A 57,671-nucleotide genomic window follows, 5' to 3' on the forward strand; every position below is an offset into this window, starting at 1 on the left:
ATTCCACGCAGGGTCTGTTCTTCGATATCATCCTCACGCCGGATTGTGTATGCCCGGCTTGCATCGAGCGCATGCAGTGCGAGGGCCTCGATCCAGAAAATTCGGCGGACCGGCTGAAGAACGACGAGGCCGTCAACGAACAGTTCCGGCGTGAAACGAGCGAGGCGCTGTTCAAGGAGTTCCCTAATCTCCGCGTCTTCTACAATTGCGGACATATCCACAAGCAGGGCCCGAAGCGCTTTTCCACCTATTCTCATCTCGAGCTCGAAAGCCTGCCGACGGGCGGTTGGGGTTACGATCACTTTCCGTCCAGCGCGCGCTACGCGGCAACGCTCGGCATGGATTTCCTGGCTCATACAGGCAAGTTCCACACCTCGTGGGGCGAGTTCGGCGGTTTCAAGCACCCTGATGCGTTGGAATATGAATGTGCGCAAATGATCGCGCTCGGATCGAAGTGCCTGGTCGGCGACCAGTTGCATCCGAACGGCGCCATCAACCCGGATACTTACGCTTCGATCGCGCCGGCTTATCGACGCGTTGAAAAGCTGGAGCCGTTTCTGGATGGCGCCAAGCAGGTCTCCGAGATCGCTATATTGTCCGCCGAGCACATGAACCCCAAGGGCGCGCGCAATCACCCGAGCGACGATGGCGCGGCACAGATGCTGCAGGAGCTGAAGCGGCCCTTCGACGTACTCGACAGTTCCGCTCGTTTCGAGGCGTACCGACTGCTGATCCTGCCGGATGAAATCCCGGTCGATGCTGCCCTTGCGGCGCGGCTGAAAGCCTATCTCGCCGGTGGCGGCAAGATCATCGCCTCCTGGCATTCGGGTATCGGCGAAGATGGTGCATTTGCTGTCGATTTCGGCATTGAGCGGCAGGCAACGCCGGTCGCGTTCAGACCGAGCTATGTGAAGGCGGGCAAGGACCTAGATCCGTCCATGCCGGAAACGGCCTTCGTTTTCTACGATGAAGCCGAAACCGTCCGCGCGGTCGGCGCAACGGTGCTGGCCGGTATCTACCCCTCCTACTTCAACCGGACTTACAAACATTTCTGCTCGCACCAGCATGCTCCGGACGATACAGCCGCTGATATGCTTGGCGCTGCCGTGACCGAGCATGGAGGCACCGCCTATATTGCCTACCCGATCTTTCGGCTTTACCGGGCCATTGGCCAGCCGCTTTATAAATATGTTGTTCGCGGGCTTCTCGATCGTCTCGTTCCCGATCCGGCGATGGTTACCGATCTTCCCTCATCCGGCCGGGCAACGCTGACCCGGCAGATTGGGCACAATCGCCACATCCTGCATCTTCTTTACGGACCGCCGCAGATCCGCGGCAAGGATGTTCGTGGCGATGACGGCTCGACACGGGTGATGGAAATGATCGAGGACATCCCGGCGATCGGCCCGGTAAACGCCAGCGTGCGGTTGCCGGCAAAGCCGAAGCGGGTTTTCGATGCCATGACCGGAGAGGATCTGGCCTGGGAAGCCGGCGCAGACGGCGCCATCAGCATCACAGTGCCGCGCCTGCATATCCACAGCGCCGTGGTGTTCGAAGGCGTCTGATGCAGGTCGAGGTAGGGGAACCGTCGGACATTGCTCTTGCCGCCCGCAACGCTGGTGGGCGGCAGAGCGCTGGGCTATACGACGGAAAAGCGCTTCCCCTGGCGCTATTTCCCCTCAATGAGTGCAGGAGCCCGCTCGACATGCGACAGACGGACCAGACGGCCGGAAAGAGACGCGGAGCCACGATTATCGACGTTGCCAGGGTGGCGGACGTCGCTGTCGGCACCGTGTCCCGTTATCTTAACGGCCAGACGATCCGCCGGTCGAACCGCGAACAGATCGAGCGCGCAATCCAGGATCTGGGCTACCGGCGCAATGCCGCAGCGGCCTCGATCCGTACCGACCTTACCCATATGATCGGCTTCCTGGTGCCGACCTTCGACGAATTCCATGCCCGGATGTTGGAATATCTGGCCATTTCCGTGCGTCAGACCGGACGAGCGCTCTTGACCTACTGTCATGGCGGCGATCCGCGCGTGGTCGCCGAGGCTCTCGATTTCTTTGCCGCGCAACGCGTCGATGCACTGGTCATGGACGGCACGGCTGAGGTCTATGATCGCGTCGACGACCTGATCCATCACGACATTCCGATCATCTTCTACAATAACGACGTGCGTGGGCTCGCGGCGGACCGGGTGATGGTCGAAAATCACCGCGCGAGCTACCGCCTAATCAGCCATTTGATCGATCTCGGCCATACGCGCATCGGCATGCTGACGGGTGACCCGCGCAATTCGTCGGGAATCGAACGCCTGGCCGGATACGAGCAGGCGCTGCGCGACCGGGGCATCGTGGTGGATGCTTCCCTGGCAGTGCGCGGCAACTGGCGCATGGATGGCGGCTACGAGGCGACCAAGCGACTGATGTCGCTGGAAAGCCCACCCACAGCTATTTTCTCCGCCAATTACGGCATGGCGGTCGGGGCGCTCAGCTGGCTGAAGGAGAACGGCCGTCACGTGCCCGACGATATCTCGCTGGCGAGCTTCGACGACGTGGCGATCTTCCGCCTCTATGAGGCCGGCATTACGGCCGTCGCCCAGCCAGTCGCCAGCATTGCCGAGACCATCACCGACATTCTCGTGGAACGCCTGACGGAACCATCAGGAGGGGCGACCCGCAGCGTCGTTCTTGAATGCGACATCATTTTGCGGGGCTCGACGCGACGGATCACCTGACGCGTTCTGCCCGCCAAGCGGTTAAAGGGAGGAAGCTTTGGCCAGCGTAGAATTACACGATATCGACAAGTCCTATGGCAGTTTCGAAGCAATCGAAGGGCTCAATCTAAGCGTTGATGACGGCTCCTTCACTGTCTTTGTCGGCCCTTCCGGCTGCGGGAAATCGACGCTGCTGCGTATGATCGCCGGCCTTGAAAAGATCACCGCTGGCGATCTCAAGATTGATGGGCGGCGCATGAACGAGGCCGATCCGATCGAGCGCGGCGTCGCCATGGTTTTCCAGAACTACGCGCTCTACCCGCATATGACGGTCGAGCAGAATATCGGCTTCTCGCTGCGCATGGCGGGCCTTGGCAAGTCCGAAATCCAGCGCAGCGTTGCTGTTGCAGCGGCAACGCTGCAGATAGAGCCGCTGCTCAAGCGCAAGCCCGCTCAGCTCTCGGGCGGCCAGCGCCAGCGCGTCGCGATCGGCCGGGCGATCGTGCGCAATCCGGCTGTCTTTCTGTTCGACGAACCGCTGTCGAACCTGGATGCCGAGCTCCGCGTCTCCATGCGTGTCGAGATCGCCAAGCTGCATCGGCGCATCGGCGCCACGATGATCTACGTCACCCATGACCAGACCGAGGCGATGACCCTCGCCGACAAGATCGTCGTCATGCGCGCCGGCAGATCGAGCAGACAGGGACGCCAGATACGCTCTATGCCGACCCCGACAACCTCTTCGTCGCCGGTTTCATCGGCTCGCCGCGCATGAATTTCCTGGATGGCACGCTGGACCCCAACGGCGTGGTTAGGCTCGATTGCGGCGCTGTCTTCAAGACCGGTCTTTTGCACGGCGCAGGCGACATTCCGATCAAAGCCGGCATTCGGCCCGAGCACTTCACCGGACGCGACGATGCTGGCGGCGCAATCGACCTCAAGGTCGACGTGGTGGAAAATCTCGGCGGCACCCGTTTCATCTATGGCACGCTGAATTCAGGGCAGGCCGTGATCATTGAGGACCGCTCCGAGACCATCCGCCGCCCCGGAGAGACCGTCACCGCTGGCTTCCCCGCAAGAAGGGCCTTGCTCTTCAGTGCGGACGGTGAGCGCATCCGCGGGACGCGCCCCGCAAACAGCCTTCCGGCGGAGTAGCCATGACCGCTCATCTTCTCTGGTACAATACGCCCGCACAGCTTTGGACGGACGCGCTGCCGCTCGGCAACGGCCGGCTCGGCGCCATGGTCTTCGGCGATCCCCTGCGCGAGCACCTGCAGATCAACGAATCCACCTTCTGGGCCGGCGGTCCCTATCAGCCCGTCAATCCAGATGCTTTTGGTCATCTGGAAACTGTGCGGCAGTTGATTTTCGACGGCCGCTATGCAGACGCCGAGGCGCTGGCCGAGAAACATCTGATGGCACGGCCGATCAAGCAGATGTCCTACCAGTCGATCGGCGATCTCCATCTCGAATTCGATCACCGCGAGGGCGTCTCCGGGTATCGGCGTGCGCTCGATCTCGATACCGCCATCGCTACCTCGTCTTACACTGCCGACGGCATCGCCTGCCTGCGCGAAGCCTTCGTGTCGCCGGTCGATGGTGTGCTCGTCCTACGCCTCTCGGCTGACCGGAAACGCGCGATCAGCTGCCGGATCTCCATCGACAGTCCGCAGCAGGGAGAAATGCGCATCGGCCAGGGATATCAGCTGAGCTTTTCGGGGAAGGGCAAAGCGGAATCCGGCATTGCCGCCGCTCTCCGGTTCGCCTTTGGCGTCCGGCTTATCAACAGCGGTGGAACCGTGAACGCTTCGGGGGGAGCCTTGTCGGTAGAAGGCGCTGACGAGGTTCTGGTTTTTCTCGACGCCGCGACGAGCTTCAGGCGCTACGACGACGTGTTGGGACATCCCGAGCGCGATATCGTCGATAGGCTCGAAAGAGCCGCTTCGCGCGACTTCGCATCGTTGCGCGACGACCATATCGAGGAGCATCGGCGGCTGTTTAGCGCGTTCGCCATTGATCTCGGATCGACGCCTGCAGCGTCGCTTCCAACCGACCAACGTATCGCTGGGTTCGCTGGCGGCGATGATCCGGCGCTGGCGGCGCTTTATGTCCAGTTCGGCCGCTATCTGATGATTGCCTCGTCGCGTCCCGGGACGCAACCGGCCAATCTGCAGGGCATTTGGAATGCGGAAACGGATCCACCCTGGGGCAGCAAATACACAGCCAACATCAATCTCCAGATGAACTACTGGCTGCCGGCACCGGCCAATCTACCCGAATGCCTCGTGCCGCTCGTCGAAATGGCCGAAGAGCTTGCCGAGACCGGCAAGGCGATGGCACACATACATTATCGCGCCCGCGGCTGGGTCATGCACCACAATACCGATCTCTGGCGCGCAACCGGACCGATCGACGGCGCCAAATGGGGCCTCTGGCCAACGGGCGGTATCTGGTTGATGGCGCAGCTGCTGGACGCCTGCGACTACCTTGATGACGCCGAAGCGATGAGACGTCGACTGTTTCCGGTCGCCCGGGAGGCGGCGCACTTCCTCTTCGACGTGCTCGTCCCGTTCCCCGGCACGGATTATCTGGTGACGAACCCGTCGCTATCACCCGAAAACGCACACCCGTACGGAGCTTCGATTTGCGCCGGTCCGGCGATGGATAGTCAACTCATCCGCGATTTTTTGGGTCTCCTGCGCCCTCTCGCAGTCTCAATCGGTGGAGAGAGCGATCTTGTCGCCGACATCGATCGTATTCTGCCGCGCCTTGCGCCCGACAGGATCGGCGCGAATGGCCAGTTGCAGGAATGGCTCGAAGACTGGGACATGCAGGCGCCGGAGATGCATCACCGCCATGTCTCGCATCTCTACGGCCTCTATCCGAGCTGGCAGATCGATTTGGACAGAACGCCCGACCTCGCCGCCGCCGCCCGCCGTTCCCTAGAGATCCGCGGGGACGACGCGACGGGGTGGGGCATCGGCTGGCGCATCAACCTTTGGGCGCGGCTGCGCGATGGCAACCATGCTCACAACGTACTGAAACTGCTTCTCACGCCGGAACGAAGCTATAAAAACCTGTTCGACGCTCATCCGCCCTTTCAGATCGACGGAAATTTCGGCGGTGCGGCAGGCATCGTGGAAATGCTCGTGCAGTCGCGCCCGGGGGAAATCCATTTACTCCCTGCGTTGCCGACGGCATGGCCGGGCGGCAGAATCCGCGGCTTGCGCCTGCGCGGCGGCATACTGCTCGACCTTGACTGGGAGGATGGCAGACCGCTGGCGATTAGGCTCACCGCCTCGCGCAATGTCAGTTCGATCCTTCGCTTCGGCGAAACGCGACGCAAAGTCGATCTCGCCGCTGGCGAAAGTTTTTTCGAAGGCGGACGCGCGTTCCGCTAATCGGCGCGGACGACGTGCTGGGCTGTGCTCGTACTTGAGGGCCGCACACGGGTTGTCCGATCTGTCGGAGACGGGTTTGGCGGCTACACGCCGGACGTCGCCGAGATTGTCGAACTCGAAAATATGGTGCTAGCACTCGAGCGCAAGGACCCGAAGGCTGCAGGCGACGCTATATTCGATCGGGTCACGCAGGCACGCGACAGGCTTTTAAAAAGGACGGCCGAGACCCATCGTTCAGCGTCAGAAACACGCTTGCGTGAAAAGTGCTCAGAGCAAATCAGCGCCGATGATGAGGTCATAGCTTGCGCGGCGCATCGTTCGCGACAGTAGGCAATCGGAGGAGCGGCCCCTCGCCCGGCGAACATGCCGCCAATCAAACATGTTTCCAGAAGTGAAGTCTGCCAGTTCGCAACCTGCATGAGGTTTTACTGAAATGAAAACATACACGCTTCCACAGACCGACCTCAATGTGTCGAGCATCATCCTCGGAATGATGCGGATCGCCAATATGAGCAATGGCGAAATCCAACAACTTGTCGACGGCGCACGCGATGCCGGCGTGACGTTCTACGACCATGCGGACGTTTATGGCGGTGCGCCGCATCGCTGCGAGGCTCGTTTCGGTGAGGCGATCTCCTTCACCGCCGCCGAACGTGAGAAGCTTGTCATCCAGAGCAAGGTCGGAATCCGCGAGGGATTTTTCGATTTCTCCGCCGAGCATATTCTGGCCTCGGTGGATCAGTCGCTCGCAGCGCTGAAGACCGACTATCTGGACGTGCTTCTGCTGCACCGTCCTGATACGCTTGTCGAGCCCGAAGAGGTTGCTGCGGCCTTCGACACGCTCAAATCTGCCGGCAAGGTCCGCCATTTCGGTGTTTCAAATCATACACCTGGCCAGGTCGAGCTGCTGAAAACCGCGGTCAAGCAACCGCTCATCGTCAATCAGGTACAGCTTAGCATCACGCATGCGCCGCTGATCGCATCGGGTGTTGCCGCCAACATGGCCGGGCTCGACCAGTCGATCGACCGCGACAACGGTCTCCTCGATTATTCTCGTATCAACGGGATGATGCTACAGGCCTGGTCGCCTTTCCAGAAGGGCTTCTTCGACGGCGTCTTCCTTGGTGACAACGAGAATTTCGCCGATCTGAACGGCGCAATCGACGAACTCGCCAAGGCCTACGGTGTAACGCCGACGGGTATCGCGGTTGCCTGGATCACCCGTCATCCGGCAAAAATTCAAGTCGTGCTCGGCACCACGAAGCCGGAACGTGTCGTCGAAGCCGCGGCCGGTTCTTCTATCTCGATGACCCGAGAGGAATGGTATCGCCTCTTCCGAGCTGCGGGACATACTCTGCCCTAACCCGCATGCGATGGTGGCGTTCGGGAATGTCGCCATCAAGCCGCGTCTTCCTACGGTTTTACAGGACATAGAACATCGCGAAGATCTCCGCGGATTATCGTTTAGACCGAATCGAGACCTCGGGGCCGGAAAAGACACTCCCACCTGACACTGTTCCCATGCCGCGCCTGTCCATTGGAAATTCGATGGCTCTGCCCATGACTGAGAGTTGAAGCCATAGCAAACATCGCTGGCCAACCGATGGTTTCTTCTCGCAGTCAAGGCAGCCGAAATTTCAGTCAAAGGCCCTGCTTGCCAACAGAAATCGAAGACAGGGCGCAATCACACGCTCGAGATTAGACCCCCGTCCACCCGGATCACCGATCCGGTCAGATAGGAGGCGCGGCTGCTTGCCATGAACGCGACAACGTCGGCATATTCCTGCGGTTCGCCGTAGCGCCCGACGGGGATCGATGCAGTGCTTGCCGCTGAAACCTCTTCGACGGCCTTCCCTTCGCGCTTCGCCTTCTGTTCGTCGAGGAAAGTGATACGCTGTGTGGCGACGCGGCCTGGCAAGACGACATTGACGGTCACGCCATCACGACCGACCTCGCCCGCCAACGTTTTTGACCAGCCGAGAAGCGACATGCGCAGCGAATTCGAAAGTCCGAGGTTGGGGATGGGCGCCACGACCCCCGACGACGTCGAGGTGATGATGCGGCCCCAATTTTTTTCGCGCATCTTGGGAAGAACGGCATCGCTGATGGCGATGACAGACAACACCATGCTGTCGAAATATTTGCGCCAGCTTTCTGCGCTCTGACCGGACACCAGCGTCGGCGGCGGGCCGCCGGTGATATTGACAAGAACGTCTACCGAACCGAGCTGCTTTTCGATGGCAGCGAGATTGGGCTCGATCACGCCGAGCTCGGCGAGGTCCCATTGAAGCGGCATTGCTAAGCCGCCAACCGTGCGGATATCGGTAACCGTTTTTTCCGCTGCTTCCCTGTTGATATCTGCAACCGCGATCCGCGCGCCTTCGACGGCGAGCGTTTTAGCAATTGCCCCGCCAAGCCCGCCGCCGGCGCCCAATACCAGGGCAGTCTTGCCTTTCAATCCGAGATCCATGGTCCGTTTTCCTTTCCGTTATTGGCGATCTTCCTACGCTGTGATCATCAGCCCGCCATCCAGCCGCCATCGACCATCAGGTTAACGCCGGTCATGTAGCTCGCCATGTCGCTGGCGAGGAAAAGCGCGGCACTCGCGACATCGTGTGGCTCGCCGAGCCGCGGCCAAGGGGTGCGACGGCGCGAATAATCGAGAGCGTCGGGATCGTTGGCGACACCCGGTTTGCCGGTGACGATCTTGCCGGGGGCGATCGCATTGCAAACGATACCTGTCGCAGCATGGTCGACGGCAATTTGCCGGGTCATTTGCACGACTGCACCCTTGCTGACGCCGTACGGGAAATCGCCAGGGCAGGCGACCATGCCGTGCTGCGATGAAATGTTGATGATGCGGCCACGCGTTTCACCGGCCGGCTCCTGCGCCAGAAATTGCTGCGCGGCTCGCTTGCAGCAATAAAAGAAGCCAGTGACATTGACTGCCATCACCCTATCCCATTGTTGGGGCGAGGTTTCGAGGAGATTGGTCGAGGTGTAGATCGCGGCATTGTTGACCATGATGTCGAGCCGACCGAACTCTTTCGCCGCTTGTGAGACGAGCGCATCCACGTCAGTCCATTTGGAGATATCGGTCCTGACGAACTTGCCCTTTCCGCCTGCTGCTAAAATGCGGGCAAGCGTGGGATCGCCTCCCTCGATCGGCACCTCCGAGAGATCGGCGATCACGACGGTCGCGCCCTCTTCGGCATAGCGAAGTGCGATCGCGCGGCCGAGGCCGGAGCTCGCGCCGGTGACAATGGCAATTTTCCCATCGAGCAAATGCATCGGCGTTCCTTTATGCAGCCCTGCGGACGACCTGGCCGCGACTGGGAGTAATGAGCGTTCCGTCTTTGACGATATGTTCGCCGCGCAGGAAGACGTCGGTCAACCGGCCGGCCGTGCGCTTGCCATGAAATGGTGAATAGGCGGCACGGGAGGCCTGCTCGGTATTGGTGATGACAGCCGATCGGTCCATATCGACAATTAGAATGTCGGCATCGCTGCCGACAGCAATCGACCCTTTCGAACGTCCAAGTCCGAAGCGATGGGCGGGATTGTAGGCGCAGATCCGCACGAGATCCGGGAGCCCTATTAGCTTTTCCGCCACAAGGTCCAGCATCACCGAAAGCAATGTCTGAAGTCCCGGCATCCCACCGGGAATGTCGGCAAAAGATCCATAGGCTGCCGACTTCTCGGCCGGGCTGTGCGGTGCATGATCCGTCGCCATGATTGTGATCAGGCCCTCCGAGACCGCTCGGCGCAAGGCCCCGACATCGTCGCGGCCACGAAACGGAGGCGATCCCTTCAGCCGGGCACCTTCCGTCTCGTAGTCCTCGGATGTGAAGAACAGGTTCTGCGGTGTCGTTTCGACGGTAACATCAGCCATGCTCTGAAGACGGCGCCATGTCTCGACGCCGAGCCTCGAGTTGATTTGACGCACATGCACCCGGGCGCCGGTCTCAGCCGCCGCCAGTATCGCGCGCGCGATACCGCCGGCTTCGGCGAGCGGTGGTCTGCTTGCCAGAAATACCGGGATGTCGCCACCGTGGTCACGCACCGCGCTTCCCTCGATGATCGATTGCTCGCCGGGGGAAATGCCAATCACCGTGCCTGCCACCGCTAGCCGACGCAGCATCTCTGTGACGGCATCCAGACTGTCGAACCGATAGTCGGCGGGCACATCTGCCGTGAACAGTTCAAGAGAGACCGGCGACAAGGCAAGCAGGTCCTCCAACCTGTCGTAACTCTTCGAAACCACGGCCTGAAATCCGACGTCGACATTGAGCCGTCCCACGGCACTCGCCATCTTCTCCGACAATTGCTGGGCCGTCGCTGTCCAGGGATCGTCCGTCGGCATGTCGAGGATGGTCGTTACGCCGCCGAGCGCTGCGGCATGCGTGCCGCTTTCGAAATCCTCCTTCTGCGTCATTCCCGGTTCGCGCAGGTGAACATGCGCATCGACCAAGCCGGGCAGCACCATTTTGCCGCTCGCATTGATGAAGCCGCGTGCCATGGCGGGCTCGCCAGGCGCCAGGAGGGCCACGACGACGCCGTCGAGAATGCCGATATCCGCAGGAAGATGACCGCTTGCGTTGACGACCATGCCGCCGGTGATCAGCGTGTCGAACATTGTCGCCCTCGCCTCCCCTACCAAAGACCCGCGAGCCGCGGCTCTTCGTGCGTGACGACCTCGATAAGGGCCGCCTGCCCGGCATTGACCTTGTCGAGGGCACGTAGCAACGCGGGGCGCAGCATTTCCGGGTCCACGACGCATTCCGCGTAACCGCCGAGAGCTTCCGCGATCGGCGCGTAACTGCCTGTCACCCGGTTCGCGCCGTATTTCGTGGTGGCAATCGGCATGCTTTTCGCGTAGCCGCCGAGCACGTTGTTGCGCAGCACGATGGTCAAGACAGGCAGATTGCAGCGGACCGCAGTTTCGAAGTCGATGCCGACCATTCCGAATGCGGACTCTCCCATCAGATTGACGACGGTCGCATCGGGGCGGGCAAGCTTGGCGCCGATCGCAAAGCCGAGACCGCTTCCGAGCTGGGTCGTCTTGCCCCAACCGATGTAGCTGCCGGGTGTGCTTGCCACATAAAACGGGCAGAACTGGTCGCGCGGATTGCCGGCATCGTGCGTCACGATCGAGGTCTTCGGATCGATCGCCTGCATGATCTCCCAGACGACACGGTAAGGTGAGATCGGCGTGCTGTCCGATGTCAGAAGCGGCATCCATTTTTCCATGAAAGCGGCCCGGATGGCGGCGATTTCTGCGGCCGGCTGCTGACGTTCGACGAGAGGCAGGTGATCGCGACGGATGAGTGCGATCATCTGTTTCAGGACCGAGGCGGCGTCTGCGACGACACCCTGGGCAATCGCATAGTCCTTGCCGAGATCCGCATCGTCGAGTGTGACATGCAGGATGGTTTTATCTTCGGGGACCGGCAGGATGTAGTAAGAGCGCGTCAGGCTGCTGCCGAGCGCGAACACCACGTCGGCCTTTGCTAGAAAATGGTCGACGGTCGCGGGTCGGGCACGCCCGGCTGTCCCGAGAGCAAGCGGATGGTCTTCCGGAAAAGCGCTCTTGCCGTTCGGCGTCGTCATGACGGGAATGTTCAAGAGTTCGGCAAGCTCGATCAGTTCCGGCGTCGCCGAGGCTGACAGCACTCCCTGCCCCGCGAGAATGACGGGATTTTTGGCGGCCAGCAGGCTTTCGGCCAGATCGACCACCTCACGATCACCGGCCTGCGGTACGCTGCGGCGCGGTCGGCGATGATCCGCCGGCAGAGCGTCAAGCCTTTCGGCCAGCAGATCGACAGGCAACTCGAGCAGGACCGGCGCCGGCGGCCCATTCCTGACCCGCGATATCGCCGCATGCATAAGCTTGGGCAGATCATCGACCTGCGTTGCCGCCTCGCACCATTTGGTAATGTGCCGAAAATTGCGGCGAGATTCGAAATTCGGGGCGACGGCTTCTGATCCGCGCGGGTAGCCTGTCGGCAGGAATAGCATCGGTACGCGGTCGTTGAAAGCCTGGGCAATGCCGGCAAATGCACTTTCGGCTCCCGGGCCATATTGCACAGTGACAACGGCAAGCTCCCTGCCGGCCGTCGCCCGGGCATAGCCCTCTGCGATATTGACGGCGACACGCTGCGTCCGCGCAATCAGCGGCGGAATGTCGAGCGCCGCTGAGGCATCGAAAAGCTCGCTTGCTGGAAAGCCAATGATCTGCTTGACGCCTTCCTCCTTCAGGACCCCTGCAACATATTCGGCGCCGCTCATCGTTTTCGCCTCGGCGGGCAAATGGCCACTCGGCAGTGCATGCGTGCCGTCAGCCATGATGATCGATCCAGTAACGGGCGATATCTTCGCGCCGCATGAAGGCCGCACCTGGCGTTTTCTTGACGTGCTCGATCACGTCACGCAGCCCCGACGCCCGATTAGGTTGGCCCATCCAGCGGGCATGCACGCCGATCGTCAGCATACGCCCGCCTGTCTCGTCGGCTTCGCCGATCATGTAGTCGATCGCCGATCGGCAATCCTCGGCAAAATCGCGCGGATTGCTGTAGCCGGGCGCGATCAGATAGCGGCTGTCGTTCAGCGTCTTCGAATAGGGCACGACGAGAAGCTTGGTACCCTCGTGATCGAGGAAATACGGAAGATCGTCGTTGCAGGGGTCCGAATAATAGAGGAAGCCGCCTTCCCTGACGATCAGGTCACGGGTGTTGACGCTTGGAAAGGATCGGCAATTCCAACCCAGCGGCCTTATGCCGGTCAATTTCTCATAAAGGGCGAGTGCTTCGTGAAGCTGCCGCTCCTCCTCATCGCGCGGCATGCCGGAATATTCGCTCCAGCGCAGCCCGTGGCCGAGCAGATCGTGGCCGCGGGCATTCATCCACTCGACGACAGCCGGGTTCTTTTCCAGCGCAACGGCGCAGGCCGAGATCGTTACCGGAATATCGTAGCGGTCGAACAGGCGCGCCAGGCGCCAGACGCCGGCGCGACTGCCATATTCGAAATGGGTCTCGGTGCCGAGGTCGCGCAGCGGCGGGCTGCTTGGAATGTTGTACTCGCCCCAGTTGTCGTTTCGTCCGTCTTCAAGCCAGGAATATTCGGCCCCCTCCTCGTAGTTCAGCACGAGGTTGATCGCCAGCTTGACGCCACCTGGCCAGGAGATGACCGGTGGGTTCGGGCCATAGCCGACAAAATCGCGCGATTGGTCTTTTGCAGCAGCGCTCATCACTTTCCCTCGCTCTGATTTTCGTTCTCGACGATCCAGTCCATGTAGTCGTGGAACGACTGCCTGGCGCTGCGTGGCTGCCAGCCCGTGTCGCGCGCGATCCGGGCGATGTCGTAGGCTCCCCACATGCCGTCCTTCAGTGAAACGTCCTGGATGACGTTGGCGGTATCCGCGGGGCTCACCTCGACCTGCAGGGAAGGCGCGCGCTCCTTCGCCCAGCCGATGATGTCGCCGATGGTCGAAGTCTCGCCACTGCCGATATTGTAGTGCCGGTAACGGAGGCGCTCTGCGAGAAGCAGCGCGATGATTGCGTCGGCCACATCCGTGGAAGTGACATAGTCGCCGACAGGTTCCAGGCTATTCGGGCGCACGGTCTCCCCTGCAAGCGCCATATGGGCGACGCGGTTTGGAACATGCCGGAAATTGCGGCTGCCGGTGACCCGATCCATCGGCCCATAAACCGATGCAAGCCGGACGGAGGCCGCCGACAGGCCGAAAAGATCAGCGTAGCGGTTGACGACCATCTCCGCTGCAAATTTGGAGATGCCATAGAGTGTCAGCGGTGCAACATAGCCGTCTTCGGGAAGCGGTTCGCCCGTCCAGTCCGGCCCGTGATGACGGTAGACGGAGCCCGAACTGACGAAGACGAGGCGTTGAAAGCCCGGACGCTTTCTCAGCCATTCGAGAATGTGCACGGTGCCCATGAAATTGACATCGACGATCCTGGCGGGATCTTCTGCTTCGGGCTGGCGCTTTGCCTCGGCGGCACTGCCGCGCGAGATGGGGGTGACGGTGGCGCCGTGCACCACGTAGCGGATATCGTGGTCGTCGAGTGTCGCCTCCCATTTGGCGGGCTCGCAAATGTCGGCCGTGATCACGGTCAGTCGATCGCGGACCGGCGCAAAATAGCGCTCCGCCATCGCGTCAAGGCCCGCGCGATCGAGAATGACGACACGCGCCTTGGCATCGCGTTCGAGCCATTCCCGCGCAAGGACGCTCATGACGAAGCCGGTTCCGCCGGTGACAAGAAGGGTCATATCAAATCCATCCAAAAGATCTTCAACGCAGGTATCAGCGGGTAACATAGCCGCCGTCGGCCAGGAGGTCGGTTCCGGTGACGAACGATGCATCCGACGACAGGAGGAAGGCGGCGGCGGCAGCGATTTCATCAGGCTTGGCGATACGGCCGAGCAAATGCGCGGGTCCGAGCCCGGCATTGGCCGCCTCGAGGTCCGGCCACCGCTCCAGCAATCTCGGCGTCGCCACGGCACCAGGCGACAGGCTGTTGACGCGGATACCATCGACGGCGTGATCGACTGCCATGGCCCTGGCGAGATGCACGAGCCCGGCCTTTGCCGCGCAATAGGCGACGGCCTTGCCGGTTGCCACATGCGCGAACTGGGATGCGATGAAGACGACGGATCCGCCGCCGCCTTCGATCATCGCCGGAAGCGCATGCTTGCCGACTAGAAAGGCACCCGTCAGGATGACATCAATTTCCAGTCGCCATTGCTTTTCGGCAAGATCGATGACCGTGCCGTCCATCGAAGGTGCCGCGGCATTGTGCACAAGACCGTCGAGTCGACCGAAATGTCTGGTACCGGCACCTACCGCGCGACCGACCGAAATATTGTCGGTCACATCGCACTGGATGCCGAAAGCACGGGGGCCAAGGGATTGCGCGAGCGCGAAGACGCCCTCCGGCGATTGATCCGCACAGATCACCGAAGCGCTTTCATCGATGCAGCGGCGCGCAATTGCCGCGCCGATACCGCTCGCAGCGCCCGTCAGAAAGACCACCTTGTCGTCAAGACGTGACATCGGTGCGGTCATGATGCGAGGACCTTCGAAAGACCTTGCTGCGGTGGGAATGGTCGCTGTCGGGCGATGAACTGGCCGCGCCCGGGCTCGGCCATGATTCTTCCGTCGTCCCAGACGATATCGCCCCGCGAGATCGTCATGATGGGCCAGCCCTTGACGACCTGTCCTTCATAAGGCGTGTAGTCAGTCGCGTGATGCAGGAGCGAATTGGTGATCGTCACGCTGCGATCCGGATCCCAGATCGCGATATCGGCGTCTGCGCCTACGGCAATCCTGCCCTTGCGCGGATGAAGACCGAACAGCCGCGCCGGGGCGCCGGCGGTCAGGTCAGCGAATTTCTGCAGCGAGATCAGGCCGCCATTCACGCCAGCAGAAAAGAGCAAAGCGAGCCGTGTCTCGATACCGGGAATACCATTGGGAATACGGTGGAACGGTGTCCCCGGCCCGCCCGCTATCTTATCCGCATAGTGCCACGGCGAATGGTCCGAAGAAAAAACCTCCAGCGTGCCGTCCAGGATACCGGCCCAGATTGCCGGCTGGTTCGACTTGTCGCGTGGCGGCGGCGTGCAGACGCATTTGGAGCCTGAGAGATCATGGGTGTCGATATCTTCGGCCGAAAGGAAAAGGTATTGCGGGCACGTCTCGGCGTAGATCGGAAGCCCCCGCGCCTTGGCGCGGCGGATTTCTTCGACGGCGCCGCCCGCAGCGACATGGCTGACGAGAATCGGCGTCTCGATCAGCTCCGAAAGGCTGATCGCCCGGAAGGTCGCTTCACGGTCGCCGATCGCCGAATGCGCCTTTTCGTGATAGCGCAGCTCGGTCTTGCGCGAGGCGATGAACTTTTCGGTCAACCAGCGAATGCAGGCATCGTTTTCCGCGTGAACCATGACCATCGCGCCTTGAGCACGCGCAAGGTCGAGCACATTCAACACCTCATAATCGTCGAGCTTCAGCCCGTCATAGGTGAGGTAGATCTTGATCGAAGTGCAGCCCTCGGCAATCAGCTGAGGGATCTCGTCGCGCAACACTTCGGCTGATGGATCGCCGACGATCAGGTGAAAACCATAGTCGATACGCGCTTTCGAATGGGCGCGCTCGTGATAATCCTCGACGATGTCGCGTAGCGACTGGCCACGCATCTGCATGGCGAAAGGCACCACAGTTGTGGTGCCGCCGCACATCGCCGACAGCGTGCCGGTGTTGAAATCGTCCGCTGTCGCCTTCCCTTCCCAGGGCTGCTGATCCATGTGGCAATGGCTATCGACGCCGCCGGGCAGCACGACACACCCCTCGGCCACGACTTCATGGTTCCCCTCGGGCAGATCCGGCCCGAGCGCCGCAATCGCGCCGTCGCGAACGCCGATATCGATCTGCCTGGTTGAATCCGGCAGTACCACACGGCCACGACGGATCACGAGGTCATAAGGCTTGGCGGGTGTCATTCGCTTCCTCCCGAAACAAGGCAAGGTTTGGTGGCGCCGATCGGACGGCGAAAGAGATTGAAGCAGGCAGCGACAGCAACCAGGAACGTCCCGCTCCCGAGCAGAAGGAAGAGTGCCTGCGGTGCAAACAGCTCCATCAGCTGGGCGGCGAGCCCAGGTGTCATGATGTTGCCGATCGAATAAAGGAGCAGCAGGCTACCCGATGCCGAGACCATATGATGGCTGTCGAGCTGTGAGTTAGCGTAAGCGATACCGACCGGATAAATCGTCAGCGCAATTGCGCCATAGGCGAAAAACAGACCGTAGAGAAGCATCTGCGGATAGCTTCCAGGCCAGGCGATTGCTGCGCACAGTCCTGCTCCCGCCAATCCTTGAACGAGAAGTAGAACGCGCCGGTCCATACGATCCGACAACCATCCGACCGGCGCCTGAGCGAGCATGCCGCCCAGGCTGAAAGCGGTTACCAGTGTCACCGCCACCGCCGCGTCGAGATGCACCCGCTCCGCATAGATCGGCGTCATCGTATAGACATTCATATTCGTCATGCCCGCTTGAAAGACGCAGACGACAGCCACCGGTGCGAGAGCAGCGAGCCGCCAAATGCCATACCGATGCCCGGAGTGGGCGTTACCGGCGTCGACCGTCACCGCCAGCGGCAGCCGCAAGACAGGCCAAGGTCCACCAACAAAGCGGGCGTAGATCAGTCCAAGCAGGATCACGCCGAGCACGATCTGAAAGAGATGGGGAGAGTCCGCTCCGGCCGCTTCGACAAGCAATTGCGCAAACAGCGTCGCCAGCGACGTCATGAGCATATAGAGCGAGAAATAGGCTCCGCGGTTCTTCTGGTCAGCGTAAAGATTGATCCAGCTCTCGGAAACGACGAACAGCGTTGCGATGGAAAAGCCGTTTATCAGACGCAGGCAGAACCAGACCGGAGCGACTTCCGTCAGCATATAACCGCAGGCGCCGAAAGCGGCGAGCAATGCCACGGCCAGGAAAGCCCGCTCATGACCGAAGCGGACGACCATGACACGGGCCGACAGGCAGCCGGCAAGGAAGCCTATGGGAAACGCCGTCAACAACAACTGGACGATATGGGGATCGATTGTGGGATCACTGAGGTGAAGAGAAACCGTCGTCGTCAAAAGAGAATTGCCAGTTGCGACGATGCAGATGCTCGCCATCACATGCAGGATTGCGCGAAGCCCCACGGCCCTCCGCCAGAAGTCACCAATCGTCCTATCGGGATCGCGCATCATTCTGCCTTATCGGCGGAAACAAGAACGGATGGCCGAGCCGCGAGATCTGCTTGATCGATGTGGCAGAGAATCTCATGCGTCTCGGACATCTTGCGCAGCGGCGGTGGAGCGGTGTCGCAGATGCTGCCGAGCTTGCGGTGGCACCGCGTCGAAAAGCGGCAGCCGGCGGGTACGTTGACCGGGCTCGGTGTTTCGCCGGACAGGCGAATACGCTCGCGCGGCGCTTCATCCGGATGCGGGCTGCGGATCGCTGACAGAAGTGCTTCGGTATAGGGATGCGCGCCCTCGCCGAAGACTTCCTCGACGGTTCCCTGCTCCATGATCTTGCCGAGATACATGACCACAACCTTGTCTGCCACGTGGCGAACCAGCGCCAGGTCGTGGCTGATGAACAGCATGGTGGCATGCTTCTCCCGTTGAATGTCGAGAAGAAGCGTCACGACCGCGGCCTGCACCGAAACGTCGAGCGCCGAGACCGGTTCATCGGCGACAATAAGCGAAGGTTCCGCCGCAAAGGCGCGTGCGATGGCGATACGCTGCTTCTGACCGCCGGACAGCTGGTTCGGCTTTCGGTTCGCGACGGCCGGAGACAGACGCACCATTTCCAGGAGCTCGTGGACGCGCTGCTCGATCTCGGCCTTTCCCTTGCGAATGCCGAATTTCTTGATCGAACGACGAATGGAGAAGGCGGCCGAATGCGAAGGGTTGAGTGTGCTATCGGGATTTTGAAAGATCATCTGAATTTGTTGCAGCAGCGCGCGGGGACGTTCGCCGGCCTGCAGTTCGGCGATGTTTTCGCCAGCCATGCGGATTTCGCCCGACGTCGCCTTGTCGAGACCCGTCACAATGCGTGCCAGCGTAGATTTTCCGCAGCCGGACTCGCCGACCAGCGCCACGATCTCGGCTGTTGCCGCTTCAAAACTGACCGCTTCGTTTGCCTTGACGGTCTTCTGGCGGCCGACGGGATAGAGACGGTTCACATCGGACAGCGTTATCGCCGTCGATTTTGCAATCATCTGTGTCTCGACCGGAGCAACGGTCGCTTCTGCAGCCGAAATTTCCTGCCAGCGGACGCAGCGCACCAAATGCTCTTCCGTCGCCGGCTCCAGAGCAAGGTCCGGACGGTCGCAGAGGCCGGAGACAAAACTCGAACAGCGCGGCCCGAAAAGACAGCCCTGCGGCCTTTCCTGCGGCAGCGGGATCGAGCCCGGGATGGCAGCTAGCGTGCGACTGCGCTTGTCACCGGCAATGTCCGGAATGCAATCGATAAGGCCGCGCGTATACGGATGTTTCGGCCGGCGGAATACTTCTGATGTCGTTCCCTCTTCTACCATCTGGCCGGAATACATGATGCCGAGACGATCGCAGCTCTCTGCGATTAGCCCGAGATTGTGCGAGATGAACAGCAGGCTGGTCGAGTAACGTTGGCGCAATTCGGCGATCAGATCGATGACCGCAGCCTCGACGGTCACATCAAGGCCGGTTGTCGGTTCATCGAGCAGCAACAGGGACGGTTTGGCAAGCAATGCCATGGCGATGACCACGCGCTGCTGCTGGCCACCAGACAGCTGATGCGGATACCGCTTCATCATGTCGCCGGGGTCAGGCAGGCGGACGTCGGCTAGCATCGCTTCCGCCATGGCCATGGCGTCTTTCTTGCTGGCGCCCATGTGAAGCAGGGGGACTTCGGCAAGCTGCGCACCAATCGTCTTCACCGGATTGAGCGCACTCATCGGATCCTGGTAGACCATCGCGATCTGCCGCCCGCGGACGGAACGCAACTCCTTGGGGGAGGCATCGACCAGTTGCTTGCCGTTGAAGCGGATGCTGCCGCCGGCAACAATGCCGGTCGCGCCGAGATAGCCCATGATCGCCATGGCCGTGGTGCTCTTGCCGCAGCCCGATTCACCCACGAGACCGTAGCTTTCGCCGGACATGACCTTGAACGAGAGATCGGGGATCGCAACCACCGTTTCGCTCTTGCCGCGAAACTCGATGCGCAGGTTTTCGATGTCGAGAACGGGTTCACGATCGATCGATGGCGTGATGGACATGGCCGCTCCTTGAAGGTTGGACGCGATGATGTTCATGGCTTCCATGCCTCCCGCATACCATCGGCCAGCAGGTTGAAGCCGAGAACCAGACTGACGAGCGCGAATGAGGGGATCAGCGACATGTGCGGCCACACATTCAGAACAGTCACGCTCTCCTTGACCATGCCACCCCAGTCCGGGTTCGGTGGCGGCAGACCGAGGCCGAGGAAACCGAGGATGCCAATGGTGATGATCGTGTAGCCGATCCGCAGACAGGCATCGACGATCAGCAGGCTGCGGCAGTTCGGCAGCAGTTCGACGATCATGATGTAGAGCGTGCTTTCCGCACGCAGCTTTGCCGCCGCGACATATTCCTGCTGCTTCAGACCCAGCACCAGGCCGCGCGTTATGCGGCCGATACCCGGCGCCGAGGCGATCATCGTCGCAATGACAATGTTCAGAACCGACGGTCCGATATTGGCGATCAGGATGACGTAGATAACGAGAACCGGAAACGCCAGTATGATGTCCGAGAAGCGGCTGATCAGCACGTCGACCCAGCCCCCATAATAGCCTGCAATCATCCCCATCGTTATGCCGACGATCATGGCAACCGCCACCGACAGCGGCGCAACGGAGAGCACTGTGCGGGCGCCGAAGATCAACCGTGACAGCATATCACGACCGAGAATATCGGTTCCCAGCCAGTGGGCAGCGGAAGGATACGGGTTGCTCATCGCCATGACATCGGAATCAGTCGGCGATGGAAGCGGGAGGATCGGCGCCAGAAGTGCCGCAAGTACCCAGAAGAGAACCAGGCAAAGCCCGACGACGGCCGTGCGCGAATGAAAGATGCGCATCCAGTTGGGCCTTGCAGCACGCTTTGGCGGTGCGGCGACTGCTCCGATGATGTTCTCTTGAACAGCCATGATTTACCTCACCCGGATGCGTGGATCGAGCAGCATGTAGCCAAGGTCGCCAAGCAGCTGCGTAACAACGGCAATAGCGACGGTGATCAGCGTGGCGGCTTCGAGCGTTGCGATATCGCCGAACAGACTTGCATCGAGGATCAGCCGACCGAAGCCCGGATAAGCAAAGACGAGCTCCGTGACGACGACGCCGCTGATCAGGAAGTTGATTTGCAACAAAAGCACGGTGAAGGGCGCGATCATCGCATTGCGGAGTGCGTGCCCTAGGACCATGCGGCGCGTGCTCATGCCCTTGAGGATTGCGGTGCGGATATAGGGTCGCTCCATCACGCCGATCATCGAGACGCGGATCATGCGGGCAACATAGCCGAAGTCATAGATGACCAGCACGGCAACCGGCAGGACAAACTGGTAGGGCACCGCCCAGCCGCCATCGCTGTTGAGAGGGCTGGTACCTGGCAGGATCGGCCAGAGGATCACGAAAAGCGTCACCAGAAAAACCCCTGACGCGAACTCCGGAATAGACGTGAAGGTGATACAGATGACCGATAGCGTCCGGTCCAGTACCCCACCCTCTTTCAACCCCGACAGGATGCCGAAAATGATCGACAGCGGGACGATCAGCAGGAACGCCAGTCCGGCGAGGATCGAGGTATTGCCGAGACGATCCCATATGACATCGTTGACGGGCAGCTTGTTCAGGGTCGAATAGCCGAAGTTGCCGAAATACTGCGCGCCACGCGGATCCTTGAAGTTCAACCCGGTGGTCGGATCCTGAAGGGGATCGGGGATTGCGCCGACGAGCACACCGAGCCAGCGGCCGTAACGCACCAGCAGCGGATCATTGGCCTTCAGTTTCTGCGACAGCAGGTCCACCTGCTGCTGGGTGGCGAAAGGACCGAGCGACTTGCGCGCCACGCTGCCGGGAGTGAACTCGCAGACTGCGAAGACGAGAAACGAAGCACAGAGCATCGTCACGACCATCATCGCCAAGCGCTTGAGGAGAAAATTCGCCATAGCCGCAGGAATCCGAATGTCCAGGCCCAGCACCCGACCCCGCGAACGCGGCCAGGCGCCAGCCGGGAGGTTACGCCGAGATCGCGTACTGATGCGCGAAGATGTATTGCGAAGGATGGAGCTCAAAGCCCTTGACCTTCTTGTCCATGACGGTCGAGAAAACACGCCAGAAGGGCTGAACGATCGGCCCGTCGTCCTGCATGATCGCCTCGATTTTCGCCATCACCTTGCTGCGTTCCTTTGGATCAAGAATACCCTCGGCCTCGGTCAGCAGCTTGTCGAAATCCGCGTTGGAATAGTTGGACTCGTTCCAGGCGGCATTCGAACGATAGGCAAGCGACAGTGTCATGATTGCCAGCGGCCGGTGGCCCCACGCGGTCAGGCTGAAGGGAGCGGTCGTCCAGACTTCCCAATATTGGGCGCTGGGCAGGGACTTGATGTTGATCTTGACGCCGATGTCCTTGAACTGTTCGGCGAGGACCTGCGCCGTGTTCAGTTCCCAGATCGGATCGGGACGCGTGACCATGTCGAATTCGAAACCATCCGGATAGCCGGCATCGGCCAGAAGCTTCTTCGCTTTCTCGATGTCGCGGGGGTATTTCGGCAACGCCGCATATTCGGGATGCGAGGGCGCGACGTGATGATCTTCGGCAGGAATGCCGGCACCGAGAAGTGCCGTCTGAATGACCTTATCGCGGTCGATCGCATAACGCATCGCCTGGCGCACGCGTTTGTCCTTGAACTGGTCGATATCGGGATGCATGCGGGCGACGACCGTCTGGGTCGTCTCGACCTGATAAACGGCGACATGCGGGAAATTTTTCATCGCATTGATCTGAACGGCATCGGCTTCCGACAGGCCATCGACCTGCTTGGAGGCCATGGCGGCGATACCTGCACCTGGGTTGTCGCCGAGGTCGACATATTCGAACGTGTCGAGATAGGGGCCAGTGCCCCAATAGTCGGTGCGGGCTTTGTACTTGGCACCCTTGCCGACGACATATTCGGTGATAACGAAGGGACCCGTGCCGTTCGCGTCAGCGCCGAAAGCACCGTTTTCTTCCGGATCAAGGATGAACATCGGGTAGTGGTAAAGGTGCTCGGGCACGGCAATCTGCGGCGAGGAGCAGTTGAGACGGACGGTGTGATCATCGACCTTCTCGATGGCATTGTCAGCCCAGAGCTTGCTCGACTTCTTGGGATTGCCTTTCTCGTCCTTTTCGCCGGTTTCGTATTCCTGCACGAGATAACCGGTGAAGAGCCCGAGCATCGACGAACCGATTGCTGGATCGCAGACGCGCTTCAGGTTCCAGATCACGTCGTCTGCGGTCAACGGCCTGCCCTTGCGCCACTTGACGTCCGTGCGGAGATGGAGCGTCCACGTCTTCAGATCGTCGCTGACTTCCCATTTTTCCAGCAGATAAGGATGGGTAATGTTGTTGCGATCGGTGAGGGTCAGATACTCGCAGACTTGGCGGATGACGTTCGACTTCTCGGCGAAATCGGCCAGATGCGGATCCTTGATTTCCATGCAACGCATGCCGATGCGCAGGTTTCCGCCCTTCGGCATATCGTCGGCCCGGGCGCCGTCGCCCGGCATTGGAACGCCGGCCAGAGAATATGCGGCTGCAGCCGAAACACCAAGAAGCGTCGCTTTACGCAGAAATTCTCGGCGGCCGATCGAGCCGCTCGACATCTGTTCGACCAGAGTCGGGATATAGCAATGCTGAGACTTGTCCACGGTAGTCATCTCCTAGTTAGCGCTTTAACTGTTCCGAATTTTTGTTGGTCGGACCGGCCTGCGAGACACTCGCCCCAGGCTCGGTCGCAGCGGACTTTTTGTCCGTCACCCATCCGTCTTGATTTACGTTAAAGCGGGATGGACCTCTGTGACATGCGGTGATCCGACATCTTCTCTGCGCGAATCGACATTGTTCATGACATTGGCTCCTCTCGCCGTTTCTCTGCCTTTCGAGTCGCGGCAGGGCTCTCGCGAAACCGCGTGCGGTATGAGCGGCCGAAATGCGAAGCCGACCGATAACCGCAGATTTCGGCAATCTCACCGATCGCCAATTCCGTGTAGACCAGCAGTTCTTTCGCGCGTGTCATGCGAAGCTCTATGTAGAAATGGGTGGGACTCTTGCCGAGATTGGCGTGAAACAGCCGCTCGAGCTGCCGAAGCGAAAGCGCCACGCTACTGGCGAGATCGGAAATCTCGACCGGATCGCCGAGGCTGGCTTCCATCCGACGCACCACGAAGGCAAGCTTGGCATTCCGGATGCCGAAACGATCTTCGGGCGACATCCTCTGAACGTCGTCCTGGCGCCGTATGCGCGCGTGGTTGAACTGGTCCGAAATGAGTGCTGCCAACTCCCGACCCTCCACGGCCGAGATGAGGTAAAGCATCATGTCCAATGTGACCGTTCCGCCCGACGAGGTCAGAAAACGTCCGTCGATCGCGAAAATGTCGTCGGTGGCGAGACAGTTCGGAAACTCGCTGCGAAAGCTTGCAAGCGACTCCCAATGAACGGCACATCGTCGCCCTTCCAACAATCGCGCCTTTGCCAGGAAGAAGACGGCAGTGCTGACCGCTCCAAGCACGCACCCCTCCGAATGGATACGCCTCAACCATGCAAAGACATTGGCATCATAGGCATCCGCATAATTGATGCCTGCGCAGAGGATGACGATATCGCAGCGTGGCGCCCTGCCGATCGCCGCATCTGCATCGAAGCCCAGTCCGCTGCTGGACTTCACATGGCCGCCATCCGCCGACAGGATGAGCCACTCAAAGGCCTTTCGCTTGGCCAGACGATTGCCCTGCCGCAACGAGTCGAGCGCCGCCGCAAAGGTCATCAGAGGGAAGTCCGGCACCAGGAAAAAGCCGATCCGGATCGGTCGATGCCCCTGTGCTAATTGCTTGAGCGTATAGGTCTGATCCGTCATGGGGCGAACTCCAAACATCCCGTTTGCCCTGCTTTTGCCGGTCCGCAGCAGCGGCGGACTCAGGCAGGCAACGAAACACAAACACCGACGACTAAGCGTCACCGCATGGTCAGCCGGATGTCGCAAAAGCCGCTTTGTTCCTCGCCAGCGATGAAGCAACGCACATACTGGAACCATTATGCTGGTCGATGGGGGGTGGATGGCTGTGTGACACATCCCATCATGATTTGCTACAACGCTATTGAGCCCGACTATAATGCAGGCGCCTGCGTAGATTCAAAGCTCATGGCGAGATGAACCGGCACCACTTCTTTTGATCAGCGGACATTCGAGCGCGAGCGCAGGTTACTGTTTTGGACGCTAATCAGCCCCGAAGCTGCGTTTTAGGCGGCGCCTTAAACAACATGTTCTTCAGGCTGCGCAAACCCGGAATTCGACAATACCAAATGAATAACCATGCAATCAGTTGTTGAGCATAGCCGGTCTTGAAGAGATGCGAACCGCAGACCCGTGATCTCATTGGTGCGGCGTAACGCTTATTTATGGAGCTTACGCCTATTTTGCTCACCACCCGCGGTCCTTCCTGCCGATATCCACCAGCACTTAACCGCCGGAGAGCGCCTCACGATCCAATACCTGCGCAATCCGCCCTGCATCCATGACGACGCCCCCGATCAAGCGAGACGAACCCAAAGATGGACAACTGCGCCAAGGCTGGCAAATGCGGCTTTTTTCAACGCTTCATTGTGGGTTGGATGAGCATGGCAGGTATAGGCAATGTCTTCGGCGGTGGCCCCGAACTCCATTGCTTGAACCGCCTGGGCAATCATCGTTCCGGCTTGGTCTGCGACGATGTGAACGCCTAGGACACGTCCAGTCTTCGCCGACATGGGAAACGTCGCAGCGCGATAGGGAACGCACGAGAGCCTTAATTCCTCCTCGGTTTTGCCGACACCTGCAGCCTCCGGCGATGTGTAAACCACAGCAGGAATTATCGAGCGATTGCGTGCTTCCACCCCTATTCCTGCTATATATTCCGCAACGTGAACACCCTCGTCTTTAGCCTTATGAGCAAGCATTGGGCCATCGGTGACGTCGCCGATCGCATAGATACCCTCGACGCGGGTTGCACCATACGAATCTGTTTCGATGAAGCCCCTCGCATCTGTTTCAAGTCCTGCTGCTTCCAGGCAAAGTACTCGGGTATTCGGTCGCCTTCCAACAGACACAAGCACGACGTCGACCGCAAGTGTGTCCCTCACTTTACGTGTCAGATCGTCCAGTTCGAGAAGTATAGTATCCTCTTGGCGTCCGACAGAGGCAACTGCCGTTGAGGCCCTGATCTCGACCCCCTGCTTCTTGAGCGCCTTCGACATGTGAACGCGAACATCCGGGTCCATGCCCGGCAAGATACTGTCGAGATATTCGACCACCGTCACCTTGGAGCCGAGGCGATTCCATATCGAGCCCAGTTCGAGCCCGATGACACCACCTCCGACGACTGCGAGGCGGGACGGAACCTTCGACAGCGCCAGCGCACCAGTCGAATCGACGATCCGTCCGTTATCATTGTCGACAGGTGCCGAGGCCAGCTCCACCGGTACGGAGCCGGTTGCGATGACGATATGTTTGGCGCGAACGATGCGACCATCAATCGTGACGGCTTTGGCGTCGCGGAATTTTGCCGTCCCGGTCAACCGGGTGACCTTGTTTTTGCGGAACAGAAAGTCGATTCCCGCCGTCAGACCTTTGACGGTTTTATTTTTCTGCTGCATCAGTTTATCGAGCGAGAAACTCGGCCGCTCGAAAGAGATGCCAAGTTCCTGCAACGCCCCGCTGACCAAACGAACGTATTCGTGGCTGGCGTGCAGCAGCGACTTCGAAGGGATGCAGCCTACGTTAAGGCACGTGCCGCCAAGCGTTGCGCGCTTCTCCGCACATGCAGTCTTCAGCCCAAGCTGTGCTGCCCGGATCGCGCAAATGTATCCGCCCGGCCCGCCCCCAATGACCAGAACGTCGAAATCATTGTCATCGGTCATTGCGGCCACATCTCCAAGGTTTCGACAAACCGCGTAAGCCACGCATTGGTCTGGAAGCCATCAAGCGCGCGATGACCGATGGTAAGCGACACATAAGCCATGGGCCGAACCAGCACCGCATCGACACCGTCAACCTGCCGGACGACCGCGCGCTTTTCCAGCTTGCCAACGCCAAGGATCGCCATCTGTGGCTGGTTGATAATGATCGGCGCCGCAAAAGCGAACCGGAAACGCCGTGATTGGAGATCGTGAAACCAGAGTTCGAGCTGGATTGGGTCAATCAGCCGATAGCGCCAGACGAGGCACTATGACCCAACTCATCCGTCTTTCCCAAGGGTTCCAGCTTCCGGCCATAGTGGAAGCTTTGCCGGAATCCAGCCGGCTGACGTTCCTGGAATTCTTCACCGCGCAGATCGGCAATGCGAATACCCGCCGCTCCTATGCCAAGGCGGCGGTAGAGTTTCTAAGCTGGTGCGAGCTGCGCGGCGCCCTTTCGCTCGGGGCCATCCGTCTCCGCGAAGTCGCTAATTAAGCCTCTTCCGGTGGGGACGCTTGCAATGTTTCACGCCGCGCTCGACGCGGCGCAGAGAAAAGACTTGTCTCTTACCGTTTCGCAGTTCTGCCATATATTTCAAAATATGAGAGTCCGGCGGACGATTGTGTGGCGTTTGGAGCTTTGGCGGTGGATGCCGTCAATCCTTGCTTTGCTGCTGACGTTGTTCTCGGCTTTGGGCCTGGCGACGCCCGCATCCGAAGCTGAGCGTGTCGCTATAGTCCTGAAGATGAACGGGGCGATTGGCCCGGCGACGGCCGACTATGTAAGACGCGGCCTTCAACGGGCCAATGAACGTGGCGCCAGCCTGGTTGTCCTGCAGATCGACACGCCGGGCGGTCTCGACACGTCGATGCGCGACATCATTCGTGCGATCCTTGCCTCCTCGATACCGGTCGCGAGTTTCGTTGCACCCAGCGGAGCACGAGCCGCCAGCGCCGGCACCTATATTCTTTACGCAAGCCATATCGCGGCAATGGCACCGGGCACCAATCTGGGTGCGGCGACGCCGATCGCACTTGGCGGCCGACCATCCGATGATGACCGGAACGACAGCCCTGATACGACCGGCAAGCAGCGGCAAGTGCCGCGCGACGCCGGCGAGGCGAAGGCGATCAACGATGCGGTTGCCTATATCCGCGGGCTTGCGGAACTGCGCAATCGGAACGCCGACTGGGCGGAGCGCGCCGTGCGCGAGGCCGCGAGCCTTTCCTCCGCCGCAGCTCTGCGTGAGAAGGTCATAGATTTCGCGGCGGCCGATATAAACGATCTCCTGGCACGGGCGCAGGGCCGGGTTGTGCGGGTCGGTCAAACGGATGTCCGGCTCGAAACATCGGGTCTCATCGTCCAGGAACTTGAACCGGACTGGCGAACCCGCCTGCTTTCGGTGATCACCGATCCGAACATCGCGCTGATCTTGATGATGGTCGGTATCTACGGCCTGATCTTTGAATTTCTGACGCCCGGGACGCTGGTGCCGGGAACGATCGGCGGCATCTGCCTGCTGCTTGGTCTCTATGCTTTGGCCGTGCTGCCGGTGAGTTTTGCGGGCCTCGGGCTGATCATTCTCGGCGTGGGTCTGACGGTGGCCGAGGCGCATTCGCCGTCCTTCGGCGCACTCGGCGTCGGCGGCGGCATCGCACTGGTGCTCGGCGCTACCATCTTGTTCGACACGGACATACCCGGGCTTAAGGTTTCCTGGCCGGTGCTTGGCGCAATCGCCCTCGCCTGCCTCGCTCTTAGCCTTGTCATTGCCCGTCTCGCCTTCATCTCGCGCCGGCACGATGTCGTCACCGGAGGCGAGCAGATGATCGGAATTTCAGGCAAGGTCGACAGCTGGAAGGGCATCTCGGGCTACGTCATCGCCCATGGCGAGCGCTGGAAGGCCATTTCAACTGAGCCGCTTGCCGCCGGCGACCGCGTGAAAGTGACCGGCCGGGATGGGTTGACGCTCGAAGTGGTCCGCAGTTCGCAGGAGGCCTAACGGCCTTCAGAATGCAGGAGGAAAAGACATGGGCATGTTTGCAGATCTCGCCTTCTATCTTGTGATCATCTTTATTCTGCTCGTCGTCGTCGCATCTGCGATCAAGATCCTGCGGGAATACGAACGCGGCGTGGTTTTCACGCTTGGCCGTTTCACCGGTGTCAAGGGGCCTGGCTTGATCCTGCTCATCCCCTATGTCCAGCAGATGATGCGGGTCGACCTGCGCACGCGGGTGCTCGATGTGCCCGGCCAGGATGTCATTTCGCATGACAATGTTTCGGTCCGCGTCAGCGCGGTGATCTATTTCAGGGTCGTCGATCCCGAGAGGTCGACGATCCAGGTCGAGGACTTCATGATGGCGACGAGCCAGCTCGCCCAGACGACACTGCGATCGGTGCTCGGAAAGCATGACCTCGACGAGATGCTGGCGGAACGCGACAAGCTCAATATCGACATTCAGGAAATCCTCGACGCCCAGACCGATGCTTGGGGCATCAAAGTCGCCAATGTGGAAATCAAACATGTCGACATCAACGAATCGATGATCCGCGCAATTGCCCGTCAGGCGGAAGCCGAGCGCGAGCGGCGCGCCAAAATCATCAATGCCGAAGGCGAGCAGCAGGCTGCAGCCAAACTGCTTGAAGCAGCCGAAATCCTCGCCAGGCAACCCGAGGCCATGCAACTTCGTTATTTGAGTACATTGAACGTCATCGCCGGCGAAAAGACCTCGACGATCATATTCCCATTTCCGATGGAGTTCGGCAATTTGATGCCGCCCAAACCGGACCGATGACGACGCCTTGAATGCGTTGTTTTTGCCGATGGAGCAATGCTCCTGCGGTCAAGGTTTCAGCTAAGAAGGGCGTTTGAGATCTTCATCGGCAACGCCATAACCTGCGAAGCGGTGGGCGATCATCGAGCCGTGCAAAATGCCCGCCTTGAACGATGTGAGAGGCCTACACCTGATAACTTCAGCCAAGTAACCAGATCCCGCGCTCCGAGCATCACTTGAACGCAATACCAAGCGCGCTTAAAAACTCGAGCATGATGTCATTGACGGCACGCCGGCGCAAAATCCGGGCTTCTCTGATTTCCGTGTCGTCTGCAGCACCTTTTATCTGGGGCTTTGTCATTCGGGTACCGCAAGTTTTGTCAGCCGAAGATGGTCGGCCAGTTCCTTTGAGCGACCGCTGTCAAGCTGCAGGAGGTCGAGGTAAGTTTGAAGTCGATCTGTGACCCAGACATGACCGACCCGTTGGCGAAACAGAAAGTCGTGGCGTGGGTTAGAGTCTATAACTCCCAGGTTCCAGCCCTCTTTGACAGCCTTTGCTCCCAGCTTTCGAAGAAGGCTTTCGCCGCCATGATCGATGCGGCAATGGATTTGCCGGCTGACGACCATAACCTCACCTCTGCCGCGGGCATGCTTGCGAGCCGGAAGGCCGGGCTCCCGAGCTGGTACTGCGGGGGCCCTCAGCAGAAATCGGCCTGCGGCTCGTTTAGCGTGCTACTCGATGCGTTCGGGAGTATAAACGAACGGTGACACGCCTGGGGGAGCACGTCCAGTCCAAGGGCAGCCGTCACAAGAGTTTCGTTCCAGATCACCGCTTCTAAACAACCCCTGCGCTGTGTGCGACCGCCTTGATGTGCGCAAGGCCACGCCGGTAGCCTGGCACATCGAAATGCTCGAGCATGAGCGGAACTTCGCGCCCGAGTTTGGAAATCTCGGTGACATAGGCCGTGTAGTCGAGATTACCTTCGCCAGGCACGACTTCATCCAAATGGAAAGAGATCGTTCCAGGTCCGCCTTTCATCACCAGATCCTTCGCGTGGCACGAAACGATCCAGGGTCCAAGAAGGGCGAAACAATCTTGGATCATCTTTCCTGTATTGAAATAGAGCCGCGGCGAAATGACCATATTTGCCGCGTCGATATGGGCTCCGAACTGCGGCCGGTCTATCGCCTTTAGCAATTCGAGATAGCTTTCCGGGGTATCGGTGACCAGCCACGGCACCATCTCCAACGAGAACTTGGTGCGCTTGGGCTTCACCATATCGATGACATAGCGAGCCGTATCGACCGCGCGCTGGAATCCAGCCTCGCTTTGATTGTCTGGATGCGGGCCATAGTCGTAATTGTCGCTCAGCTGCCACGGGTCACCTGGATGACCGACGGTTCCGTGGTAGGCGACGATGGCGCCTGCTCCCAGCTCGTCCGCCAGAGCCAGTTGATGCACGGCATATTCGAGATTGGCTTTCCGCGTCACGTCATCATGGGCAATTAGGTTTTTCCAGGCACCTCCCTCGGCAATGACGAGATCGGCCGCTGCGAAACTCTTCACCAGGGCTGCGATTTCTTCACGGTTCTCGAGCTTGATGTTCGGCATGTAGGCCGCGTTGTACCCGAATTCGACATGCGCGCGCGCATAAGCTTCGGGATCTCCGCCGTATTCGATCCCATAGCCACCGAGTCTGAACGTCATGAATAGTCTCCCAATTTGATTCTGTTGGCGGGCGGCGGCCGCCGCTTCCCCGGCCGCATCTTGTCTCTGAGACCTTCAAGCCTGAGCAATTTTGCCCGGATAGAGCAGCACCTTTCCGCAATTGCCGGTTTCCTGAAGAGCAAAGGCAGACGCGACCTCCGACATGGCGAAACGGTGCGTGGTCAATCTGTCGAGAAGCGGCCTGGCGTCGCGCACGCGCTGCAACAACTCTTCGGCAAAGACGTCATGGTTCCAGTGCCAAGCGCCAAAGATGTCGATGCCCTTGCCCGTGATGCGGTTGACCGGTAGCGAACCGCTCCAGGTGACGAAGGCAAGCCTTCCCCGCGCCCGCAGCAACTCCAGGACCACTGCGGGAGCGCCCTCATTGTTACTGGTGTCGAGGGCCGCATCCACGCCATAGCCGCCGCTCGCGGCCCGCACCTGCTCGACAAGGTCCGGCGCGCGGGGGTCGATGACCAGCTCTGCTCCCAACTCCTGCGCCAGTGCAGCGCGATATGGGTTCAATCCGAGCGCGATGACGCGCGCGCCAATTGTTCGCGCATTGATGATCGCCCCAAGGCCGACGGCGCAACATGCAGCAGGCCGCCACGACTGAGTTGAGCAGAAGGGTTTTCATGAGCACGCCCCTTCACCGGACATCCCATTGCGGAAGAGGTGGTTTGTCTGTAGAGCAACTTATACTGATTTATATAACACAGTAAAACAGCATGACAAGAGCACTCACGACCCAATGGCGGAATCTGGCTTTCTCAGGTCTCATCCTGCATGAGATCCTCGATCATCCCCTCGAAGACGAGACGCCTCAGGCAAGGCTGAAGCAGGTCGGCATGATGACGGTCCTGTACAGCATGAACCAGGCGCACCAGAAGCTAACCCTTTCCAGTATTATGGAAATTACGGCTCTGACGCGCAGTGGCGTCAAGGAGACGGTGGATCTTCTGGTGAGGCGAGGAATGTTGGACGAGACAATCGTCAAGAACTCGATGGGGCGCGGAACAGCGCGCCAGTTCGAGATTTCCGAAGCGCTTCTGAAGAAACTGAGTTCGTTAGGAGCCGAACAAAGACCGGGTTTAAGTGGCTACTTTCGGCCAGGAAGGGCGAAGTGAGCGCCCAATCCCAGGCCATGCCGACCCAGATGTCGGAAGGCTGGATCGGCATAGTGGGCGACTTCTTCAACAATCGGAACATGTCCCCGCAGGGCGTTCAAGAACGCCTGCATGACCTCCTGATCCAGCGCTGAATGCGAAATCTTGATAGGCACGGTCATCGCTGGGTTATCCAATTTCCAGCCTGACGGAAATGTCCCACACCAGCCTCCTCGGCCTGAGAAAGAGCAGAACCTGCCGCCAAAGCGCTGATATCCGTGCTTGGATAGCTCAGGCTGTTGAACGAAAACGCTGGAGAGGTCGCGGATGGGCGCCGGGCATATCGCCGCGTCCGGCTTCGCTCACGCATGCGGATCCCCGCAGCGTGAATGAGATAATATGTTCCACGGCTATCCATAATTCGCAGACATATACAATTTGCGCACGAAACATTGCGTCGGCAGTCCGCATTCCATCGGAAAACGCAGGAATTAACAAAGGCTTAAGCACTTCGGATACTTCTTGCACATTAGTATGACTTATTTGACGGTGGTTTTATTGCACTCGGGTCGTTCAACTTCAATTGGCAGGGTCTTCAAAGCCCTTCGCGGTCTCGGAAGGGACAGGGGCGGCAATGTCGCGATCGTCGTTGCCCTCACCCTGGTGCCGATGATCGTCGCAGTCGGCGCGAGCTTTGACTATATCCGGACCTACAATGTCCGCCAGAGGATGCAGAGCGATCTCGACACGGCCCTGATCGCCGCAGTCAAAGAGATCGATACCGACGACGCCGACGCCCTGAAGGAAAAGGTTGCAGACTGGTTCCACGCACAGGTGGAAAACAGCTATACGCTTGGCGACATCGACATCGATACGTCAAACCATAAGATCACCGCGACGGCCAGCGGCACGGTTCCAACGACGCTGATGAAGATCGCCAACATCGACACCGTTGACGTCAGCGTGGCAAGCGCCGTCAAGGGGCCAGCCACCTCCTATCTTAACGTCTATATCGTCATCGACACATCGCCATCGATGCTTCTGGCGGCAACGACGGCCGGCCAGTCGGCCATGTATTCCGGCATCGGTTGCCAGTTCGCCTGCCACACGGGCGATGCACACACTATCGGCAAGACGAAATACGCCAACAATTACGAATACAGCACGGCCAAGAACATAAAGCTGCGCGCCGATGTTGCCGGTGACGCCGTCAGAGACGTACTCGACATGATTGACGACTCCGACAGCAATCATCAACGCATCAAGGTCGGATTATATAGCCTTGGTGATACCCTCACGGAAGTTCTGACCCCGACGCTCAGCACGGACACGGCGCGAAATCGCCTTGCGGACGCAAGTTACGGCCTCACCAGCGCGACCTCGAAGGCAGCCACCTATTTTGACGTGTCGCTTGCGACGCTCAAACAGAAAGTCGGCACCGGAGGGGACGGAACATCCTCGGGCTCGCCGCTCAAGCTGGTTCTCCTGCTGACGGACGGCGTCCAGTCGCAGCGCGAATGGGTGACCGACAAGGTGACATGGAAGAACGGCCAGGCGACGTATGGGGCATACTGGAACAAAGTTGCGCCGCTTAATCCGGATTGGTGCGCCTACGTCAAAAACCAGTCCGCCACCATGGCGGTTCTTTACACCGAATACCTGCCGATCACCTCGGACTGGGGTTACAACGCAACCGTCGGCTCGACCATGGCAAGCGCCAGCTGGAAGAGCACCTACGGCGGCACCATGCAAAGCGGCGTGTCGAGCAGCATCACGAGACGGGACTACATTCCCTATGCGCTTTCCGACTGCGCATCCTCCAAGAGCTTGTTCATATCCGCGTCGTCGTCGACCGAGATCACCGCAGGTCTGTCGGCGCTTTTCACCCAATATCTCGCATCCGTCCGGCTGACCCAATGAGGCGAGGGAAACACTTCGCATCGTTGCGCCGCCTGCTTGGCGATCGCAAAGGGGTCGCTGCGATCGAATTTGCGATCCTGGCTCTGCCGCTCTTCATCATGATATTCGGCATTATCGAGGTGTCGCTGATGTTCTTCGTCAACTCGACGCTGGACGCTTCGGTGCACAAGATCTCCCGGATGATCCGCACCGGCGAGGTTGCGTCCTCCAACATCACGCTGGCCGATTTCAAGGCCAGAATCTGCAACGACATGCTTCTCTCGTTCAGCTGCTCCAGCGGGCTGCTGGTCAAGGTGATCGTGCTTTCCGACCTCTCGTCCGCCGCCAGCACCGACCCCATCGACGACAGCGGCAATCTCACTGTGACCGAGACCTATGATATCGGCAAAGGCAGCGACTACATCCTGGTTCAGACGTTCCTGCCATGGACAGCCGTCGTCAATTTCTTCAGCCTGTCGAGCGCCAAGCTTTCGGACGGCCGCTACCTGCTCGGATCTTCCGTTCTGTTCCGCAGCGAGCCTTTCTGACATGATCATCAAACGGAGCCTCTCCTTCTTCCGCTTCGCCCGATCCCGCGCCCGGCATTTCATTCGCGACCGGTCGGCGGCTTCGGGTGTGGAATTCGCGCTGGTGTTGCCGATCCTGGTGATGCTTCTGTTCGGCACCGTCGATCTCGGCCATGCACTCACAGTCAGCCGAAAGATAGATGAGATCGCCTCTTCCACAGGCGACATGATTTCACAGCAGGGCTCCTGGACAAAGTCCGACGTCGCCAAGCTTCTCTCCGGCGCCAGCTTCATCCTACAGCCCTATGATACGACAGGGCTCACGATTACGCTGGCGGTGGACGATATCGCCAAGAGCGGCAGCGCGACGGTCAACTGGTCTGCAGCGCTCAACACCTCCGCTCTTACCTCCGGCTCGGCGAGCACAATCGAGGTCCCTTCGGAGATCCAGGATGACGGCGTGCAGGTGGTGCTGACCAGAGTACAGTACACGTTGACGACGCCGGTCTCGGCGTTCTTTTCAAACTTCACCGGGCAGAATGGCTACAGCTTCGATCGCCATTACTTCAATCGCCCGAGGGTCGGCGACAAGATTACTTACAACTAAGCTCAAGGGTCTGTCGCAATCGGCTTGAGCCGGCGCAGCTGCGACTATCATTATAGTCCTCTACGGATCGATCGTCTCTAACAGTCCGGCATATCGCCACCCTGTTCGACCGACCTCTCCAACCCGGCTCCGCTCATGCGTCGAGATCGGCGATCGTGCGGCCGCCGATCGCATAATCCCGGCTTTGAGGCAGCCGGCATTGACCCGGCGCTTGTCGGGTGCATAGTTGTGGGTGAAGGCACAACTGCCGCCTCTGTCGTGTTGTTGGCCATATGGTTTAGCGCAGGGACGCCGCGCTTTGGGCTGCGGAGTAAATCAAATGAAAATCTGCACTATCGGCTTCGTCGGCACCGGCGCGATTACCGAAGCGATGGTTCGCGGGCTTCTCACTGAGCCGGCCTATGCCTCCGAGATTCATGTGTCTCCACGAAGCGCTCACATCGCCGCGACGCTGGCCGGCGAATTCGCCGCCGTCAGAATTGCCAAGGACAACCAGGACGTCGTCGAGCGCAGCGACATGGTGTTCCTGGCGATACGGCCGCAGGTCGCCGAGGAGGTCGTGCGTGCGCTATCGTTCAGGGATGGCCAAATGGTCGTCAGCCTCGTTGCGGCAACGGAGCGCCAGGCCCTCTCCGAATGGATCGCCGCCGACGTGCATCTGGTGCAGGCGATCCCCCTGCCCTTCGTCGCAGGCCGGCAAGGCGTCACCGCCGTCTATCCGCCTGATACCACTGTCGCAGCGCTGTTCGACACGCTCGGAACGGCTGTCCAATGCCAGTCGAGGAAGGAATATGATCTTCTCGCGGCAGCAAGCGCAATGATGTCGACCTATTTCGGCATCATGGAGCAGGTTGCCGTCTGGCTGGAAAGAAGCGGCCTCGAAAGGGCGAAGGGACAGGCCTATATTGCCCCGCTCTTTGCAAGCCTCGCGCAGAAAGCGAACAGTCCCGGCAACGAACCGTTCAGCGCGCTGAGCCGCGAATTCGCGACCAAGGGCGGACTGAACGAGCAGGTTTTCTCCGACTTCGAGAAGAAGGGCGGCGTTGCCGCGCTGACCGCTGCACTCGACGGCGTGCTTGCCCGCATCGAGGGCCGCAGGAGCTGAGGCACATCTGGCCAGTCTAGCGGCTCAGAAGTGAACGGTGAAGAAGATTGTGTTCCAGGTCCAGCCACGGCGGATCTTCCGCATACATTTCCTCAATCAGTTGCTTGACGAGGTCGATATAGCTCGAGTTGTCGCCGACGCGGTGATTGAGGATCACCGGTGAGGTGGCGCCCTTTCCGTCGAGCAGCCGATAGTGCACGTCCGAGCGTATCTGACGCGCGGAGGCAGGAATGACGCACAGGCCGGCTTCGGCAGCGACCAAGCCCAATGCGGTCTGGATTTCCCGCACTTCCTGCACTTCGGCCGGCCGCGCGTCGTGGCTATGCAAGAGATTCAACACATGGTCGGCATAGCCGGGTCGCGGCTCTTTCGGGTAGACGATGACCTTTTGACCGGCCAAGGCCGCGACCCCGAGGGGCGAAGCATCTTGGGCGAGCGACGTGCCTTTCGGAATTGCCACGACCAAACGTTCTTCGCGCAGAACCGTTCCGATCACATTCGGGTCGCTGTGCCGCAGGCGACCGAAACCAATATCGATGCGGCCTTCCTTGAGCGCCGGGATCTGCTGGACGGAGACCATCTCCAGCAACTGGATGTCCATCTCCGGCGCGTGCTGCCGCAGCTTTCGCACCAGTGAAGGCAGTCCGCCGTACAAGGTCGACGCCACAAAGCCGATGGAAAGCACGCTGTTTTGGTTCAGACCGACCCGACGCGTTGCCGCCTGCATCTGCTCGACCCGACCGAGCACCTGCAGGGATTGTTCGTAGAACAGCCGTCCCGCCTCCGTCAGCCGGACGGGCCGGGTCTTGCGGATGATGAGCGGGACGCCCAGTTCATCCTCCAGCAACTGGATCTGTCGGCTCAGCGGCGGTTGAGCGATGTGCAGCGTCTGCGCGGCGCGCGTGAAATTTCGCTCCCGCGCGACGGCCACGAAATAGCGCAATTGGCGAAGATCCATCCCCGGCCCATTCCTTCATGACTAATTCCACTGCCCCCACGATATGTTGCGATGCGGCAAGTATAGATAACTTAGCATTTTTTCCGTTATGATACCATATAGGTATCATAGCAGACGCAAATGATGTTGGACGAGTCTCCGTGGCCGGCGCAAAGTCCAACCATGAACACGACCTCAATATCCATTGTCTCGACCGCAGCAGCGTTACCCCTGGTAGAACGTCTGGAGACGCTGCTCATCGATCTGCCGACCATCCGGCCGCACAAGCTGTCGATGACGACCATGAATGGCCAGACACTGATGCTGGTCAAAATACATTGCAGCGACGGCATCGTCGGCATCGGCGAGGGAACCACGATCGGCGGGCTGGCCTACGGCGGAGAAAGCCCGGAGAGCATGAAGCTGGCCATCGATGCCTATTTTGCGCCGGTGATGGTCGGCCAGGATGCTACCCGCGTGCAGGCGCTGATGGCGAGGCTCGGCAAGATGGTCAAGGAGAACCGTTTCGCCAAAAGCGCAGTCGAAACCGCGCTGCTCGACGCACATGGCAAGCGGCTTGGGCTTCCGGTCAGCGAATTGCTCGGCGGGCGCCGCCGCGATCGCCTTCCGGTCGCATGGACGCTCGCTTCGGGCGACACGGCAAAGGATATCGTTGAAGCCGAACACATGCTCTCCATCCGCAGGCACAAGGTCTTCAAGCTGAAGGTCGGCGCCAGGTCGATCCGCGAGGATGTTGCCCATGTCTCCGCGATCAAGCACGCGCTGGGCGACCGCGGTGCGGTGCGCGTCGACGTCAACATGGCCTGGAGCGAGACCGAGGCCATCTATGGCATGGCGGCGCTGGCCGATGCCGGCTGCGAACTGATCGAGCAGCCGGTCGCCTCGGCTGCGGGGCTGGCGCGCTTGATGCGCCGTTTCCCCGTGGCACTGATGGCGGACGAATCCCTGCACGGCCCGGAATCGGCCTTCGAGATCGCCAAGGTCCACGGTGCCGACGTGTTCGCGATCAAGGTCGAGCAGAGCGGCGGCCTTTTCAATGCGCTGCGCGTGGCGGCGATCGCCGATGCCGCCGGGATCGAGCTTTATGGCGGCACCATGCTCGAAGGCGCCTTCGGCACGGTCGCTTCGGCGCATGTCTTTTCCACCTTCGCCAACCTGCAATGGGGCACGGAACTGTTTGGCCCTCTCCTGTTGACCGAGGAGATCCTCGTAACGCCGCTGGATTACAGCGACTTCGAACTGGCCATTCCCGATGGGCCCGGCTTGGGCATCACGCTGGATGAGGACCGCGTCAGGTTCTTCCAGCGCGATGGACTGCGCAAGACCGTCAGCATTGCGAAATAGAGGAGCCAGACCATGCTGTTTCAGGTTCGAATGGGTGTCAGCATCCCGCGAGATCTCGCCCCGGAGGAGACGGCGGACATCATCGCGAAGGAGCGGGCCTATTCGCAGGAACTGCAGCGCAGCGGCAAATGGCGCCACATCTGGAGGATCGTCGGCGAGTACGCGAACTACAGCATCTTCGACGTAAGGGACAATGACGAACTGCACCAGATCCTGTCGGGTCTGCCGCTGTTCAAGTTCATGACCATCACTGTTACGCCGCTGGTGCGGCATCCGTCGTCGATCGGCGACGACGACAGCTGAGCAAGGCACCGGGAGCGGCGCTCTGCCGGATGGCTAGCATCGCAATCGGCTTCGCAACATCCAAGAAGGAGGAGAATGGCAATGGACATAAAGATTTTCGACAAGCCCGAGGTGCAGGACTTCCTGAAGGTTCTAAGCGGCTTGAACAACGCCGGCGGCAATCCGCGCATGAAGCAGATCGTTCATCGGGTGATGTCCGACCTGTTCAAAGCAATCGACGACCTGAACATCACCCCTGACGAATACTGGACCGGCATTGCCTGGATCAACGAACTCGGTGCGGCGGGGCAGGCCGGCCTGATCTCGCCCGGCCTCGGCCTCGACCATTTCCTCGACGAGCGCCTCGATGCCATCGATGCGGCACTCGGCATCAACAATCCGACCCCGCGCACCATCGAGGGCCCGCTCTATGTGGCCGGTGCCCCGGTCTCTGAGGGCTTTGCCCGTCTTGACGATGGCAGGGACACCAACGGCCATACGCTCATCATGCACGGAACCGTATATGATGCCGGCGGCAAGCCGCTGCCGGGTGCGACCGTCGAAGTCTGGCACTGCGACACCCGCGGGTTCTACTCGCACTTCGACCCGACCGGACAGCAGGCGCCGTTCAATATGCGTCGCACGATCGTCGCCGATGCCAAGGGCTGCTATAAGTTCCAGAGCATTGTGCCGCACGGTTACGGTGTTCCCCCCGGCAGTCCGACGGAACAACTATTGTCCGCGCTCGGCCGCCATGGTCAGCGTCCGGCGCATATCCACCTCTTCATCAGTGCCGATGGCCACCGCAAGCTGACCACCCAGATCAACATCGACGGCGACCCGCTGGTCAACGACGACTTCGCCTACGCTACCCGGGAAGGTCTCGTTCCGCCCATCGTCGAACGCACCGACGAGGTCAGTATAAAGGCCAACAATCTCACCGGTCCGTTCGCCGAGATCGAATTCGACATTCATCTCACCGCGCTCGTGAACGGGGTGGACAACCAGGTCAACGAGCAGCGCCAGCGCGCCGCAGCGTAAGGCTGCACGCGGCGGCTGAAGATGCCGCCGCCCCACACCGTGAAATCGATATTGTTGCAACGGCAGCACGGGAGAGGTGCGCCGGGAGCGGGAGAAGAACCATGTCTGCGATTGTCGAAAAGACCCATGACCTCGACCAGTTGCTTGCAACGGCGGTGCAGGACGACAAGGAGGCCGGCGTGTTTCGTTGCCGGCGCGACATCTTCACCAACGCCGAGTTGTTCGAACTGGAGATGAAACATATCTTCGAGAGCAACTGGGTCTATCTGGCCCATGAGAGCCAGATCCCCGAAACCAATGATTATTACACCACCTATATCGGCCGTCAGCCGGTGGTCATCACGCGCGACAAGACTGGCGAACTCAATGCCGTGATCAATGCGTGCGCGCATCGCGGTGCGATGCTGTGTCGTCGCAAGCACGGCAACAAGGGCAGCTTCACATGCCCCTTCCACGGCTGGACCTTCTCCAACACCGGCAAGTTGCTCAAGGTGAAGGACGAGAAGACCACCCAGTATCCGCCGCAGTTCAACAACAATGGCTCGCACGACCTGAAGCGCGTTGCTCGTTTCGAGAGCTATCGCGGCTTCCTGTTCGGCAGCCTGAACGCCGATGCTGTCTCGCTCGAGGACTATCTCGGCGAAACCAGGGTGATCATCGACCAGATCGTCGACCAGGCATCGGGCGGGCTGGAAGTGCTGCGCGGTAATTCCTCCTACATCTATGACGGCAACTGGAAGCTCCAGATGGAGAACGGTTGCGACGGCTACCACGTCAGCTCCGTGCACTGGAACTATGCGGCGACTATGGGTCGTCGCGCCGAAGAGGGCACCAAGGCGGTGGATGCCAACAGCTGGAGCAAATCGACCGCCGGCGTCTATGGCTTCGAAAACGGCCATATCCTGCTCTGGACCCGGACGATGAACCCGGAGGTACGCCCGGTTTACAGCGAGCGCGAGGAAATCACGGCGCGCGTAGGCGAGGACAGGGCGAACTTCATCGTCAACCAGACCCGCAACCTCTGCCTCTATCCGAACGTCTTCCTAATGGACCAGTTCAGCACCCAGATCCGCGTCACCCGGCCGATCAGCGTCGACAAGACCGAAATCAGCATCTTCTGCTTCGCGCCGAAGGGCGAAAGCGCCGAGAACCGCGCGCTCCGCATCCGCCAGTACGAGGATTTCTTCAACGTCTCTGGCATGGGCACGGCCGACGACCTCGAGGAATTCCGGGCCTGCCAGGCTGGATATGCCGGTATCGCTGCACTCTGGAACGACATGTCGCGCGGTGCGCCGCTCTGGATCGAAGGTCCGGACGACAATGCAAAGCAGATGGGCATGAAGCCGCTGCTTTCCGGCGAGCGTAGCGAGGACGAGGGGCTGTTCGTCCGCCAGCACGAATACTGGGCAAGGGTGATGCGCGAAGCGCTCTCCATTGAGCGCAAGGAGGTGGCGGCATGAGCGTCTCCTACGACACCATCTGCGCCTTCCTCTACAGGGAGGCGCGCCTGCTGGACGACCGTGATTGGGACGAATGGCTCACCTGCTATGCGAAGGACGTGACCTACTGGATGCCCGCCTGGGACGACGACGACCAGATCACCGAAGATCCGCACTCGCAGATTTCGCTGATCTACTATCCCAACCGCGACGGCCTGGAAGACCGGGTCTTCCGGATCAAGACGGAGCGGTCCGGCGCATCGACGCCCGAGCCGCGCACCAGCCACAACGTCACCAATGTCGAGCTGCTGGAAGTGCGCGGCGAGGAGGTGGACGTCCGCTACAACTTCAATACGCTCAATCACCGCTACAAAGTCACCGACCACTTCTTCGGGACAATGTTCGTCACGCTGCGCAGCAGTGGCGACCAGCTGTTGATTTCAGCCAAGAAGATCGTGCTGAAGAACGATTACATCCGCCAGGTCATCGACGTCTATCACATCTGACGTGCGTCGCCGGGCGGCAGGAAACTCGAGGAGGATTCCATGGCCAGTTACAACATCGCATTGAACTTCGAGGACGGCGTTACCCGTTTTATCAACTGCAAGGACGGCGAGAAGGTTCTCGACGCTGCCTACCGCAGCAAGATCAACCTGCCGATGGACTGTTCCAACGGCGTCTGTGGCACCTGCAAGTGCCGCGCCGAAAGCGGTTCCTATGAACTCGGCAACGACTATATCGACGATGCGTTGACTGTCGACGAGGCGGAAAGCGGTCTCATCCTTACCTGCCAGATGAAGCCGACCTCCGATTGCGTCATCGCCGTATCGACGACCTCGGTCGCCTGCAAGACCGGGCAGCAGACCTTCGCGGCCACGGTTGCCATGGTGGCGCAGCACAACGATGCGGCGATCGTGCTGAAACTGGAGGTGGATGCCGATGCGCCCGCCTTTCTGCCCGGCCAATACGTCAACATCGCCGTGCCGGGCAGCGGCCAGCATCGCTCCTATTCCTTCAGCACAGCGCCCGGCGAACGGCGCATCGGTTTTCTGATCAAGAAGATCCCGGGCGGCGTGATGAGCAGCTGGCTGGAGCGTGCCCAAGGCGGAGAAAAACTCGACCTGACCGGTCCGCTTGGCAGCTTCTACATGCGGAAGGTCGAACGGCCACTCTTGTTCCTGGCTGGCGGTACGGGGCTTGCGCCGTTCCTCTCCATGCTGGAGGTGCTGGCACGCGAATATTCACAGCAGCAGATTCACCTGATCTACGGCGTTACCCGCGATCTGGACCTGGTCCTCGTGGACGAGATCGAGGCCTATACCGGCCGGCTGCCTAACTTCGCCTACAGCACGGTGGTCGCCGATCAGGCGTCGAACCATCCGCGCAAGGGCTGGGTAACCCAGCATATGCCGGCCGAGGCGCTCAATGGCGGCGAGGTCGATGTCTATCTCTGCGGCCCGCCGCCGATGGTCGATGCCGTGCGCAAGCATTTCGACGACAACGGGGTGAAGCCCAACAGCTTCTACTATGAGAAGTTTACGCCGAATGCCGTTGCCAAGGAGGCCGCATGAGCACGGCACGCTTTGCGAACCGATTTGCGGGCAAGGTGCTTATCGTCACGGGCGCCGCGCAAGGCATCGGCCGCGCCGTGGCGCAACGAGCCGCTAACGAGGGCGGCAAGGTGCTCTTCGTCGACCGCGCTGCCTTCGTCGCCGACGTCGCGGCCGAAGTGGCGGGCGCGGATGTGGCTGCCTTCAATGCCGATCTTGAAACCTGTGAAGGCGCCGCGGCAGCGATGCGCTTTGCCAAGGAAAAATTCGGGGGCATCGACATCCTGATCAACAATGTCGGCGGCGCCATCCGTATGCGCCCCTATTCGGAATTCGAGCCGGAGCAGATTGACGCCGAAATCCGTCGTTCCCTGATGCCGACCCTTTACTGCTGCCATTCTGTTCTTCCGTATCTTTTCGAACGCGGCGGCGGAACGATCGTCAATGTGTCTTCGAATGCCACTCGGGGCATCCATCGTGTGCCCTATTCGGCGGCAAAAGGCGGCGTCAATGCCATCACCCAGTCGCTCGCCATGGAACTGGCCGAGCGCAACATCCGCGTCGTGGCCACCGCGCCCGGCGGCACGGACGCGCCGCTGCGCCGCATCCCGCGCAACGCAGCCGGGGATACGGCGGCGGAGCACGGCTGGATGGCCGAAGTTGTGCAGCAGGTGAAGCATTCGAGCTTCATGAAGCGTTACGGCACGATTGACGAGCAGACTGCGCCGATCCTGTTTCTCGCCTCGGACGAGGCGTCATACATCACCGGCAGCGTGCTGCCGGTCGCCGGCGGAGACCTCGGCTGAAATCTATGGACTGACCTGCATAACGACTCGTGGAGGAGCGAACATGCGCGCTATTGATGTGAATGAAGCGATAGACCACAATCCGGTTGGACGCTTTCAATGGACGGTGGTCGGGCTCTGCGCCCTGCTGCTGATCGTTGACGGCTACGACGTTTTCATCGCCGGAACCGTGTTGCCGACCCTGATGGCAGAATGGCAGCTCAGCAAGCCGGAGGCGGGAGCGTTGCAGGCCTGGGCGCTGTTCGGGATGATGTTTGGCGCGCTCATTTTCGGCCCGTTGGCGGACAAGATCGGCCGCAAGAAGGGCATTGCGATCAGCTTCATGCTGTTCACCATCGCCACACTTTCAACCGGCTTTGCCAGCACGCCAACAGAGTTCAAAATCTTTCGTTTCATTGCAGGGCTTGGCTGCGGCGGTTTGATGCCGAACGCCGTGGCGCTGATGAACGAGTATGCTCCCAGGCGCCTGCGCGGAACCATGGTCGCGCTGATGTTCTCCGGTTACTCCGTCGGCGGCATGGTCGCTGCGGCACTCGGCATCGGCCTGATCCCGCACTTCGGCTGGCAGCCGATGTTCTACATCGCCGCTGTCCCGCTGCTCATGCTGCCGGTCATCCTATGGAAACTGCCGGAGTCGCTCGGTTTCCTGATCCGGCAGGACCGGCAGGAGCAGGCGAAGCGGATTTACGCGAAAATCGCGCCGTCCGTGCATCTGTCTGCCAACGACAGGCTGAGCTTTACCGAAACAACGGGAGCCGCCGCCTCGATTGCAGAACTGTTCCGGCATCAGCGCGCCCTTCGCACGGCAATGCTGTGGGTGGCATTCTTCTGCTGCCTGCTGCTCGTCTACCTCCTGTCCTCATGGCTGCCGAAGGTGCTGCAGGAAGCCGGTTATGCCGAGAGGGCGAGCCTGCTCAGTCTCTTCTCCCTCAATTTCGGCGGCATGGCCGGGGCGATCGCCGGTGGCTGGCTTGGCGACCGGTTCGGGCTCCCGAAGGTCGTGGTCGGCTTTTTTGCCGCTGCTGCGGTCTCAATCGCACTGATCGGCTTCAATCTGCCTGCCGGAATGCTGTTCATGATGGTGTTCATCGCCGGGGCCACCACGATCGGCACACAAATCCTGCTGTATGCCAGCGTGGCGCAACTCTATAACCTCTCCGTGCGCTCCACAGGACTGGGCTGGGCCTCCGGCGTCGGACGCATCGGTGCGATCGTCGGCCCGACCCTTGGCGGTTTCCTGTTGGCGAAGGAATTTCCGCTCCAGCAGAACTTCCTGATCTTCGCCATTCCGGCCGTCATCTCGGCAGCTGCGATGCTCGTGTTCGCGGTCAGCAACGCGCGTCGCGTGAGCGCCGTAAGCTTGGCGGCGGCATAAGGCGACGTGCAGCGGTTACTAAATCTGCGGGCAGATGCTGCCTCGCGTTACCGGACCGCTGGCCTCGCCTTTGGGTTTCACCATCGCACCGTCTTCATCCGTGCGACAAGGTCAACACAGAAAGCCGCGATGAGCGCGGCTTTCGCCAATGCGGGTGACTGAATTCATGGAATATCTCAATCTTCTGAGCCATCGCCTTCATTACCGCATCGACGGGGACGATCGGGCTGCGCCTTGGCTGTTATTCTGCAACTCACTCGGAACCGACCTTCGCATGTGGGATGCGCAGGCGGTCGTGTTGTCACGACACTTTCGCGTGCTGCGATACGATCGCCGCGGTCACGGCCGGTCGTCGGCCCCGCCGTCACCATATTCGCTGGCCGATCTTGGCGGCGATGTGCTCGCCTTGCTCGACGCCTTGGGCATAGAGCGGGCGCATTTCTGCGGTCTGTCGATCGGCGGCCTGACGGGGCAATGGCTGGGCATCAATGCCCGGCATCGCGTGAACAAGCTCATCATCTGTGCTGCGGCGGCGAAGATCGGCACCGCTGAAGGCTGGGCCATGCGTAGCGATGAAGTGCGGATGAACGGGCTTACGGCTCTCACCGCCGCCACTGCCGAACGCTGGTTCACCCCGGCATTCAGTACCACCGAAGCCGGCATCGTCGCCACAGTGCTCGAAAGCTTTGCCGCGACGTCGGTCGAGGGTTACAGCGGGTGTTGCACGGCGCTGGCCAGCGCCGACTTTCGTGAGGAAATCAAGCAGATCGCCAACCCGCTTCTTGCCATCTCCGGCGATGACGATCCGGTATGCCCGCCATCCGATCTGGAATATATTGCCGCCGGTGCGCAACAGGGCCGGCACCTGTCGTTGCGTGGCCGCCATATCGTCAATATCGAAGCCTCGCAGGCGTTCAACGCGGTGCTTCTGGATTTTCTCCACAACTGATGCATGTCGCCCAAACGTGTGCTGCAGCTTAGGACAACGTCATGCATCTGCGCTAGAAAGTCGGCGGCGTGCAGGCGCTGATGACCTCGCAGGGCACCGGTCCGACGCAGCGGAAGCGGTGCGGGCGTCTGCTTTCGAAATAGTAGGCGTCGCCCGCTCCAAGGATACGCCGCTCGTCATCGACCGTCACCTCGAGTCTTCCCGAGAGCACGATCCCGCCCTCCTCCCCCTCGTGAACAAGGGGAACCTTTCCGGTGTCGGCGCCCGGCTGGTAACACTCCTTGAGGATTTGCAGGCTGCGCCCGAACAGGTTTTCCCCAACTTGCCTGTAGGAGATGGCGCCCTTGCCGATCTCCACCAGCTCCTCGGCCGCATAGAAGGCCTTCCTGGGACGCTCGGGCTCGAAGGCAAAGAATTCCGCCAGGCCGATGGGGATGCCGTCCAGGATTCGCTTCAAGGCCCCGACCGACGGGTTGGAGGCGTTCGATTCGATCAGCGAGATCGTCGAATTGGGCACTCCGGTGCGCTTGGCGAGCTCACGCTGGGAAAGCTTATGGGCGATGCGGAGATAGCGAAGACGGCTGCCTATATCGACTGACATGATGCAGTTCGTTTGTGTTGTCCATAATATCTAAAACTATACCTATCAGTTTGTGGAATTTCAATGACTTGTACCAACAAAGAAAAGGACTTGTTTGAATGGAAGAAATTGCCATTCTCGGCGCCACCCCAAAGGAGGCCAGGATGGACCAGCTCAGCAAAACGAACGCGCCCGTACTCGAAAATTTCTGGATGCCGTTCACAGCGAACCGGCAATTCAAAGCCACGCCGCGGCTTCTGGCCGCAGCACAGGGAATGTATTACACCGACGTCGATGGAAATCAGGTGCTTGACGGCACGGCCGGCCTCTGGTGCTGCAATGCCGGCCACGGCCGCAAGAAGATCGCCCAAGCCGTCGAGCGGCAGCTTGCAACGCTGGACTATGCACCGACCTTTCAAATGGGGCATCCCATCGCCTTCGACTTCGCCTCGAAATTGGCTGCAAATGCGCCGGGCGGCCCAGAAGCCAAGCTCGACAGGATCTTCTTCACCGGCTCGGGCTCGGAATCGGTCGATACGGCGCTCAAGATCGCCATCGCCTATCAGCGGGCGATCGGCCAGGGCACCCGCACGCGGATCATCGGGCGCGAGAAGGGATATCATGGTGTCGGGTTCGGCGGCATTTCCGTCGGCGGTCTCGTCAACAACCGGCGGGTCTTCCCGCAAATACCGGCCGACCATATGCGCCACACGCTCGACATCGAGCGCAATGCGTTCTCAAAGGGTCTTCCCGCTCACGGCATGGAACTGGCGGACGATCTCGAGCGCCTGGTGCAACTGCACGGCGCCGAAACCATCGCAGCCGTCATCGTCGAACCGATGTCGGGATCGGCAGGCGTAGTCCTGCCTGCGAAGGGCTATCTGGAGAAACTGCGCGCAACCGCCGACAAGCACGGAATCCTGCTGATCTTCGACGAGGTCATCACCGGCTTCGGCCGTCTCGGCACTCCTTTCGCGACCGACTATTTCGGCGTCGTGCCCGACCTAGTCACCACGGCAAAGGGCCTCACCAACGGCGCAATCCCGATGGGCGCGGTCTTTGCCAGCCGCAAGGTCTATGACGGCCTGATGGTCGGACCCGAAAATACGATCGAACTCTTCCATGGATATACCTATTCCGGCCATCCGGTCGCCTGCGCAGCCGGGCTCGCTACGCTGGAGATCTACGAGGAGGAAGGCCTGCTCACCCGCGCGTCCGGGCTGACCGAACACTGGCAGGAGGGTCTCCATTCGCTGAAAGGCCTGCCTCATGTGGTCGACATCCGCAATCTCGGACTGGTCGGCGCGGTCGAACTGGCTCCTCGTGACGGGGCGCCGGGAAGCCGAGCCTATGAAATCTTCGTTGACTGCTTCAACAAGGGCCTGCTGATCCGGGTGACCGGCGACATTATCGCCCTCTCGCCGCCGCTCATTATCGAGAAAACCCAGATCGACACGATCGTTTCGACACTCGGTGATGCCCTGAAGCGCGCGGCATAGATCCGTATCCCGCATGTCGCTCCCGTCGGCGATCGGACGTCTGGTCCATCGTCGATAGAACCATCCGGCACGCCGAGGTAGAGCTCAGCGCTTCAAGGTCTGTGACGGCAATTGGCCGAAACGCTTCCTGTATTCGGCAGCAAATCGCCCCAGATGCGTAAACCCCCATCGCAGCGCGACGTCGGCGATGGCTTGCTTGGCGTCAGACTCGAGCAAATCGCGATGGGCTGCGGCCATCCGAAGGTCATGCAGGTAGGACATCGGGGTCGTATCCCTGAACTGCCGGAAACCCTGTTGCAAAGTCCGAACGCTGACCTTGGCTGCCATCGCGATATCGCTGAGCGAAATCGGCTCGGCGATGTGTTCCTGCATGAAGTCGATGGCCCATTTCACATGGCGTGGAGCCGGCGCCGGAGCAGGGAGCGCAAGCTCGTTCGAATAGCGATTGGGGCAGGTCTCCAGAAGCAGATAGATCGCCGCGTCGCAGAGCAAGCTGGCGGCCAGCGGCGACCGCTGCAGGGGTCCGTTCCCGCTGAGGCCGCGATGGAGGCTCGAGACAAGTTGCTGGAATACAAGCCCGGGACCGGTCGTCAGATCGATGTGAGGATGAAAATCGACGTCGCCGCTGATCGTTCTCTCGAACATATGCGTGAGGTGGCTAATGATCTTCGCCTGATCGACGAACAGGCCGAAATGACGGCGCGGCCCAAACAGGCGAGCACCCGCCGCACGACCTGCTTCAAGGATCGTACCGCGAGCAGGAACGGAATATATTTGCTCCCGCATGCCTTCGAAGGATGCGTTCCCTGCCATCGGCAGAAAAACGATCATCCTGTCGCTGGGCGCCTCCCGCCTGATCAAGATTGTGCCTTCGTAGGTACAGTCGGCTACCGTTACCTCTTCTCCCACGGAGACGAAATTGCAGTGGTATGCAATCGGCATATTGCCTTCCGCCGCAACCTTGATCGGGGAGGTTGGCGTCGACAATATTTCCGAGAGTTCATCCGGGTCCGTTCCGCTGTGCGCCGTTTCCCGAAACAACATGCTCTGCACCGCCAGCTGTCGGGCGAGGCTGCCATCGTTATGTATATGAGAATTAACGGACATTCGTGACCTCGGAAGACGATGTACACAAGTGGTATTGGATTTGCGCAATCATGTTCATCCCTCCTTTAGTGTTGCTCCGGCGCGGGTTCAGCCGTAGCGGCTGATGGCGAGATCCCTCACATCGATTTCCGGCTGGCCGCCGCCGACGAGATCGCCGATAAGCCGCGCCGAACCGGTGCTCATCGTCCAGCCGAGCGTGCCGTGACCGGTATTGAGGAAGAGACCGGCGACCTTTGTCGGGCCGATGACCGGCGTGCCATCGGGCGTCATCGGGCGCAGGCCGGACCAGAAGGAGGCCTTGGAAATGTCGCCGCCGGGGAAGAGATCGGTGACCGAGTATTCCAGCGTGTTGCGGCGGGCCAGGCCGAGATCGTTGGTATAGCCCGATATTTCAGCCATGCCGCCGACACGAATGCGGTCGCCGAGCCGGGTGATCGCGATCTTGTAGGTCTCGTCCATCACGGTCGATTCCGGCGCGCGTGACGCATCGGTGATCGGGATGGTGAGCGAATAGCCCTTGACGGGATAGACCGGCAGCCTGATGCCGAGCGGCTTGAGCAGCAACGGCGAATAGCTGCCGAGCGCGACCACCACCGCCTCCGCACTCATCCGCTCACGATCAGTGATGACCCCACGCACGCGGCCGGCCTCGACATCCAGCGCCTTGATCGTCGTCCCGTAAGCAAAACGGACGCCGAGCGCCTCGGCTTTGGCCGCCAGCGCATTGGTGAACTTGAAGCAATCACCGGTTTCGTCCTTCGGCGTCAGCAGACCGCCGACAATCTTGTCGCGCACATGCCTCAATGCCGGTTCGAAGCGGATGCAGCCGTCCCGGTCCAGCACCTCATAGGGAATACCGTCGGCAGCCAGCGCCTTGACATCCTTAGCCGAGGCCTCGATCTGCTGCTGCGTGCGGAACAGCTGCAGGGTTCCCTGCATGCGTTCGTCATAGGCGATGCCGGTCTCGGCGCGAAGTTCGGCCAGCGCGATGCGGCTGTAATCGGCAAGGCGCAGCATGCGGCTCTTGTTGATCGCGTAACGCTCGGAGGTGCAGTTCGACAGCATCCTCGTCATCCAGGAGAGCATGGCCATGTCGAGTTTCGGGCGCAGGATGAGCGGCGCGTGCTTCATGAACAGCCACTTCATGGCCTTCATGGGAATGCCGGGCGCTGCCCATGGCGAGCAATAGCCGAAGGAGACTTCGCCGGCATTGGCAAAGCTCGTCTCCAGCGCCGGACCCGGCTGCCGGTCGACGACCGTGACCTCATGGCCGGCCTTGGCCAGCTGATAAGCAGATGTGACGCCGACGATGCCGGCTCCTAGAACGCTGACTTTCATGATGTTCCCAATGATGGAGCCGCCGGCTCTTAGCGACATTGCCTGTCGTAACGATCGCCCAGGCCGGTTAGGATTTCGTAAGAAATGGTGCCGGCGTCGCGGGCAATGTCCTCGAGCGTCTGATGGCGGCCAAGCACTTCGACAAGGCTGCCGAAGGTCAGCGCGCCCTCGGGCAGTGCTGTGATGTCGACGGTCGTGCTGTCCATCGACACGCGGCCGACGATCGGTAGGCGGATGCCCTTGAAATAGACGGCGCCGCGGTCGCTGAGGCACCGCGGCAGGCCATCGGCGTAGCCGGCGGCAATTGTGGCGAGACGCGTTTCCCGTTGCGTCACATGCGCGCCGCCATAGCCGATCTTCGCACCCGCCGGCACGGTGCGCGTCTGCACGACGGCGACATTGAGGCTGACGACCGGCTCCATCGGGTTCTTCTCGCCGGCGTTCGGAGCGCCGCCATAAAGCGCGATGCCCGGGCGGGCGAGCACGCCGTGATAGGCGTCGCCCAGGAAAACGCCGCCGGAATTGGCGAAGGAAATGTCGAAGCCGGGAAATTCGTCGGCGATGCGGGACATCTCGGCAAACTGTTCGCCGTTCTGCTCGCTGCCCATGTCGTCGGCCGAAGCCAGATGGCTCATGATGAACAGGATTTCGACATTGCTGCCGCCCCGAAGGGCTGCCGCCAGCTCCGCTCGCTCCTCCCGGGGAAAGCCGAGCCGCGACATGCCGGTGTCGAATTGCAGGACGGCAGGCAGGCAGCGCTTCAGAATGCGCGCGACCGCCGACCATTGCCGCCACTGCGCCAGCGAATTGAGAACCGGAACGATGCCCATCTCGGCGCAGGCGAGTTCATTGCCCGGCTGCAAGCCGTTCAGCACGAAAATCTGGGCGTCGTGCGCAAGGGCCGGCCGGAGCCTCAAGGCCTCGACGAACTGGGCGACGAAGAAATGCCTGCAACCTTCACTGTAAAGCGTTCTCGCCACCCGCTCGGCGCCGAGACCATAGGCATCGGCCTTGACGACGGCCCCCGCGCGGACCGGTGCCAGTATCGAGACGAGCTTGCGATAATTGCGGCCGAGGGCGGCAAGATCAATCGTCAGATAGCCCGTGGCTCCCTGCGCGGTCGTAGCGGTGCGTGTGCGGGAAACCAAAATATCGCTATCCATGTCCACCCCTTTTTGATTTCAAGGAGTTTATGAAATAATGAGCGAAATTGCCTATCATTCAGTAGTCGATTATGGTGTTCTTTGCTTATTTCCCGCATAATCAACGAAAATTTGGAACGATCTCTCATGCCCGCTCTCGACGCGATCGATCGCAATATCCTGAGACTGCTGCGCCTCGATGCTCGCATGAGCAATGCCAAGCTCGCCGCGGAGATCGGTCTCTCTCCATCGGCTTGTCTCAGGCGCATCAAAATCATGGAAAAGTCAGGCGTGATCCGCGGCTATACGGTGCTGGTAGACACCGGCAATGCGGATGAGATGATCGCCGTGATCATCAACATCACCCTAGAGCGGCAGACGGAGGACTATCTCGATCGCCTCGAGGCGGCGGTCCGCCGGCATCCCGAGATCCGGGAATGTTTTCTGATGACGGGCGGTTCGGACTACCTGCTGCGCGTGGAGGTCGCCAATGCGGGCGAGTTCGAGCGGATCCACAAAGAGATCCTTTCGACCTTGCCCGGCGTCCTCAGAATTCATTCCAGCTTCTCGATCCGCAATGTTCTGGCGACGCGCACGAGGGGCAGGCGCTGAATCACGATCACCAAGCCTATATCAATTCGAGTGCCGTGGCCTTGGCGACCGCTTCGCTCGTCGTGGCGACGGTCAGCTTCCGGCGTGCCGAGGCGAGATAGAGCTGCACCGCGCTTACCGAAATGCACAGGCGGGCGCAGATCTGCTTTGCCAGAAGGCCGCTGGCCGTCATCTCAAGACATTGCAGCTCGCGGCGGGACAGTTGCGGAAAATCCGCAATTTTTCTCATCCCCGACAGAACCATCGCCCTGTCGTGGAGATGGTGGGCGAGAAACTGGAGGTCGCGCATGCTGTCCATGCGAAACTGTCGCCAGTAGGCGTCGGGATGATTGGAGGTCACCGTAAACAGCGATCGCTCCCCGTGAGGTCCCCGCACCGGCAGGGTAACGCCTTGCCGGCCGACACCGAAGGCCATCGCCTCCTTGAAGAAGCCATAGGCCTGGCCTGAATCCCATTTAGACGCGGACCATTCCACGGGCAGGAAGCCGCGCAGGCCGAGGCGCACGACGGGATCGATGCTGAAGTAGTCCCGGTCAAGATATTGCTTCACCCACTCGGGCGGGTAGGTCAGCATCAGCAATGGATTGCTGGCCGTCGCCCCCGAGGAGCGTGTTACATGCAAAACCATATGCGATATCGCATAGATGTGGCGGACTTCGTCCAGCGTCGTTTCGAGATCCCGCAATGTCGACGATGCGGAGATTCGGTCCAAACTGTAGAAAAAACGAGAACTGCTCAGCATGAGATGGTCTCGTGGTTGCGTGATTTCCTGAATGCTCGCAATAGTAACATTTCGCGATTGCCGAGAACAGCATATTTTACGGCAACTATGGCGCGACATAGAGAACAGGTTAAAGAGCTTGCGAGACCTATCCCACTGCTGGGCGGAGGGACAGCGACTGCGCTTACTGCATGCCGCCATCGACAAGGGCTCTACCAGGATAGGGAGAGGCTTGCTCCAGAAGTCGGGACAGGTTGGTCCGAAGTGTCCGACAATTCTCGGCCGTTACGTCCCACAGGCCGACATACAGTTTGCCGATCTCGGGCCGGGATCGGGCAAGCGGTGTCGGCCTCCAACCGATCCTGCGGTACACCCCGACCATCGCGACATCATAGACGCCGACAATGCTTTCGATACCGGTGTCAAGCGCAAGATCGCAAAGCCCTGAGAGCAGCTCCGTGGCGACTGTGCGCGATTGATCTATGTGTCCGGCAAGCGGATGAAGGCAAAAGCGAGTACATTCCCAGGTCGTCGGGCTGTCGACGTCGATAGGCTGATCGAAGAAATGCCGGAACTCGCTTTTGAGCATCGTCGCTCCTGTGGTCGGCAGCAGGCGCAGCGAACCCGTCAGCGTGCCGGAAGGTCGCTGCGTGACGAGATATACGGGATCTTCAGCCTCGTCATATCGGTCCCTTTCCCACTGGTCCCGGACATCGACCTGCCATCCCAGCCGATCGCGAAAAACGGCGGCGCGCGCCCGAAACATTTCATCGAAAGCCCGGCGATCGGTGTCGAGCATGTCTTTGGTGAGTATCCGCAACATATCCGTCCCTCCTGATGTGCTGACGTTTCACAACAAGAGGTCGACCGGGAGCAATCTGGATATTTCACCAGGTTGACCGGTGCTTGGCTTTGCCTTCCCATTTCATAAGAAATTTCTGATCTTCGTCGATCGAAAGCTCTTGGTAATTGCCAATTTTAACGCAACCAACGGGAGGATTCTTGATGACCCACGACATGGCACGCGGCAAACGTATTCGAGAGGCGATATCCCGCGGCAAGTTCCGGAAAGTTCACGCCCTGGCGGCCGAACTAGACGTGTCCGTCGCCGCCGTCTCACGCTGGCAGAATGGCGGTCATACCTCGCTGGAAAGCGCCTGCGCGCTCGCCGACCTGCTGGATGTCTCCCTCGACTGGCTGCTGCTCGGGCGAGGCACGATAGACTGGCATAGGAACAGCGCGATCTCCGCCACGGAATTGCAGATGGTTCTGGCGTTGCGCAACCGGTCTGCGGCAACGCGGTCCAATCTCGTTGGGCTGGTCGAATCCATCCCTCCGGAGCACCCATAACGCCAAGCGCAATTCTGTGAGACTTTTTGACCTGAGATCAACACCTTTAGGTTGATAAAAAGCTTATCGTCGACGATCTTTCTAGTTAAAGCTTCAACGGCGACACAACACGGCGGCCAGCCCGCCCTGCCCTCGCTGCCGCAGAGACCTTGTTTTCACTCTCAACGCAGAAGAGTCGTTGGCGTCGGCTTTTGACGTGAAACTGTAAATACGCTGCCCGGAAGCTATCGAAAAAACGCATCGCCACCCATTCGGCCGCAATATTTTTCCCATCCGGGTCCGGAATATTTTCTTGATCTGGGTCCGGCAAGTCTCAACCGATTTTGGAGTCAGTCAATGACAGTTGCGCTTTGGAGTCAGTCAATGACAGGTGCGAATCCGGCCCATATCGGTGCCATCGCGCCTACAGTCAAACCGCGGCCTGCCTTCGCGCAGACCGATCTGGTTGCCTTGTCGCGCTATTTTTCTCTTCTGATGATGCGCAACATCACAAGCGATGGCTATGTCATCGAGGATCCGGCATCGCCCGGGGTGTTTTCGGCCCCCGGCTGCGTCATCGCCGCCCCCTCCTATCCAGCGAACACGCCGGGTGTCGACCAGGACTATGTTTTCAACTGGGTCCGCGATGGGGCCATTACGGCCATCGAGATCGCACTTGCCGGTTTGCTGCCTGTTCCGGGCGGGGTTTTGCCGAGCCTGGTCGATTACGTGAACTTCGCCGCGCTCTGTCAGGGGAATGCGAAGAATTCCGCGACCGTCACACTTGGCCACGCCTGCTTCACCATCACCGGCGAGGTTCGTCCGTGGTCGGAGCAGAATGACGGGCCGGCCATTCAGTCGATTGCGATCCTGACCTTGTTCGATCAGCTGGATGGCGCCACGCAAACGATCGCCCAACAATTGGTCGAGACCAACCTCTCTTATCTTCTCGAAGTTTACCAGAACAAGACCACCAATCTCTGGGAGGAATATGAGGGCTATTCCTTTTTCGCAAGAGCCGTACAGCTGCGCTTTTTCCGGGAAATTTCCACAAACACGATCGGTATTGCGGTGCCTTCCGGGGTGGCCGATGCCATCTCCTGGCTGGAAAGCCAGCTGGCCACCCACTGGAACGGGCAGCTCTATGCGAGCATTCTGGATGCCGCGGAGCAAGCCGGTTACGACGCGAACATCGATATCGTCTCTTCTGTCTGCTATGGCGGGATAGAGCCGACCGATACCAAGCTTCTGGCAACAGCGGCCATCCTGCGGCGCCAGTGGGCCGATCCTTCGTCTTCGAACTATTACCCGATCAATGGCGCCGACGCTGCCAAAGGGCTCGGACCACTCTTCGGGCGCTATCCAGGCGACCATTACGATGGCGATGTGGCGGCGCCCGTGGTCGGCGGGCATCCCTGGGCTCTGTGCACCGCCAACTTCGCCGAGTTTCAATATCGGCTTGCCAATGCCATCGAGGCCAGCGGCGCCATCCCCCTCGATCAGTTCTCCGAACCCTTCTTCGCGGAACTGGGACTTGGTGCATCCAGCAGCGCCGCCGACGCGTCAGCTGCCTTGCGGGCTTCGTCTGACGTCATGCTGCGCGCCATCGTCTATCACAGCGATCACTATGAACTCAGCGAACAGTTCGATGGAACCGTTGGCTATGAGAAAAGCGTCCGGAATCTGACCTGGAGCTACGCCTCTTTTCTCTCGGCAGTCAGAGCCCGCTCCGCCGCCGCCCCGGCCGCCAAGTCCAAACCCCGAAACTCCCGCGCCCCGAGATCATGACGATTCAGGCCGTCCGGCCTGACATCTCGATTGAGTCCAGAACCGCATGATCCGCAAAGCCTGATGCGGCTTTCCGGGAATAATGGAGGACCAAAGTGCTTTTTCCCCTCGAATCCGCGATAAAAGCCGATGCCGAAACTGTCGCAGCGTCTGACGAATACGATATCGTGATCGTCGGCAGCGGCATTTCCGGAGCAATCATTGCCAAGCAGGCTGCGGAAGCGGGCAAGCGTGTCCTTATCCTTGAAGCCGGAACCGGAGCCAACAGCACTCTGGCAGGCTATGACGATCTGCTGACGACTTTCTATTCGGCAGCCTCCAAGGACAATCAGTCGCCCTTTCCGCAGAATGCGAACGCGGCCATGCCCCGCAGCCCGCATCTTCGCAAGCTGCAGGCGGGGGAAACCGATAGCTCGACCTATATCGTTCAATCCGGCCCTTATGTCAGCGATACGACATATACCCGTATTTTCGGCGGAACGACCATGCACTGGGAGGCGAAAACGCCCCGCCTGCTTCGCTCGGATTTCAAGACGCGCACCATTTTCGGCCAAGGGTTGGACTGGCCGCTGAGCTTTGAGGAAATCGAGGATGATTACCGCCTGGCCGAGCGGGAAATCGGCGTATCGGCCAATGTCGAAGATCAGCAATATCTGGGGCAGACCTTTCCGGGCGACTATGTCTTTCCCATGCGCGGCCTGCCGCTTTCCTATCTGGATCAGCAGGTCAACAAAGGCATCGAAGGCACCAGTGTCGAACTCTACGACAAGACCTATCCCCTGAAGGTCAGGCCCTATCCGCAGGGACGCAATAGCATACCAAACCCGGCCTATGACGGCGGGAAGGGCTACCGTCCCATCGGCGCCGTCGATACGCATCAGGTCGAAGAGGGCGGTCGCTGCCAGGGCAACACCAACTGCGTACCGCTCTGTCCCGTGCAAGCGCGCTACCACTCCGGCAAAACGCTTGCCAAGGCGTTCGCGGTAAACGGAAAAAGGGGCGAGCGGCTTGTCGAACTGTTGCCGCAGGCGGTCGCATCGAAGGTCGACATCGATCCGGATAGCGGGAAAGTCCGCTCTCTCGAGGTCAAGATTTACAAGGACCCGGCCTCACCGGCCCACGAGACCATCACCGTGAAGGGCAAGGTTTTCGTGCTTGCGGCAGGCGCCATCGAAACGGCCCGTCTTATGCTGGCCTCC

General features: G+C 60.2%; 50 protein-coding genes and 3 pseudogenes (2 of these 53 running past the window's edge). 28 read left to right on the forward strand and 25 right to left on the reverse strand.

Annotation, left to right across the window (positions count from 1 at the left end):
• The 5 genes and pseudogenes from OLZ32_RS24675 to OLZ32_RS24695 all read left to right on the forward strand — a co-directional run.
• Positions 1-1,565, forward strand: partial view of an alpha-L-fucosidase gene (locus OLZ32_RS24675; protein ID WP_264395839.1) — the 3' portion only. 487 nt of this gene lie to the left of the window's left edge; the window shows 1,565 of its 2,052 coding nt (coding positions 488-2,052); its start codon lies off the left edge, out of view; the stop codon is at positions 1,563-1,565.
• Positions 1,566-1,705: 140 nt separating this feature from the next.
• The gene (locus tag OLZ32_RS24680; protein WP_221947985.1) at positions 1,706-2,740 is read left to right on the forward strand and encodes a LacI family DNA-binding transcriptional regulator; all 1,035 of its coding nucleotides are present in this window, start codon (positions 1,706-1,708) and stop codon (positions 2,738-2,740) included.
• 37 nt (positions 2,741-2,777) lie between these two features.
• Positions 2,778-3,874, forward strand: a pseudogene (locus tag OLZ32_RS24685) (ABC transporter ATP-binding protein).
• 2 nt (positions 3,875-3,876) lie between these two features.
• Complete coding sequence (locus tag OLZ32_RS24690; RefSeq protein WP_264423263.1) at positions 3,877-6,120, forward strand: glycoside hydrolase family 95 protein; 2,244 nt, start codon at positions 3,877-3,879, stop codon at positions 6,118-6,120.
• 433 nt (positions 6,121-6,553) lie between these two features.
• On the forward strand, positions 6,554-7,483 hold the full coding sequence (locus tag OLZ32_RS24695; RefSeq protein WP_264395844.1) for an aldo/keto reductase: 930 nt from the start codon (positions 6,554-6,556) through the stop codon (positions 7,481-7,483).
• A 321-nt stretch (positions 7,484-7,804) separates the two neighbouring features.
• Here the strand turns inward: OLZ32_RS24695 and OLZ32_RS24700 are convergent, their stop codons facing one another.
• The 16 genes and pseudogenes from OLZ32_RS24700 to OLZ32_RS24775 all read right to left on the reverse strand — a co-directional run.
• Positions 7,805-8,590, reverse strand: coding sequence for an SDR family oxidoreductase (locus tag OLZ32_RS24700; protein WP_264395845.1), 786 nt, complete (start codon positions 8,588-8,590; stop codon positions 7,805-7,807).
• Positions 8,591-8,637: 47 nt separating this feature from the next.
• Entirely contained in the window at positions 8,638-9,411 is a 774-nt protein-coding gene (locus OLZ32_RS24705; protein ID WP_264395847.1) for an SDR family NAD(P)-dependent oxidoreductase, read from the reverse strand.
• A gap of 10 nt (positions 9,412-9,421) precedes the next feature.
• A complete protein-coding gene (locus tag OLZ32_RS24710) occupies positions 9,422-10,756 on the reverse strand; it encodes a dihydroorotase (protein ID WP_264395848.1) in 1,335 nt (444 codons plus the stop codon).
• Between the two features lie 17 nt (positions 10,757-10,773).
• Positions 10,774-12,465, reverse strand: coding sequence for a thiamine pyrophosphate-requiring protein (locus OLZ32_RS24715; RefSeq protein ID WP_264395849.1), 1,692 nt, complete (start codon positions 12,463-12,465; stop codon positions 10,774-10,776).
• The gene (locus tag OLZ32_RS24720) at positions 12,458-13,366 is read right to left on the reverse strand and encodes an allantoinase PuuE (protein WP_130784580.1); all 909 of its coding nucleotides are present in this window, start codon (positions 13,364-13,366) and stop codon (positions 12,458-12,460) included. The genes OLZ32_RS24715 and OLZ32_RS24720 overlap by 8 nt, the downstream gene beginning before the upstream one ends.
• A complete protein-coding gene (locus OLZ32_RS24725) occupies positions 13,366-14,403 on the reverse strand; it encodes an NAD-dependent epimerase/dehydratase family protein (protein ID WP_003550925.1) in 1,038 nt (345 codons plus the stop codon). Before OLZ32_RS24725 ends, OLZ32_RS24720 begins: the two co-directional genes overlap by 1 nt.
• A gap of 34 nt (positions 14,404-14,437) precedes the next feature.
• Positions 14,438-15,199, reverse strand: a complete 762-nt coding sequence (locus tag OLZ32_RS24730) for an SDR family NAD(P)-dependent oxidoreductase (protein WP_003550924.1) — start codon at positions 15,197-15,199, stop codon at positions 14,438-14,440.
• Entirely contained in the window at positions 15,196-16,629 is a 1,434-nt protein-coding gene (hydA, locus tag OLZ32_RS24735; protein WP_003550923.1) for a dihydropyrimidinase, read from the reverse strand. Before hydA ends, OLZ32_RS24730 begins: the two co-directional genes overlap by 4 nt.
• The gene (locus tag OLZ32_RS24740) at positions 16,626-17,888 is read right to left on the reverse strand and encodes an MFS transporter (RefSeq protein ID WP_264395861.1); all 1,263 of its coding nucleotides are present in this window, start codon (positions 17,886-17,888) and stop codon (positions 16,626-16,628) included. Before OLZ32_RS24740 ends, hydA begins: the two co-directional genes overlap by 4 nt.
• Positions 17,885-19,978 (reverse strand): dipeptide ABC transporter ATP-binding protein, encoded by a 2,094-nt coding sequence (locus OLZ32_RS24745; RefSeq protein WP_406648858.1) that lies wholly within the window; start codon positions 19,976-19,978, stop codon positions 17,885-17,887. Before OLZ32_RS24745 ends, OLZ32_RS24740 begins: the two co-directional genes overlap by 4 nt.
• Positions 19,975-20,850: an ABC transporter permease gene (locus tag OLZ32_RS24750; protein WP_264395864.1), complete on the reverse strand. Its 876-nt coding sequence runs from the start codon at positions 20,848-20,850 to the stop codon at positions 19,975-19,977. Before OLZ32_RS24750 ends, OLZ32_RS24745 begins: the two co-directional genes overlap by 4 nt.
• 3 nt (positions 20,851-20,853) lie before the next feature.
• Positions 20,854-21,867, reverse strand: a complete 1,014-nt coding sequence (locus OLZ32_RS24755; protein ID WP_017991610.1) for an ABC transporter permease — start codon at positions 21,865-21,867, stop codon at positions 20,854-20,856.
• A gap of 70 nt (positions 21,868-21,937) precedes the next feature.
• The gene (locus OLZ32_RS24760; protein ID WP_264395867.1) at positions 21,938-23,617 is read right to left on the reverse strand and encodes an ABC transporter substrate-binding protein; all 1,680 of its coding nucleotides are present in this window, start codon (positions 23,615-23,617) and stop codon (positions 21,938-21,940) included.
• Positions 23,618-23,802: 185 nt separating this feature from the next.
• Entirely contained in the window at positions 23,803-24,813 is a 1,011-nt protein-coding gene (locus OLZ32_RS24765) for a GlxA family transcriptional regulator (protein WP_003550915.1), read from the reverse strand.
• Between the two features lie 674 nt (positions 24,814-25,487).
• Positions 25,488-26,852, reverse strand: a complete 1,365-nt coding sequence (lpdA, locus tag OLZ32_RS24770; RefSeq protein ID WP_264395869.1) for a dihydrolipoyl dehydrogenase — start codon at positions 26,850-26,852, stop codon at positions 25,488-25,490.
• Positions 26,849-27,105, reverse strand: a pseudogene (locus OLZ32_RS24775) (2-oxo acid dehydrogenase subunit E2); the annotation flags it as partial. The gene lpdA and the pseudogene OLZ32_RS24775, both read right to left, overlap by 4 nt.
• Before the next feature lie 54 nt (positions 27,106-27,159).
• Here OLZ32_RS24775 and OLZ32_RS24780 point away from each other — a divergent pair.
• From OLZ32_RS24780 to OLZ32_RS24790, 3 genes are all read left to right on the forward strand, one after another.
• Entirely contained in the window at positions 27,160-27,384 is a 225-nt protein-coding gene (locus OLZ32_RS24780) for a hypothetical protein (RefSeq protein WP_264395871.1), read from the forward strand.
• Positions 27,385-27,538: 154 nt separating this feature from the next.
• Positions 27,539-28,888, forward strand: a complete 1,350-nt coding sequence (locus OLZ32_RS24785) for an NfeD family protein (protein ID WP_264395873.1) — start codon at positions 27,539-27,541, stop codon at positions 28,886-28,888.
• 28 nt (positions 28,889-28,916) lie between these two features.
• Positions 28,917-29,681 (forward strand): slipin family protein, encoded by a 765-nt coding sequence (locus OLZ32_RS24790; RefSeq protein WP_003550345.1) that lies wholly within the window; start codon positions 28,917-28,919, stop codon positions 29,679-29,681.
• 814 nt (positions 29,682-30,495) lie between these two features.
• Here OLZ32_RS24790 and OLZ32_RS24795 read toward each other — a convergent pair.
• Entirely contained in the window at positions 30,496-31,368 is an 873-nt protein-coding gene (locus OLZ32_RS24795) for a sugar phosphate isomerase/epimerase family protein (RefSeq protein ID WP_003550347.1), read from the reverse strand.
• Positions 31,369-31,443: 75 nt separating this feature from the next.
• Positions 31,444-31,944: pseudogene (locus OLZ32_RS24800) on the reverse strand (zinc-binding dehydrogenase); the annotation flags it as partial.
• A 152-nt stretch (positions 31,945-32,096) separates the two neighbouring features.
• On the opposite strand from OLZ32_RS24800, the gene OLZ32_RS24805 reads away from it, so the two are divergent.
• The 6 genes from OLZ32_RS24805 to OLZ32_RS24830 all read left to right on the forward strand — a co-directional run bounded on the left by OLZ32_RS24805 (position 32,097) and on the right by OLZ32_RS24830 (position 36,612).
• On the forward strand, positions 32,097-32,495 hold the full coding sequence (locus OLZ32_RS24805) for a MarR family transcriptional regulator (protein WP_264395881.1): 399 nt from the start codon (positions 32,097-32,099) through the stop codon (positions 32,493-32,495).
• On the forward strand, positions 32,492-32,629 hold the full coding sequence (locus OLZ32_RS24810; RefSeq protein WP_026160226.1) for a hypothetical protein: 138 nt from the start codon (positions 32,492-32,494) through the stop codon (positions 32,627-32,629). The genes OLZ32_RS24805 and OLZ32_RS24810 overlap by 4 nt, the downstream gene beginning before the upstream one ends.
• A gap of 379 nt (positions 32,630-33,008) precedes the next feature.
• The gene (locus OLZ32_RS24815) at positions 33,009-34,394 is read left to right on the forward strand and encodes a TadE/TadG family type IV pilus assembly protein (protein ID WP_003550350.1); all 1,386 of its coding nucleotides are present in this window, start codon (positions 33,009-33,011) and stop codon (positions 34,392-34,394) included.
• On the forward strand, positions 34,391-34,921 hold the full coding sequence (locus OLZ32_RS24820; RefSeq protein WP_264395884.1) for a TadE/TadG family type IV pilus assembly protein: 531 nt from the start codon (positions 34,391-34,393) through the stop codon (positions 34,919-34,921). Before OLZ32_RS24815 ends, OLZ32_RS24820 begins: the two co-directional genes overlap by 4 nt.
• Position 34,922: 1 nt before the next feature.
• Complete coding sequence (locus OLZ32_RS24825) at positions 34,923-35,507, forward strand: TadE/TadG family type IV pilus assembly protein (RefSeq protein ID WP_264395886.1); 585 nt, start codon at positions 34,923-34,925, stop codon at positions 35,505-35,507.
• A gap of 319 nt (positions 35,508-35,826) precedes the next feature.
• The gene (locus OLZ32_RS24830; protein WP_264395888.1) at positions 35,827-36,612 is read left to right on the forward strand and encodes a pyrroline-5-carboxylate reductase; all 786 of its coding nucleotides are present in this window, start codon (positions 35,827-35,829) and stop codon (positions 36,610-36,612) included.
• A gap of 16 nt (positions 36,613-36,628) precedes the next feature.
• Here OLZ32_RS24830 and OLZ32_RS24835 read toward each other — a convergent pair whose 3' ends face one another.
• Entirely contained in the window at positions 36,629-37,570 is a 942-nt protein-coding gene (locus OLZ32_RS24835; RefSeq protein WP_264395890.1) for a LysR family transcriptional regulator, read from the reverse strand.
• Positions 37,571-37,732: 162 nt separating this feature from the next.
• Between OLZ32_RS24835 and OLZ32_RS24840 the strand changes: the two genes are divergently transcribed.
• From OLZ32_RS24840 to pcaD, 9 genes are all read left to right on the forward strand, one after another.
• Positions 37,733-38,914 carry a muconate/chloromuconate family cycloisomerase gene (locus OLZ32_RS24840; protein ID WP_264395892.1) on the forward strand — a complete coding sequence of 394 codons (1,182 nt, stop codon included), beginning with the start codon at positions 37,733-37,735 and terminating at the stop codon, positions 38,912-38,914.
• Between the two features lie 12 nt (positions 38,915-38,926).
• Positions 38,927-39,217, forward strand: coding sequence for a muconolactone Delta-isomerase (gene catC / locus OLZ32_RS24845; protein WP_264395894.1), 291 nt, complete (start codon positions 38,927-38,929; stop codon positions 39,215-39,217).
• An 81-nt stretch (positions 39,218-39,298) separates the two neighbouring features.
• Positions 39,299-40,237 (forward strand): catechol 1,2-dioxygenase, encoded by a 939-nt coding sequence (gene catA, locus OLZ32_RS24850; RefSeq protein ID WP_264423267.1) that lies wholly within the window; start codon positions 39,299-39,301, stop codon positions 40,235-40,237.
• A 101-nt stretch (positions 40,238-40,338) separates the two neighbouring features.
• Entirely contained in the window at positions 40,339-41,697 is a 1,359-nt protein-coding gene (locus OLZ32_RS24855) for a Rieske 2Fe-2S domain-containing protein (protein WP_264423269.1), read from the forward strand.
• The gene (benB, locus tag OLZ32_RS24860; RefSeq protein ID WP_264423271.1) at positions 41,694-42,182 is read left to right on the forward strand and encodes a benzoate 1,2-dioxygenase small subunit; all 489 of its coding nucleotides are present in this window, start codon (positions 41,694-41,696) and stop codon (positions 42,180-42,182) included. The genes OLZ32_RS24855 and benB overlap by 4 nt, the downstream gene beginning before the upstream one ends.
• Before the next feature lie 39 nt (positions 42,183-42,221).
• Positions 42,222-43,247, forward strand: coding sequence for a benzoate 1,2-dioxygenase electron transfer component BenC (benC, locus tag OLZ32_RS24865; RefSeq protein ID WP_264423273.1), 1,026 nt, complete (start codon positions 42,222-42,224; stop codon positions 43,245-43,247).
• Positions 43,244-44,032: a benzoate diol dehydrogenase BenD gene (benD, locus tag OLZ32_RS24870; protein ID WP_264423275.1), complete on the forward strand. Its 789-nt coding sequence runs from the start codon at positions 43,244-43,246 to the stop codon at positions 44,030-44,032. Before benC ends, benD begins: the two co-directional genes overlap by 4 nt.
• A 43-nt stretch (positions 44,033-44,075) precedes the next feature.
• On the forward strand, positions 44,076-45,407 hold the full coding sequence (locus OLZ32_RS24875) for an MFS transporter (protein ID WP_264423277.1): 1,332 nt from the start codon (positions 44,076-44,078) through the stop codon (positions 45,405-45,407).
• A 166-nt stretch (positions 45,408-45,573) separates the two neighbouring features.
• Positions 45,574-46,356: a 3-oxoadipate enol-lactonase gene (gene pcaD / locus OLZ32_RS24880; RefSeq protein ID WP_264423279.1), complete on the forward strand. Its 783-nt coding sequence runs from the start codon at positions 45,574-45,576 to the stop codon at positions 46,354-46,356.
• 52 nt (positions 46,357-46,408) lie between these two features.
• Here the strand turns inward: pcaD and OLZ32_RS24885 are convergent, their stop codons facing one another.
• Positions 46,409-46,957, reverse strand: a complete 549-nt coding sequence (locus OLZ32_RS24885) for a cupin domain-containing protein (protein ID WP_018068513.1) — start codon at positions 46,955-46,957, stop codon at positions 46,409-46,411.
• Between the two features lie 143 nt (positions 46,958-47,100).
• Here OLZ32_RS24885 and OLZ32_RS24890 point away from each other — a divergent pair, with 143 nt between their 5' ends.
• Positions 47,101-48,435: an aspartate aminotransferase family protein gene (locus OLZ32_RS24890; RefSeq protein WP_264423328.1), complete on the forward strand. Its 1,335-nt coding sequence runs from the start codon at positions 47,101-47,103 to the stop codon at positions 48,433-48,435.
• A gap of 84 nt (positions 48,436-48,519) precedes the next feature.
• Here the strand turns inward: OLZ32_RS24890 and OLZ32_RS24895 are convergent, their stop codons facing one another.
• The 3 genes from OLZ32_RS24895 to alr all read right to left on the reverse strand — a co-directional run bounded on the left by OLZ32_RS24895 (position 48,520) and on the right by alr (position 52,043).
• Positions 48,520-49,542, reverse strand: a complete 1,023-nt coding sequence (locus OLZ32_RS24895) for a helix-turn-helix transcriptional regulator (RefSeq protein ID WP_264395912.1) — start codon at positions 49,540-49,542, stop codon at positions 48,520-48,522.
• Positions 49,543-49,629: 87 nt separating this feature from the next.
• Positions 49,630-50,880, reverse strand: coding sequence for a D-amino acid dehydrogenase (locus OLZ32_RS24900; protein WP_264423283.1), 1,251 nt, complete (start codon positions 50,878-50,880; stop codon positions 49,630-49,632).
• Between the two features lie 29 nt (positions 50,881-50,909).
• Positions 50,910-52,043, reverse strand: coding sequence for an alanine racemase (alr, locus tag OLZ32_RS24905; protein ID WP_264423284.1), 1,134 nt, complete (start codon positions 52,041-52,043; stop codon positions 50,910-50,912).
• Positions 52,044-52,169: 126 nt separating this feature from the next.
• Here alr and OLZ32_RS24910 point away from each other — a divergent pair, with 126 nt between their 5' ends.
• Positions 52,170-52,634 carry an Lrp/AsnC family transcriptional regulator gene (locus tag OLZ32_RS24910; protein ID WP_003550368.1) on the forward strand — a complete coding sequence of 155 codons (465 nt, stop codon included), beginning with the start codon at positions 52,170-52,172 and terminating at the stop codon, positions 52,632-52,634.
• A 16-nt stretch (positions 52,635-52,650) separates the two neighbouring features.
• Here the strand turns inward: OLZ32_RS24910 and OLZ32_RS24915 are convergent, their stop codons facing one another.
• Both OLZ32_RS24915 and OLZ32_RS24920 read right to left on the reverse strand, forming a co-directional pair.
• Positions 52,651-53,376 carry a helix-turn-helix transcriptional regulator gene (locus OLZ32_RS24915; RefSeq protein WP_264423285.1) on the reverse strand — a complete coding sequence of 242 codons (726 nt, stop codon included), beginning with the start codon at positions 53,374-53,376 and terminating at the stop codon, positions 52,651-52,653.
• 163 nt (positions 53,377-53,539) lie between these two features.
• Positions 53,540-54,178 (reverse strand): acyl-homoserine-lactone synthase, encoded by a 639-nt coding sequence (locus tag OLZ32_RS24920; RefSeq protein WP_264423287.1) that lies wholly within the window; start codon positions 54,176-54,178, stop codon positions 53,540-53,542.
• Positions 54,179-54,360: 182 nt separating this feature from the next.
• On the opposite strand from OLZ32_RS24920, the gene OLZ32_RS24925 reads away from it, so the two are divergent.
• The 3 genes from OLZ32_RS24925 to OLZ32_RS24935 form a co-directional block, all read left to right on the forward strand.
• Positions 54,361-54,705 (forward strand): helix-turn-helix domain-containing protein, encoded by a 345-nt coding sequence (locus tag OLZ32_RS24925; RefSeq protein ID WP_264423289.1) that lies wholly within the window; start codon positions 54,361-54,363, stop codon positions 54,703-54,705.
• 336 nt (positions 54,706-55,041) lie between these two features.
• Positions 55,042-56,472: a glycoside hydrolase family 15 protein gene (locus OLZ32_RS24930; RefSeq protein WP_264423291.1), complete on the forward strand. Its 1,431-nt coding sequence runs from the start codon at positions 55,042-55,044 to the stop codon at positions 56,470-56,472.
• Between the two features lie 95 nt (positions 56,473-56,567).
• A protein-coding gene (locus tag OLZ32_RS24935) for a GMC oxidoreductase (protein ID WP_264423292.1) crosses the window boundary here: on the forward strand, positions 56,568-57,671 show its 5' portion. The gene runs 768 nt beyond the window's last position; only the first 1,104 of its 1,872 coding nucleotides appear in the window; the start codon lies at positions 56,568-56,570; its stop codon lies beyond the right edge, outside the window.

It is taken from the genome of Rhizobium acaciae (genome assembly GCF_025941625.1).
GTDB lineage: Bacteria > Pseudomonadota > Alphaproteobacteria > Rhizobiales > Rhizobiaceae > Rhizobium > Rhizobium acaciae.

Excerpts from the sequence above, each read along its gene's own strand:
- OLZ32_RS24680 (WP_221947985.1), top strand. The coding sequence starts at position 1,706 with ATGCGACAGACGGACCAGACGGCCGGAAAGAGACGCGGAGCCACGATT.
- OLZ32_RS24690 (WP_264423263.1), top strand. The coding sequence starts at position 3,877 with ATGACCGCTCATCTTCTCTGGTACAATACGCCCGCACAGCTTTGGACG.
- OLZ32_RS24695 (WP_264395844.1), top strand. The coding sequence starts at position 6,554 with ATGAAAACATACACGCTTCCACAGACCGACCTCAATGTGTCGAGCATC.
- OLZ32_RS24700 (WP_264395845.1), bottom strand. The coding sequence starts at position 8,590 with ATGGATCTCGGATTGAAAGGCAAGACTGCCCTGGTATTGGGCGCCGGC.
- OLZ32_RS24705 (WP_264395847.1), bottom strand. The coding sequence starts at position 9,411 with ATGCATTTGCTCGATGGGAAAATTGCCATTGTCACCGGCGCGAGCTCC.
- OLZ32_RS24710 (WP_264395848.1), bottom strand. The coding sequence starts at position 10,756 with ATGTTCGACACGCTGATCACCGGCGGCATGGTCGTCAACGCAAGCGGT.
- OLZ32_RS24715 (WP_264395849.1), bottom strand. The coding sequence starts at position 12,465 with ATGGCTGACGGCACGCATGCACTGCCGAGTGGCCATTTGCCCGCCGAG.
- OLZ32_RS24720 (WP_130784580.1), bottom strand. The coding sequence starts at position 13,366 with ATGAGCGCTGCTGCAAAAGACCAATCGCGCGATTTTGTCGGCTATGGC.
- OLZ32_RS24725 (WP_003550925.1), bottom strand. The coding sequence starts at position 14,403 with ATGACCCTTCTTGTCACCGGCGGAACCGGCTTCGTCATGAGCGTCCTT.
- OLZ32_RS24730 (WP_003550924.1), bottom strand. The coding sequence starts at position 15,199 with ATGACCGCACCGATGTCACGTCTTGACGACAAGGTGGTCTTTCTGACG.
- hydA (WP_003550923.1), bottom strand. The coding sequence starts at position 16,629 with ATGACACCCGCCAAGCCTTATGACCTCGTGATCCGTCGTGGCCGTGTG.
- OLZ32_RS24740 (WP_264395861.1), bottom strand. The coding sequence starts at position 17,888 with ATGATGCGCGATCCCGATAGGACGATTGGTGACTTCTGGCGGAGGGCC.
- OLZ32_RS24745 (WP_406648858.1), bottom strand. The coding sequence starts at position 19,978 with ATGAACATCATCGCGTCCAACCTTCAAGGAGCGGCCATGTCCATCACG.
- OLZ32_RS24750 (WP_264395864.1), bottom strand. The coding sequence starts at position 20,850 with ATGGCTGTTCAAGAGAACATCATCGGAGCAGTCGCCGCACCGCCAAAG.
- OLZ32_RS24755 (WP_017991610.1), bottom strand. The coding sequence starts at position 21,867 with ATGGCGAATTTTCTCCTCAAGCGCTTGGCGATGATGGTCGTGACGATG.
- OLZ32_RS24760 (WP_264395867.1), bottom strand. The coding sequence starts at position 23,617 with ATGACTACCGTGGACAAGTCTCAGCATTGCTATATCCCGACTCTGGTC.
- OLZ32_RS24765 (WP_003550915.1), bottom strand. The coding sequence starts at position 24,813 with ATGACGGATCAGACCTATACGCTCAAGCAATTAGCACAGGGGCATCGA.
- lpdA (WP_264395869.1), bottom strand. The coding sequence starts at position 26,852 with ATGACCGATGACAATGATTTCGACGTTCTGGTCATTGGGGGCGGGCCG.
- OLZ32_RS24780 (WP_264395871.1), top strand. The coding sequence starts at position 27,160 with ATGACCCAACTCATCCGTCTTTCCCAAGGGTTCCAGCTTCCGGCCATA.
- OLZ32_RS24785 (WP_264395873.1), top strand. The coding sequence starts at position 27,539 with ATGCCGTCAATCCTTGCTTTGCTGCTGACGTTGTTCTCGGCTTTGGGC.
- OLZ32_RS24790 (WP_003550345.1), top strand. The coding sequence starts at position 28,917 with ATGGGCATGTTTGCAGATCTCGCCTTCTATCTTGTGATCATCTTTATT.
- OLZ32_RS24795 (WP_003550347.1), bottom strand. The coding sequence starts at position 31,368 with ATGACGTTCAGACTCGGTGGCTATGGGATCGAATACGGCGGAGATCCC.
- OLZ32_RS24805 (WP_264395881.1), top strand. The coding sequence starts at position 32,097 with ATGACAAGAGCACTCACGACCCAATGGCGGAATCTGGCTTTCTCAGGT.
- OLZ32_RS24815 (WP_003550350.1), top strand. The coding sequence starts at position 33,009 with ATGACTTATTTGACGGTGGTTTTATTGCACTCGGGTCGTTCAACTTCA.
- OLZ32_RS24820 (WP_264395884.1), top strand. The coding sequence starts at position 34,391 with ATGAGGCGAGGGAAACACTTCGCATCGTTGCGCCGCCTGCTTGGCGAT.
- OLZ32_RS24825 (WP_264395886.1), top strand. The coding sequence starts at position 34,923 with ATGATCATCAAACGGAGCCTCTCCTTCTTCCGCTTCGCCCGATCCCGC.
- OLZ32_RS24830 (WP_264395888.1), top strand. The coding sequence starts at position 35,827 with ATGAAAATCTGCACTATCGGCTTCGTCGGCACCGGCGCGATTACCGAA.
- OLZ32_RS24835 (WP_264395890.1), bottom strand. The coding sequence starts at position 37,570 with ATGGATCTTCGCCAATTGCGCTATTTCGTGGCCGTCGCGCGGGAGCGA.
- OLZ32_RS24840 (WP_264395892.1), top strand. The coding sequence starts at position 37,733 with ATGAACACGACCTCAATATCCATTGTCTCGACCGCAGCAGCGTTACCC.
- catC (WP_264395894.1), top strand. The coding sequence starts at position 38,927 with ATGCTGTTTCAGGTTCGAATGGGTGTCAGCATCCCGCGAGATCTCGCC.
- catA (WP_264423267.1), top strand. The coding sequence starts at position 39,299 with ATGGACATAAAGATTTTCGACAAGCCCGAGGTGCAGGACTTCCTGAAG.
- OLZ32_RS24855 (WP_264423269.1), top strand. The coding sequence starts at position 40,339 with ATGTCTGCGATTGTCGAAAAGACCCATGACCTCGACCAGTTGCTTGCA.
- benB (WP_264423271.1), top strand. The coding sequence starts at position 41,694 with ATGAGCGTCTCCTACGACACCATCTGCGCCTTCCTCTACAGGGAGGCG.
- benC (WP_264423273.1), top strand. The coding sequence starts at position 42,222 with ATGGCCAGTTACAACATCGCATTGAACTTCGAGGACGGCGTTACCCGT.
- benD (WP_264423275.1), top strand. The coding sequence starts at position 43,244 with ATGAGCACGGCACGCTTTGCGAACCGATTTGCGGGCAAGGTGCTTATC.
- OLZ32_RS24875 (WP_264423277.1), top strand. The coding sequence starts at position 44,076 with ATGCGCGCTATTGATGTGAATGAAGCGATAGACCACAATCCGGTTGGA.
- pcaD (WP_264423279.1), top strand. The coding sequence starts at position 45,574 with ATGGAATATCTCAATCTTCTGAGCCATCGCCTTCATTACCGCATCGAC.
- OLZ32_RS24885 (WP_018068513.1), bottom strand. The coding sequence starts at position 46,957 with ATGTCAGTCGATATAGGCAGCCGTCTTCGCTATCTCCGCATCGCCCAT.
- OLZ32_RS24890 (WP_264423328.1), top strand. The coding sequence starts at position 47,101 with ATGGACCAGCTCAGCAAAACGAACGCGCCCGTACTCGAAAATTTCTGG.
- OLZ32_RS24895 (WP_264395912.1), bottom strand. The coding sequence starts at position 49,542 with ATGTCCGTTAATTCTCATATACATAACGATGGCAGCCTCGCCCGACAG.
- OLZ32_RS24900 (WP_264423283.1), bottom strand. The coding sequence starts at position 50,880 with ATGAAAGTCAGCGTTCTAGGAGCCGGCATCGTCGGCGTCACATCTGCT.
- alr (WP_264423284.1), bottom strand. The coding sequence starts at position 52,043 with ATGGATAGCGATATTTTGGTTTCCCGCACACGCACCGCTACGACCGCG.
- OLZ32_RS24910 (WP_003550368.1), top strand. The coding sequence starts at position 52,170 with ATGCCCGCTCTCGACGCGATCGATCGCAATATCCTGAGACTGCTGCGC.
- OLZ32_RS24915 (WP_264423285.1), bottom strand. The coding sequence starts at position 53,376 with ATGCTGAGCAGTTCTCGTTTTTTCTACAGTTTGGACCGAATCTCCGCA.
- OLZ32_RS24920 (WP_264423287.1), bottom strand. The coding sequence starts at position 54,178 with ATGTTGCGGATACTCACCAAAGACATGCTCGACACCGATCGCCGGGCT.
- OLZ32_RS24925 (WP_264423289.1), top strand. The coding sequence starts at position 54,361 with ATGACCCACGACATGGCACGCGGCAAACGTATTCGAGAGGCGATATCC.
- OLZ32_RS24930 (WP_264423291.1), top strand. The coding sequence starts at position 55,042 with ATGACAGTTGCGCTTTGGAGTCAGTCAATGACAGGTGCGAATCCGGCC.